At 69.9% G+C, this 57,671-nt stretch carries 13 protein-coding genes (1 of these 13 running past the window's edge); 12 read left to right on the top strand and 1 reads right to left on the bottom strand.

The genetic code is table 11. The features are described 5' to 3' along the window. The 11 genes from QHF83_RS13025 to ccrA form a co-directional block, all read left to right on the top strand. On the top strand, positions 1-15,330 hold the 3' portion of the coding sequence (locus tag QHF83_RS13025; RefSeq protein ID WP_282418126.1) for a type I polyketide synthase. 4,230 nt of this gene lie to the left of the window's left edge; the window shows 15,330 of its 19,560 coding nt (coding positions 4,231-19,560); the start codon falls outside the window, past its left edge; its stop codon occupies positions 15,328-15,330. Between the two features lie 9 nt (positions 15,331-15,339). Continuing rightward, positions 15,340-26,286, top strand: a complete 10,947-nt coding sequence (locus QHF83_RS13020; RefSeq protein WP_282418125.1) for a type I polyketide synthase — start codon at positions 15,340-15,342, stop codon at positions 26,284-26,286. Continuing rightward, complete coding sequence (locus QHF83_RS13015) at positions 26,283-41,084, top strand: type I polyketide synthase (protein ID WP_282418124.1); 14,802 nt, start codon at positions 26,283-26,285, stop codon at positions 41,082-41,084. Before QHF83_RS13020 ends, QHF83_RS13015 begins: the two co-directional genes overlap by 4 nt. Further along, the gene (locus QHF83_RS13010) at positions 41,081-47,350 is read left to right on the top strand and encodes a type I polyketide synthase (RefSeq protein WP_282418123.1); all 6,270 of its coding nucleotides are present in this window, start codon (positions 41,081-41,083) and stop codon (positions 47,348-47,350) included. The genes QHF83_RS13015 and QHF83_RS13010 overlap by 4 nt, the downstream gene beginning before the upstream one ends. Continuing rightward, positions 47,311-48,723, top strand: a complete 1,413-nt coding sequence (locus QHF83_RS13005; RefSeq protein ID WP_282418122.1) for a hypothetical protein — start codon at positions 47,311-47,313, stop codon at positions 48,721-48,723. Before QHF83_RS13010 ends, QHF83_RS13005 begins: the two co-directional genes overlap by 40 nt. 73 nt (positions 48,724-48,796) lie before the next feature. Continuing rightward, entirely contained in the window at positions 48,797-49,498 is a 702-nt protein-coding gene (locus QHF83_RS13000) for a methyltransferase domain-containing protein (RefSeq protein ID WP_282418121.1), read from the top strand. Further along, entirely contained in the window at positions 49,495-50,364 is an 870-nt protein-coding gene (locus tag QHF83_RS12995; protein WP_282418120.1) for a 3-hydroxyacyl-CoA dehydrogenase family protein, read from the top strand. The genes QHF83_RS13000 and QHF83_RS12995 overlap by 4 nt, the downstream gene beginning before the upstream one ends. Further along, entirely contained in the window at positions 50,364-51,419 is a 1,056-nt protein-coding gene (locus tag QHF83_RS12990) for an HAD-IIIC family phosphatase (RefSeq protein ID WP_282418119.1), read from the top strand. The genes QHF83_RS12995 and QHF83_RS12990 overlap by 1 nt, the downstream gene beginning before the upstream one ends. Positions 51,420-51,454: 35 nt before the next feature. Continuing rightward, a complete protein-coding gene (locus QHF83_RS12985; RefSeq protein WP_282418118.1) occupies positions 51,455-51,721 on the top strand; it encodes a phosphopantetheine-binding protein in 267 nt (88 codons plus the stop codon). Beyond that, on the top strand, positions 51,718-52,872 hold the full coding sequence (locus tag QHF83_RS12980) for an acyl-CoA dehydrogenase family protein (protein WP_282418117.1): 1,155 nt from the start codon (positions 51,718-51,720) through the stop codon (positions 52,870-52,872). Before QHF83_RS12985 ends, QHF83_RS12980 begins: the two co-directional genes overlap by 4 nt. Continuing rightward, complete coding sequence (gene ccrA, locus QHF83_RS12975; RefSeq protein ID WP_282418116.1) at positions 52,862-54,136, top strand: crotonyl-CoA carboxylase/reductase; 1,275 nt, start codon at positions 52,862-52,864, stop codon at positions 54,134-54,136. The genes QHF83_RS12980 and ccrA overlap by 11 nt, the downstream gene beginning before the upstream one ends. Here the strand turns inward: ccrA and QHF83_RS12970 are convergent. Continuing rightward, positions 54,133-55,041, bottom strand: a complete 909-nt coding sequence (locus QHF83_RS12970) for an alpha/beta hydrolase (protein WP_282418115.1) — start codon at positions 55,039-55,041, stop codon at positions 54,133-54,135. The two genes, ccrA and QHF83_RS12970, sit on opposite strands and share 4 nt — an antisense overlap. A 449-nt stretch (positions 55,042-55,490) precedes the next feature. Between QHF83_RS12970 and QHF83_RS12965 the strand changes: the two genes are divergently transcribed. Then, positions 55,491-56,696: a cytochrome P450 gene (locus QHF83_RS12965; RefSeq protein WP_282418114.1), complete on the top strand. Its 1,206-nt coding sequence runs from the start codon at positions 55,491-55,493 to the stop codon at positions 56,694-56,696. The last annotated feature ends 975 nt before the right edge of the window (positions 56,697-57,671 follow it).

The following is a 57,671-nucleotide window of genomic DNA, read 5'->3' as shown; positions in this document are numbered from 1 at the left end:
GTCGCCGACATCGATTGGGCGCGGTTCGCTCCGTGGTTCGCGGCTGCGCGTGCGCGCTCGCTTCTCGCGGACATGCCCGAGGCGTCGACGGCGATGGCTCGCTCTTCGACGTCCCCCGCGAACGCGAGCGGCGCGAGTGATCTCTTGCTCGAGCTCCGCTCCGTCGGAGAGCGAGAACGCAAGGAGCGGCTCGTCGCGCTGGTGCTGAAGGAGACGGCGATCGTCCTCGGGCACAAGAGCGTGGAGCGGCTCGACCCGATGTCGGGCTTCATGGACCTCGGGCTCGACTCGCTCATGGCGGTCGGCCTTCGGCAGCGGCTGCGTCGCGCGACCGGAGTGAGTCTGCCCGCGACGCTGGCGTTCGACCATCCGACGCCGGATCACGTCGCGCGGTTCTTGCTGGACCAACTATCGCACGCGCTCGGAGAGTCGCGCCCCGCGCTCGTTGGTGTCCCAGAGCTCCGCGCAACGCCCAGGGCGGACGACGAGCCGATCGCCATCGTGGGTGTCGGCCTCGACCTGCCAGGCGGCTGCGCCGATCTGTCGAGCCTTTTCGAAGTGCTGTCGCGCGCCGAGGACACCATCGGGTCGGTCCCGACGGACCGGTGGTCCCTCGAAGGATTTTACGATCCCGATCCGGACGCGATCGGCAAGAGCTACGTGAAGGAGGCCGCGTTCGTCGATCGGGTCGATCGGTTCGACGCGGCGTTCTTCGGCGTGAGCCCGCGCGAGGCGAAGAGCCTCGATCCTCAGCACCGGCTCCTGCTCGAGGCCACGTGGCGAGCGCTGGAGGATGCCGGCGTGAAGCCGTTCGACCTCAAAAATTCGCGGACGGGCGTCTTCGTCGGGATGGGGCCGAGCGAATACGAACGACTCCAGGACGGCGTGCGGAGCGCCGACGCACACGCCCTGCTCGGGACGCACGCGTCGTTTGCCGCGGGACGCATCGCGTTCATCCTGGGGCTTCAGGGCCCTGCGTTGTCGGTGGACACGGCGTGCTCGTCGTCGCTCGTGGCCCTCCACCTCGCGTGCCGTGCGCTGCGGCACGGCGAGTGCGACGTGGCGCTCGCCGCGGGCGTGCAGGTGATCGCGGCGCCCGAGCCGTTCGTTCTTCTCTCCCGTACGCGCGCGCTCGCGCCCGACGGCCGCAGCAAGCCGTTCTCCGCGAACGCCAATGGCTACGGGCGCGGCGAGGGCGTCGTGGTCCTGGCCCTGGAGCGGCTCTCGGACGCACGCAAGCATGGCAGAACCATCCTCGCGGTCGTCCGCGGGAGCGCAGTGAATCACGACGGCGCGAGCAGCGCGTTGACCGCGCCGAACGGCACCTCCCAGCAGAAGGTGCTCCGCGCCGCGCTCGAAGATGCCGGGCTCTCGCCCGCGGACATCGATGTCGTGGAGTGCCACGGAACGGGGACCTCTCTCGGCGATCCGATCGAGGTCCAGGCGATCTCCGCGGTGTATGGCCAGGGACGTCCCAAGGAACGGCCGCTCCTCCTCGGGGCGGTCAAATCGAACATCGGTCACCTCGAATCCGCCGCAGGTCTCGCGGGCGTCGCGAAGGTCCTCGCGGCCTTGCGCCATGAGGCCCTCCCGCCGACGTTGCACACGACGCCGCGCAACCCTCACATCGAATGGGATGCGCTCCCCGTCCGCGTGACCGATGCCCTCACACCGTGGCCGCGGCGCAGCGAGGGTGGTCCTCGCAGGGCCTCCGTCTCGGCGTTCGGCCTTAGCGGCACGAACGCCCACGTCATCCTGGAAGAACCTCCCGCCGAAGACGCGCCCGCGCGCGCGTCCGTCACGGCGCCGGCGTCGCTTCCTTTCTTGATCTCCGGCGCGAGCGTCGAGGCCCTGCGTGCGCAGGCGGCGAGGCTCGGTGAGCACCTCGCGACACGACAGGACGAGGAGCTCCTCGACGTCGCCCATTCGCTGGCGAACAGCCGCACGCATTTCGTGTACCGGGCCGCGGTGGTGGCCGAGGACCGGGGCGCGCTCGTCGGCACGCTCGGAGCCCTCGCTCGCGGGGAGCGGCCGGCAGGCATCACGTTCGGAGACAACCGGAAGACGGGGAAGCTCGCCGTCCTCTTCACGGGGCAGGGGAGCCAGCACCCGGGCATGGGCAAGCTGCTCCATGAGGCGTACCCGGTGTTCCGTGACGCGTTCGACGCGTGCGCGGCTTTCTTCGACAGGGGCCTCGACCGTCCGCTGCGCGAGGTGCTCTTCGCGCCGGAGGGCTCCGCGGACGCCGCGTTGCTCGATCGGACCGCATATGCCCAGCCTGCGCTGTTCGCCGTCGAGGTCGCGCTCTACAGGCTCGTTTCTTCGTGCGGCGTTCGTCCGGACGTACTTTCGGGCCATTCGATCGGCGAGCTCGCCGCCGCCCACGTCGCGGGCGTTTTTTCGCTCGAGGACGCATGCACGATCGTTGCGGCGCGGGGTCGGCTCATGCAGGAGCTTCCCGCCGGCGGCGCCATGGTCGCGCTGCAGGCGTCCGAGGCCGAGGTGGTGCCCTGGCTCGAGGGGGACGGTGGTCGTGTCGACATCGCCGCGCTCAATGGTCCGACCTCCACGGTGATCGCAGGCGACGAGGGCGCCGTGATGGCCGTCGCCGGAAGAGCGGCCGCCCTCGGGCGAAAAACGACGCGCCTCGTCGTCTCCCACGCGTTTCATTCGCCGCGCATCGTCCCGATGCTGGACGCGTTTCGCCGCGTTCTCCAGGGCGTGCGCGCGAATCGGCCTTCCATCCCGATCGTCTCCAACGTGACGGGCAAGCTCGCGACCGACGAGGAGCTCTGCAACCCCGAGTACTGGGTTCGTCACGTCCGCCAGGTCGTCCGTTGGCTCGACGGGATGCGGCTGCTCGAAGCGGCCGGCGTCACGAGTTTCCTCGAGCTCGGGCCGAGAGGGACCCTCTCCGGCCTCGGTCCGGATTGCCTGCTCGACGGCGAGCACGCCGCGTTTTTCCCGGCGCTTCGCCGGGACACGCCGGAGACGCGTACGCTCGCTGCAGCGCTCGGAGGGATCTTCGCGCGCGGAAACCCCGTCGACTGGCAGGCCTTCTTCGCGCCGCATGCGCCGCGCCGCGTCGCGCTCCCGACGTACGCCTTTCAGCATGAACGATACTGGCTCCCCGCACCGTCGCGCGCGCTCGCATCGGGCGTCGGGGAACGCCCCGCTGTCGAGGCGCGCTTCTGGAATGCCGTCGAGAGCGAGGACGCCGAGGATGTGCAGGCCTTGCTGGGGGTCGACGAGGCCACGCAGCGGGCGTCGATCGCGGCCGCGTTGCCGTCGCTGCGGCGATGGCGCCGTACGCAGGCGGAGACGGAGGCGGCGCTCGCGCTTCGGTACCACGTGACGTGGCGACCGCTGCCCGACAGCGGCCCGAGCGAGACACGAGGGACGTGGCTCGTGGTCGTGGGGGACGAAGACGCGCGCTCCTCCCTCGCCGAGGCGGTGGAGCACGCGCTCCGCGAGCATGGGGGTGAGGTGGTCCGCGTGGTCCTCGGGGACGGCGACGTGGATCGCCGAACGCTCGGCGCGCGCATCACGGAGGCGGTCTCCAGGGGCGTCGCGCTCGCCGGCGTCGTGTCGCTCGCGAGCCTCGACGAGGCGCCCCTCGATGGGCAGGCGACGATCCCGCGTGGGTTTGTCAGGACGCTCGCGCTCGCGCAGGCGCTCCTCGACGTGAGCGTGCAGGCGCCCCTATGGATCGTCACCTCGGGCGCGGTCCGCGTGGGGCGCTCGGATCGATGCGAGCGCCCGCTCGGAGCTCTCTCGTGGGGGCTCGGGCGCGTCTTCGGTCTCGAGCATCCCGAGCGCTGGGGTGGGCTCGTGGACGTGGTGGGTCCGCTCGACGCGAGGGGGCGCGCGCGGCTCGCGGGGGCGTTTGTCTCGCAGAACGGCGAGACGGAGATCGCCTTGCGATCGAGCGGCCGGTATGTGCGTCGGATCACGCGCGCGTCGCGCGAGGACGACGCGAACCGCCCGTCGTATGAGCCTCGAGGGACGATCCTCATCACCGGCGGCACGGGCGCGCTCGGCGCCGAGGTGGCGCGCTGGCTCGCGAAGCGTGGAGCGACGCACATCGTGCTCACGAGCCGCCGCGGGGGAGAGGCTCCGGGAGCGGCGGAGCTTTCGGCGGAGCTCGGTGCGCTCGGCGCGCGCGTGACCGTGGCTGCGTGCGACGTCGCCAATCGTGCGTCGGTGGCGAAGCTCGTCGAAGGGCTCGACGCCGCGGGGTCGCCGATCCGCGCCGTCTTCCACGCGGCCGGGGTCGTGCAGCTCTCGCCGTTCTCGTCCGTCGAGCCAGCGGATCTCGCGAGCGTCATCTCCGGCAAGGCCGCGGGCGCATGGCACCTGCACGAGCTCCTCTCACACAGGCCGCTCGATGCCTTCGTCGTGTTCTCCTCGATCGCCGGTGTATGGGGGAGCGCGCATCAGGCCGTGTACGCCGCGGCGAACGCATTCCTCGACGCCTTGATGGAGCACCGTCGCCAGCGAGGTTTGGCCGGAACGTCCATCGCCTGGGGGATGTGGGACGGGGGCGGGATGGCGTCCGACGAGGCCGCGCGGAGCTTCATGGAACGCCGCGGAGTGCGGCCGCTCGCGCCGCCGCTCGCGCTCCTCTGCCTCGATCGGGCGCTCCGCTCGGAGGACGCAACCGTCACGGTGGCCGACATCGACTGGCCGGTGTTCGCGCCGCTCCTCGCCGCCGCGCGTACGCGCGCATGGCTCGACGATCTGCCCGACGCGCGCGCAGCACTCGCGACGGAGCCTGCGCGCGGGGACGCGAGCGACGAGTCGTCAGCTCTCTGCGCGGCGCTCCGTCCGCTGCCCACGGATGAGCGCGTCGAGCATCTGGTCCGCCTGGTGCTCGCCGAGACGGCGGCCGTCCTCGGTCACGCCGACGCGGAGGGCCTCGATGCGCGCGCCGGCTTCATGGACCTCGGCGTCGACTCGCTCATGGCCGTCGAGCTGCGACGCAGGCTCAGGCTGGTCACGGGCCTTCCGCTTCCCGTCACGTTGACGTTCGATCATCCGTCTCCCCGTCACGTCGCCGTCTTTCTGCTGGATGGTCTCGCCGCGTTGCTCGGACGAACGACCCCGGTCACCGTGGATGCGACCGCAGAGACGGCCTCGACCGCCAGCGACGAGCCCATTGCGGTCGTCGGGATCGGGCTCCGCCTGCCGGGCGGCGGCGTGGACCTCTCGACGTTTTTCCGCTTCCTCGCCGCGGGGAACGACGCCGTCGTGGAGATCCCCGCCGATCGCTGGGACGTCACGGCGTTTTACGATCCAAACCCGGAGCAGAGCGGGAAGAGCTACGTCCGGGAGGCCGCGCTGCTCGACCGGGTCGACCAGTTCGATGCCTCGTTCTTCGGGATCAGCCCGCGCGAGGCGAAGAACATCGACCCGCAGCACCGGCTCCTGCTCGAAGCCTCGTGGCAGGCGCTCGAGGACGCGGGGCGGAGGCCAGGCGATCTGAAGGACTCGAAGACCGGCGTCTTCGTCGGCATCGGAGCCGGCGATTACGGTCTGCTCCAGGCAGGCGCTTCCGACGCGGAGGCCTACACCGTCCTCGGGACGCATGCGAGCTTCGCCGCCGGCCGCGTCGCGTTCACCCTCGGCTTGCAGGGGCCCGCGTTGTCGGTGGACACCGCGTGCTCGTCCTCCCTCGTCGCGCTCCACCTCGCCTGCCGAGCGCTGCGGAATGGTGAATGCGACACCGCGCTCGCGGCCGGCGTGCAGGTGATCGCCGCGCCCGAGCCGTTCGTTCTTCTCTCCCGTACACGCGCGCTCGCGCCCGACGGCCGCTCGAAGACGTTCTCTGCGGCCGCGGATGGTTATGGCCGCGGCGAGGGCGTCGTCGTCCTCGCGCTCGAGCGCCTCGCGGACGCGCGACGGCACGGGAGGAACATCCTCGCCGTTCTTCGCGGCAGCGCGGTCAATCATGACGGCGCGAGCAGCGGCATCACGGCGCCGAACGGGACCTCGCAGCAGAAAGTGCTGCGGGCCGCGCTGGACGACGCTCGCCTCGCACCCACGGACGTCGACGTCGTGGAATGCCACGGCACCGGTACGTCGCTCGGCGATCCCATCGAGGTCCAGGCGCTCTCCGCCGTCTATGGAGCTGGTCGCCCCAAGGTGGCGCCGCTCCTCCTTGGCGCCGTCAAGACGAACGTCGGCCACCTCGAGTCCGCCGCGGGCATCACGGGCGTCGTGAAAATGATCGCCGCGCTTCGATACGGTGCGCTGCCGCCCACGCTCCACACGACGCCGCGAAACCCCCATATCGACTGGGAATCTCTCCCGGTCCGCGTCGTGGATACCATCACGCCCTGGCCGCGGCGCGCCGATGGGCGTCCCCGCAGGGCCGCCGTCTCTGCGTTCGGCCTCAGCGGCACCAACGCGCACGTCATCCTGGAGGAGTATCCGGCCGAGGAGCTCCCGGTCGCGCCCGCGTCCCCGAAGGCACCGCAGCCGCTTCCCTTCCTGCTCTCGGGCAAGACCCCAGGGGCGCTCCTGGAGCAGGCCGCGCGGCTCCGCGAGCACGTCGAGGCCCATCCGGAGCTCGCGCTCGCCGACGTCGCCCATTCTCTCGCGAACAGCCGCACCCATTTCGAGCACCGCGCTGTGATCGTGGCGGACCAGCCGAGCGCCCTCGTCGAGTCGCTCGGAGCCCTCGCGCGCGCCGAGCGCCCGGCGGGCGTGATGTTCGGGGAGCATCGAAAGCCACGCAAGCTCGTGTTCCTCTTCACGGGCCAGGGCAGCCAGCACCCCCGCATGGGCAAGCAGCTCGCCGAGGTGCATCCCGTTTTCCGAGACGCGCTCGAAGCCTGCTGCGCGCATTTCGATACCTCGCTCGACCGTCCGCTCCTCGACGTGATGTTCGCCCCCGAAGGCTCCGCCGACGCGGCGCTGCTCGATCAAACCCTCTATACGCAGCCGGCCCTCTTCGCCATCGAGGTCGCCCTCCACGCGCTCGTCACCTCCTGGGGCCTCCGACCCGACGTCCTTTTTGGTCACTCCATCGGCGAGATCGTCGCGGCGCACGTCGCGTCCGTCATGACGCTCGGAGACGCCTGCACCCTCGTCGCCGCCCGCGCCAGGCTCATGCAAGAGCTCCCTCCCGGCGGCGCGATGGTCTCCTTGCAGGCCTCCGAGGCCGAGGTCCTCCCGTGGATCGCGGAGCATCCGGGGCGCGTCGACATCGCTTCGCTCAATGGTCCCCTCGCCACCGTCGTCGCGGGCGACGAAGACGCGGTGCTCGCCGTCGCTGCAAAGGTGACCGCCCTGGGACGCAAGGCCACGCGCCTCGCCGTCTCCCACGCGTTCCACTCCCCGAGGATTGCCCCCATGCTCGACGCGTTCCGGCGCGTCGTGGAGGGGATCCGCCTCGCGCCGCCGAACCTCCCCATCATCTCCGACGTCACGGGCAAACGAGCCACCGAGGAGGAGCTCACGAGCCCCGAATACTGGGTTCGTCACGTGCGCCATGCCGTCCGATGGCTCGACGGCATGCGAACCCTCGAGGCCGAGGGCGTCTCGAGTTTCCTCGAGCTCGGCCCGCGCGGCGTCCTGTGTGGGCTCGGTCCGGATTGCCTGTCCGACGGCGCTGGCGTGCGGGCCACGTTCGTCCCGGCGCTCCGCAAGGACAACGCCGAGACACGTTCGCTCGTCGCTGCGCTCGCCGGCCTCTTCGCCCACGGCCACGCCGTCGACTGGGAGGCGTTTTTCGCGCCAATCTCACGGCGACGCGTCACCCTCCCGACGTATGCGTTTCAGCGCGAGCGCCACTGGATCGACAGGCCCCGGGGCGGGCTCACGAGCCTCGGATCGGCCGCGGGCCGATATCCTCTCTCGGGCACTCGCGTCGACCTCCCCGACGGCTCCGTCCTCCATACCGTCGACGTCGGGCCGGGCGTGCAGCCGTACCTGGCCGATCACGTCGTGTATGGCCGCATCGTCATCGCCGGCGCGTTTTACCTGACCATCCTGCTGGCCATCGCGGAGGCCCACTATCCCGACCAGGCCATCGAGCTGCGACAGGTCCATTTCGCGAGGGTCCTCGCCTTCGCACACGCGAGCGAGCACGCGACGCTGCACGTCCAGCTCACGCGTCTCGGCGGAGGCGCTCCGGGCTTCTCGGTCGTCGTGTGCACCCGAAAGGACGACGAATGGACGACGCACGTCACCGCCGTCCTCGCCCCCGTCGCCCCGAGCGCCGTGTCGCCGCGCGCGAACCTGTCGCCGCCGCCCGCCGACGCCACACCCGACGAGGTCTCCCGGCTCGACACGATGCTCCGCGCGGCCGGCGTCGAGTTCGGCGCGCGATGGTGGTGGCTCCAAAAGCTCCACACCACGCGCGACCGGGTCGGCCTCGGCCGGTTCGAGGCCCCCGACGGCATCCCGAGCGACGACGCGCCCCTGCCCGGAGGCCTCGTCGACAATGGGTTCGCGTTCGCGCAATGGATCGGGACACGTAGCGCGGGAGAAGTCGCCCAGGGGCGGAGCGTCACGCGGTTGCCTTTCGCCGTCGATCGGTTCGTCTGGTACGGACGCCGCGTCGTGCCGGCGTGGGTCGAGCACGCGATCCTCACCGAAAACCCCGTCGAGGCGGAGGTTTGTCGCGCGGATCTCACGTTCTGGGACGCCGAAGGCAAGCCCGTCGCCCACATCGACGGCTTCACGAATCGCCGCGCGCCAGAAGAGCGTCTCCTCGCCGGAGCGACGAACCGAGACCTCTTCGTCGTCTCCTGGGTCGAGCCCCCGACTCCGGCGCAGCCGCCGCGCCAGGCTCCGGCCTCGATCGCGCTGCTCGGCGAGGCCTGCATTGCAGAACAGGCGCGGCTATCGCGCGCGTTCGATCACGTCTCGCGTTACGCCGACCTCGATTCGCTCGGCGCTGCCCTCGACCAGGGAGGCGACGTACCGAGGGTCCTCCTGCTCTGCGCCGAGACCCGGCCAGACGCGGGCGGCGACGTCGCCGGCGAGGCCCACGCCGCGACCCACCGCGCCGTCGCGTGGCTCCAAACGATCCTCGCCGACGCGCGCCTCTCGACGCACGCGCTCGTGATCCTGACGAAACGCGCCGTCGCCACGCGGCCCGACGAGGACGTGCTCGACCTCGCGCATGCCCCGCTCTGGGGGCTCGTCAGGACCGCGCGGATCGAGCACCCCGATCGCGAGCTCGTGGTCGTCGACATCGATGAGAGCGAGCCGTCCCTGCTCGCCTTGCCAGCCGCGCTCTCCACCGGCGAGGTCGAGTTCGTCCTGCGCGATGGCACGGTACGGGTCCCGCGCCTCGCCCGCGCGAGCGTCCCGCGCGACCTCGAGTCCATCACCTTCCCGCCCGGCGGCACGGTGCTGGTGACCGGCGGCACGGGCGCGCTCGGGGCCGAGGTCGCCCGTCATCTCGTGGAAAAACGCGGCGTCGACCGCCTCCTGCTCGTATCGCAACGAGGCCCGGAGGCCGCGGGCGCCGATGCGCTGCTCGAGGCCCTTCGCGCCGCCGGCGCCGTCGTCACGATCGTCGCTTGCGACGTCTCCGATCGTGACGCATTGAAGGCGCTCCTCGACGGAATGCCGGACGAGCATCCTCTCACCGCGGTCATCCATACCGCCGGGGTGCTCGACGACGGCGTGCTTCTCTCCCTGACGCCGGAGCGCACGAGCCGCGTCCTGCGCCCGAAGGTCGACGCCGCTCTCGCCCTGCACGAGCTGACGCTCGGGCTCGATCTCTCCGCGTTCGTCGTCTTCTCGTCGCTCACCGGGCTCCTCGGGAATGCCGGGCAAGCGAGTTATGCAGCGGCGAACGCCTTCCTCGACGCGCTCGCCGCGCGACGGCGGGCCTCCGGGCGAAAGGCCGTCTCCCTCGCATATGGACCGTGGGCGGAGGGCGGCATGGCGGCTCGGCTCTCCGTGGCCGATCGCGAGCGCATGCGAAAGCGGGGCTTCTCGCTTCTCTCCAGGGAAGAGGGGCTCGCCCTGTTCGACGCGGCCCTCGACTGGGACGCGCCTCTCGTCGTCGGCGCGCACATCGAGGTCTCCACGAGCGGCGCGCAAGCCGACGCGGTTCCGGAGATGTTGAAGGGCCTCGTGCGCACGGCTCCGCGTCGTCATGCCGCGTCCGAGACCTCGGCAGCCCCCACGGCGATCAAGCAGCGCCTCGTTTCGTTGCCGGAGCCGGAGCGCGAGCGCGTCCTCGTCGAGCTCGTGCGGAAGGAGGCGGCGGCTGTCCTCGGCGCGAAGAGCCAGGCTGTCGATCCGGAGCGCCCGCTTCAAGACCTCGGGCTCGACTCGCTGATGGCCATCGAGCTCCGCAATCGCCTCGGCGCGGAGACGGGGCTTCGCCTGCCGGCCACGCTGCTCTTCGATCACCCGACGCCCACGGCCCTCGCGAAGCTGCTCCGCTCGGAGATCCTGGGCGAAGAAGAGGCCGTCGCCCCCGTCGTCGCGCCGTCCACCGCGGGGACGACGATTGAAAACGAGCCCATTGCGATCATCGGGATCGGCTGTCGTTATCCGGGCGGCGTCGAGAGCCCGGAGGACCTCTGGCGGCTCGTGCGCGAGGGCGTGGACGCCATCGGCCCGTTCCCGTCCGACCGAGGCTGGGACGTCGACGCGGTCTACGACCCGGATCCCGAAGCGAGGGGCAAGATCTACGTGCGGGAGGGCGGCTTCCTCACGCGACCGGATCTCTTCGATCCCGGGTTCTTCGGGTTGAGCCCGCGCGAGGCCATTTACCTGGACCCGCAACAGCGGCTTTTTCTCGAGACGAGCCAGGAGGCGATCGAGCGTGCCGGGATCGACCCCACCGCGCTGAACGAGAGCCCGACGGGCGTCTTCGTGGGCGTTTGCTACAACGATTACGAGCTCATCGTGCCAGGCCCGCGCGAGGCCGAGGACGCGTATCCGGCGATGGGCACGTCGACGGCGATCGCCTCGGGGCGGATCGCGTACACGTTCGGCCTGCAAGGGCCCACGGTGACGGTCGATACGGCGTGCAGCTCGTCCCTCGTGGCGATCCATCTCGCCTGTCAGGCGCTGCGAAATGGCGAATGCTCCCTCGCCCTCGCGGGCGGCGCGACGGTGTTCGCCACGCCCGAGCCGCTGCTCGTGTTCGCTCGCATGAAGGCGTTGTCTCCGGACGGGCGGTGCCGCGCGTTCTCGGCCGACGCGAATGGCGCGGGGTGGGGGGAGGGCGCGGGCATGTTGCTCCTCGAGCGGCTCTCGGACGCGCTCCGGAACAACCATCCCATCCTCGCGCTCGTCCGCGGTTCCGCATTGAATCAAGACGGACGCAGCCAGGGCCTCACGGCTCCCAATGGCCCTTCCCAGCGCCGCGTCATCCGTCAGGCGCTCGCGGCCGCGAAGCTCTCGCCCGGGGACATCGACGCCATCGAGGCCCACGGGACGGGTACGCCCCTCGGCGATCCCATCGAGGCCGAGGCGCTGCTTGGCGTCTATGGGCGGAGCCATTCGAGCGAAGCGCCCCTCTGGCTCGGCACGCTGAAGTCGAACATCGGCCATACCCAGGCCGCCGCGGGCGTGGGTGGGGTCATCAAGATGATCCTCGCCTTGCAGCACGAACTCCTGCCGAGGACGTTGCACACTGATCCTCCCTCGCAGCACATCGATTGGTCCTCGGGAGCTTTGCGCGTCCTCGCCGATGCAGTTTCCTGGACACGGAATGGTCGGCCTCGCCGCGCGGGTGTGTCCTCCTTCGGCGTGAGCGGCACGAATGCGCACGTGATCATCGAAGAGGCGCCGTTCGGCTACGAGACCGCGCCTCTTCCGGCCACGGCGCCGTCACGCTCGTTCCTCCTGCCCCTCTCGGGCAAGACGGAGCGGGCGCTGCGTACGCAGGCGGAGAGGCTCGCCGGCCACCTCGCGTCGCATCCCGAGCTGGACCTCGCGGACGTGGCATTTTCGCTCGCGACGACCCGCGCCCACCTCGAACACCGCGCGGTGATCGTGGCGACAGAGCGCGAGAGCGCGCGAGAAGCGCTCGCCGCGCTCGCCACCGGACGGCCCGACCGCCGGATCGTGCAAGGGCGCGTGAGGGGCTCGGGCAGGGTCGTATTCGTGTTCCCGGGGCAAGGATCGCAATGGGCCGGGATGGCGGTGCCGCTCCTCGATGCGTCCGACGTCTTCCGCGCGTCCATCGAGGCGTGCGAGCGTGCCCTCGCCCCGCATGTCGATTGGTCGCTCGAGCAGGTCCTGCGCGGCGAGGCTGGGGCGCCATCGATGGATCGGATGGATGTCCTCCAGCCCGTCCTGTTCGCCGTGATGGTATCCCTCGCCGCCTTGTGGCGCTCGCTCGGCATCGAGCCGGACGCCGTCATCGGGCATAGCCAGGGCGAGATCGCGGCGGCGTACGTCGCTGGAGGGCTCTCGCTCGAGGACGCCGCGCGGGTTGCGGCGCTCCGCAGCCGCGCGCTCCTGAAGGTGGCGGGGCGCGGGGCCATGGCATCCGTGGAGCTCTCCGCGAGCGCGCTCGGCGGGCGGCTCGCTCGTCATGGCGAGCTCGTCGAGGTGGCCGCCATCAATGGGCCGTCCTCGACGGTGGTCTCCGGTGAGACGGCGGCCATCGACGCACTGCTCGCCGAGCTCACGAATGACGGCGTCTTTGCTCGCAAGGTGCGCGTTGATTTCGCGTCTCACTGCGCTCAGATGGATTCGCTCCGCGAGGAGCTGCTCGATGCACTCGCGCCCGTGTCGTCTCGGCGACCGATCATCCCCTTCCAATCGACGGTGGACCTGGGCGCGCCTCCAGAGGGCCTCTTCGACGCGGCCTACTGGTTCCGAAATCTGCGCTCCACGGTGCGGTTCGCCGAGGCCACGCGGTGCCTGCTCGAGACGGGACATCGGGTCTTCATCGAGGTGAGCCCCCATCCCGTCCTCAACCTGGCCTTGCAGGCGAGCCTCGATGCCGCCGAGGAGGTCGGGGTCGTGATCGGCACGTTGCAACGCGAGGAGGGAGGCTTCGACCGCGTGCTCTCGGCCTTCGCGGAGCTCCACGCGCAGGGCGTCCTCGTGAACTGGGCCCGCGTTCTGCCGCCGGCACGCAAAGTCCCGCTGCCCACGTACGCATTCCAGCGCGAACGATACTGGTCGAGCGCGCGCGCGGCTCGCGGCGAGGCGGGCGGGCCGGCGGCGGCGGCGAAGCCCATCGATCGAGAGTTCTGGGCTGCCGTCGAGAGGGCGGACGTCGAAACGCTCGCGGGATCGCTCGGCCTCGTCGGTGATTCGCAGCGCGCCTCGCTCGCCGCTGTCTTGCCCGCGCTCTCGTCGTTCCACGAGAAGAGCCGCGAACGGGAGGCCCTCGACACCTGCCGGTACAGGATCGCGTGGAGGCCGTGGACTCCCGCGTCGAACGCTCGCCTTCAGGGGCGATGGCTGCTCGTCGTCCCGCCCGGCGTCGAAATGGCTCCCCTGGAGGTCGCCGTCGAGCGGGCTCTCGTCGACGGCGGCGCCGAGGTCATCGTCGTACGGCTCACCGACGACGCGATGGATGTCGCATCCCTCGCCACGACGCTTTCGAACGCCATGGGGCAGGGCGCTTCACCGGGCGGCGTCGTGGCGCTCGTGCCGTACGAGGGCGCGCCGCGTGAGGCAGCGCCGGCGCTTCCGCGCTGCGCGGCGTCGGCGTTCACGCTCCTCCGGGCGTTCGTCGAAGCGAACCTCGGGGCTCGGCTCTGGCTCGTGACGAGCGGCGCGGTGAGCACCGGGCCGAACGATCCGCTGAAGGCGCCCGAGCAAGCGCTCGTCTGGGGGCTCGGGCGGGCCGTCTCGATGGAGCACCCCTCGCGCTGGGGTGGCCAGATCGATGTGGCGGGGGGGCTCGACGGGAGCGCCCTCGCGCGGCTCGTGTCCATGCTCGGCCATGGCGGCGACGAGGATCAGTTCGCCCTTCGTTCGGACGGAATCCGGGTTCGTCGCTTGGTCCGCGCGCCGCTCGGGAATGTGGCTGCGACGCGTGCATTCGAGCCGTCCGGCGCTGTGCTCGTGACGGGAGGCACGGGCGCGCTGGGAAGCGAGCTCTCGCGGTGGCTCGTCGAGCGCGGCGCCCGTCATCTCGTGCTCACGAGCCGACGCGGCGGCGACGCTCCAGGGGCTGCGTCGCTCGCTGCGGAGCTCGAAGGGCTCGGCGCGCGTGTGACCATGGCCGCCTGCGACGTGCAGGATCGGAGCGCGCTCTCCGCGCTCGTCGAGCGCCTCGAATCCGAGGGCACGCCGATCCGCTCCGTTTTCCACGCGGCCGGCGTCTCGCATCAGCGGCCGCTCGTCGAGACGAACCTCGACACCTTCGCGGACGTGGTGTCCGGCAAGGCGATCGGGGCGCTCCGGGTGCACGAGGTCTTCGCGGGGAGGCCGCTCGACGTCTTCGTCATGTTCGCCTCCATCGCCGGCGTCTGGGGCAGCGCCAATCAGGGCGGTTACGCGGCGGCGAACGCGTTCCTCGACGCCTTGGCCGAGCATCGGCGAGGGCTCGGGCTCGCGGGGACATCCATTGCGTGGGGCCTCTGGGAGGGCGGCGGCATGGGCTCGGACGAGGCCGCGCAGGATCGGCTGCGCCGCCTGGGGATCGGCGCCCTGCCGATCGGTCGGGCGCTCGAGGCGATGCTCAAGGCCATCGAGCACGACGAGGTCAACGTCACGGTGGCGGACGTGAGCTGGGCGCGGTTTGTCCCGTCGTTCACCGCGGCGCGCCCGCGGCCTCTGCTCGCCGAGCTCCCCGAAGCGCAGACGGCCCTCGAAGCGCCCGTGGAAGACCGGCGGGAGGCGGGCGCCGAGGCCGAGCTCCTTGCCGAGCTCCGGCCGCTCACCGAACGAGAGCGGATCGAGCGTCTCGTCGCGCTGGTGCTCGAGGTGACGGGATCCGTTCTCGGGCACGCGGACGGCGGCGCGATCGACGCGCGCGCGGGCTTCACGAACCTCGGCCTCGATTCGCTCATGGCCCTCGAGCTGCGCCGCCGGCTCGAACGCGCGACGGGGGTCAAGCTCCCGGCGACGCTCGCGTTCGATCACCCGACTCCCCATCGGGCGGCGACGTTCCTCGCGCAGGCGCTCCAGCCAGCGTTGCACGAGGAAGGGAAGGAGGGGTCGAGTGTCATCGCGAGCGACGTGAGCGACCAGGAGATTCGACGGCTCCTCGGCCGCGTGTCGATTCCGATGTTGCGAAAGAAAGGCATCCTCGACGCGCTCTTGTCGCTGGCCGAGCCGGGCCCTGCCGACGAGGCGCCGAAGGTCGCGGTCACGGACCTCGATGCATTCGACGACGACGCGCTGATCGCCGCGGCGAGCTCCATCCTGGAAGAGAAGTAGTAGGGTCACATGGAGAGCCAGGAAGACCAGAAAAACAAGCTCCGGGAGACGCTGCTCCGATCGCTCCGAGAGGTGGAGCGCCTGCGCGGCGCCATCACGAAGCTCGAAGCTGCGTCGCGCGAGCCGCTCGCCGTCGTGGGGCTCGGGCTGCGTTTGCCTTCTGGGATCGTTGATCTCGACGGGCTCTGGCGATTCCTGAGCGAGGGCGGCGACGCGGTCTCGCCCGTCCCGCGGGATCGCTGGGACGCCGATGCCTTCTACGACCCGGATCCCGAAGCCGACGGCAAGAGTTACGTGCGCCACGCGGCGTTCATGGAGGGCGTCGACCTCTTCGACGCGGCCCTCTTCGGGATCAGCCCGCGCGAGGCCAGGACCATCGATCCGCGGCATCGGCTGCTGCTCGAGGCGACGTGGAGCGCGCTGGAGGACGCGGGGCTCGTCCCCTCCGAGCTCCGGGAGACGCGGACGGGCGTCTTCGTCGGGATCGGCCCGGGTGAATACGACCGGCTGCCGAACGAGGGCCCGGAGGCCGGTGCGCACGTGCTCACGGGGACCCAGCCCGCGTTCGCGGCCGGGCGCATTGCCTTCACGCTCGGCCTGCAAGGCCCGGCGCTCTCCGTCGACACGGCGTGCTCGTCGTCGCTCGTCGCATTGCACCTCGCCTGCCAGGCGCTGAGGCGGCGGGAATGCAACGTCGCGATCGCGGCCGGCGCGCAGGTGATGGTGGGGGCCGACGCATTCGTCCTCCTGTCGCGCACACGCGCGCTCGCGCCCGATGGGCGTTCGAAGACGTTTTCGGCCGCAGCCGATGGGTACGGGCGCGGCGAGGGGGTTGTCGTCCTCGTGCTCGAACGTCTGGAGGAGGCGCTTTCGCAGGGCAGGACGGTGCTCGCCGTCATCCGCGGCAGCGCCGTGAACCACGACGGCGAGAGCAGCGGCATCACGGCCCCCAATGGCACCTCGCAGCAAAAGGTGCTGCGCGCCGCGCTCGAGGACGCCGCGCTCGCACCGACGGACGTGGACGTCGTCGAATGCCACGGCACGGGCACGTCGCTCGGGGATCCGATCGAGGTGCACGCGCTCTCCGCCGTATATGCCCCGGAAAGGAGCGCGGAGAGGCCGCTCCTGCTCGGCGCGATCAAGACCCAGATCGGTCACCTGGAAGCGGCCTCGGGTCTCGCCGGCGTCGCGAAGGTGATCGCGTCGCTGCGGCACGGCGCGCTCCCGCCGACGCTCCACACGACCCCGCGGAATCCTCATATCGACTGGGCCAGCCTCCCGGTCCGCGTCGTCGATTCCCTCACCTCGTGGCCCCGGCACGAAGAGGGCCGCAAACGCCGGGCGGGGGTCTCGGCGTTCGGCCTGAGCGGGACGAATGCGCATGTCCTTCTCGAGGAGGCGCCTCCTCCCGCGGCGCCGGCCGACGCCCGGCCTTCGCCCGCGCGCGCATCGTGGCTGCCGATTCTCATCTCCGGCGACACGCCGGCGGCCCTGCGCGCGCAGGCGGCGCGACTGCGCGAGCACCTCGAACAGGGCCCGGATCTCGACCTCGTGGACGTGGCCCATTCCCTGGCGACCGGCCGAACCCATTTCGATCATCGTGCGGCGCTCCTCGTCGATGCGCGGGGCAGCCTGCTCGAATCGCTGTCGGCGGTGGCGGACGGGCGTAGCGCGCCGGCGGCGGCGATCGATCACCGGCGTCGAGGAGGAAAACTCGCGCTGCTCTTCACCGGGCAGGGAAGCCAGTACGTCGGGATGGGGAGGAAGCTTCACGAGACGTACCCCGTGTTTCGTGAAGCATTCGATACCACGTGCGCGGAGCTCGATCGGTTTCTCGATCGGCCTCTCGCCTCGCTCGTCTTCGCCGAGCGGACCCCGGAGACGTCCGCGCTCCTCGATCGAACGCAATACACCCAGCCCGCGCTCTTCGCGCTCTCGGTCTCTCTCTTCCGGCTGCTCTCGTCCTGGGGCATCGAGCCCGACGTCCTCCTCGGTCACTCGATCGGCGAGCTCGCCGCGGCCCACGTCGCCGGGGTCCTGAGCCTCGAGGATGCCTGCAGGCTCGTCGCCGCCCGCGGAAAGCTGATGGGCGAGGGGCCGGAGGGCGGCGCCATGGTCGCGGTGCAGGCGTCCGAGGACGAGATCCGCCCCCTGCTCGCCGCGTTCGAGGGCAAGGTGGACATCGCCGCGCTGAATGGCCCGACCTCCACGGTCATCGCGGGCGACGAGGAAGCGGTCCTCGCCGTGGCGGCGGAGCTCGCGACGCGCGGGCGCAAGACGACGCGTCTCTCCGTCTCCCATGCCTTCCATTCGCCGCGCATGGACGGGATCCTCGCGGCCTATCGCCGCGTGGTGGCAGGCGTCGCGCTCGGGGCTCCGCGCATACCGATCGTGTCCACCGTGACCGGCAAGCGCGCGAGCGCCGAGGAGCTCCGCGCGCCGGAGTACTGGGTGCGCCAGGTCCGGGGCGCGGTGCGTTTCCTCGACGGGATCCGCTGCCTCGAGGCCGAAGGCGTCACGCATTGCCTCGAGATCGGTCCCGAGGGCGTGCTCTCGGCCGCCGGCCCGGCTTGTTTGTCGGAGGAGAACGAAGGCAAGGTCGCGTTTTTTCCGGCGCTCCGCAGGGAGGCCTCCGACGCGCGAACGCTCCTGACGGCGCTCGCCGGCCTCCACGCGCGCGGCGTGAACGTCGATTGGAGGCGGTTCTTCGCGACGTCCGGCGGCAGGCGCGTCCCGCTCCCCACCTATGCGTTCCAGCGCGAGCGCTACTGGCTCGAGCCCGCCCGTCGCCAGCCCTCGAGCCGCGCGACACCTGCCGGTCGATACCCGCTCGCCGGGGAGCGGCTCGAGCTCCCGGACGGCTCGTTTCTCCACCGGGTCGAGCTCGGCCCGGGCATCCAGCCCTATCTCGCCGATCACGTCGTGTATGGCCGTATCGTCGTCGCGGGCGCCGTCCACGTATCGGTCCTGCTCGCTGTCGCCGCGTCGTACTGGCCCGGGCAGCCCGTCGAGCTCGGGCAGATTCAATTCTTGGCGCCGATATCGTTCGTCGACGCGGAGGATCACGTGATCCTGCACGTTCACCTCGTCCCTCGATCCGGCGACGGCGCGGGGTACTTCGCCTCCCTGGCGACGCGGAGCGGCGATTCGTGGACGACCCACGCCACGGCGACGCTCGGCCCCGCGGCGCCCTGCGCGCTCCTGCCGGTCGGGCCTGTCGAACTGCCCACCTTCGAGGCCACGGGGATGGGGCAGGCGCACGTCGACGTGCTCCGTTCCATCCAGATCGAATGGGGCCCTCGGTGGTGCTGGCTCCACGGCGTCCTGCGGCGCCGTGCGCGGACCACGCTCGGGCGATTCGCGCCCCCCGAGGGTGCCGCCGGATTCGATGCTCCCGTGCCGGGCGCGCTCATCGACAATGCTTTCGGACTCGAGCTGTGGAGCGGCGATACCGGCGCCGGAGGCGACGACGTCCCTCGTTTGCCCGAGGGCAGCGACGTCCCCCGATTGCCGTTCGCCGTCGAGCGGCTCGTGTGGTCCGGAAAGCCCATCCAGGCCGCCTTCGCGGAGCATTCCTTGCGCGAGGGCGAGGATCCCCGGGGCGATACGAGCCGGTCGGATCTCGCATTCTGGGACGCCGAGGGCCAACCCATCGCGCAGATCGAGGGTTTCACCACCCGCCGCGCGCCCGCGGAGCGGTTCCTCGGCTCCCCGGCGAGCGCCGCCCTCTTCGCGGTGAAGTGGGTCGAGCCTGCTCCGAGCGCTTCACGGAGCCCGCTCGCCGTGGGGCTCCTCGGGAACGACGGCGGCGGCATCGCGGCGACGCTCGAGCGGGCCGGCGTGCGCGTGGATTATCATCCAGACGTCGACGCGTTGCGCGCGGCGCTCGATCAGGGCCATGACGTCCCCGAGCTCTTCGTGCTCGCCGCCATGTCGAGCGGAGATCCGGTGAACGTGGCCAGCGCGGCGCACGCCGCGACCGAGCGGGCGCTCGCCTGGCTCGAGGCGTATCTTGGCGACGGCCGGCTCTCGAGTCGTCGCCTCGTCGTGCTCACGCGACGCGCCATTGCGACGCAGACGGGCGAGGACGTCGAGGACCTCGCCCATGCGCCGATCTGGGGGCTCGTCCGCGCGGCGCAGGCGGAGCTCCCCGAGCGAGCGATGTTCCTGGTCGATGTCGACGACGACGCCGCGTCCCTTGCGGCGCTTCCCGCCGCATTGACGAGCAACGAACCCCAGCTCGTGTTGCGGAACGGGGCGGGGCGCGTGCCCCGGCTGGCGAAGCTTTCGGCGACGGACAAACCCCAGGTCACTCCCTTCGATAGTAATGGGACCGTGCTCGTCACCGGCGGCACGGGCGCGCTCGGCGTGCATCTCGCGCGTCACCTCGTGGCGCAGCACGGTGTGCGTCATCTCTTGCTCGTCTCGCGGCAGGGCGGCGACGCGCCCTCCGCGTCGGCGCTCCTCTCCGAGCTCCGGGAGGCGGGCGCGGACGTCCGGCTCGCCGCGTGCGACGTCGCCGATCGCGTCGCGCTCGGCGCGTTGCTCCGGACGATCTCGCCCGAACACCCCCTCACCGCAGTGATCCATGCGGCGGGCACGGTCGAGGACGGGGTCCTCTCGACCCTCGACTCGGAGCGCGTGCGCCGTGTGCTCCGACCCAAGGTCGATGGCGCGTGGGCCCTCCACGAACTGACCCAGCATTGCAAGCTCTCCGCATTCGTCATGTTCTCGTCGCTGAGCGGCGTCCTGGGCAATGCGGGGCAAGCCAATTATTCGGCGGCCAATACATTCCTCGACGCGCTCATCAGCCGACGACGGGCGCGGGGGCAAACGGGCGCGTCGCTCGCGTGGGGGCCGTGGGCGGACGGCGGCATGGCGGCGCATCTGCCGGAAGCGCTTCGATCGCGGCTCTCCCACCACGGGCTCTTCCCCCTGTCGGCAGGGCAGGGAACTGCGCTCTTCGACGCGGCGCTTGGGGTCGACGAGGCCGTCGTGGTGCCCATGCGGGTCGACGCCGCGGCCTTCGACCGCAGCGGAGAGGGCATGCCCGTGATGCTCCAAGGGCTCGGCCGCGCTCGGTCCTCACGCGCCGCGGCCGAAAGCGCGTCCGCCGCGCTTCCCCTGCTGCAGCGTTTGTCGTCGCTGCCAGAAGCCGAGCGGGCCCACGCGCTCCTGGATCTGGTCCGCGAGGAGGCGGCGGCCGTCCTCGGGGGCAAGCCCGAGGCGCTCGAAGCGGACCGGCCGCTCTCGGAGCTCGGGCTCGATTCGCTGCTGGCCATCGAGCTGCGCAATCGCCTGGGGAAGAGGACGGCCTTGCGCCTACCGGCGACGCTCCTCTTCGATCACCCGACGCCGATCGCGCTCACCCGATACCTCGAAGCCCAGATCCCTTCGCGCGTGGGCGTGGCGCGGGCGACGTCGCCCGTGCAGCCGGCCCCCACCGCGACCGACGAATCGGACGCCATCGCGATCGTGGCCATGAGCTGCCGATTCCCGGGCGGTGTGGAGTCGCCCGAGGAGCTCTGGGCGTTGCTCGAAACCGGTACGGACGCGATCGGCGGCTTCCCCACGGATCGCGGCTGGGATCTCGATTCGCTTTACGATCCGGACCCCGACGCGCGCGGCAAGACCTACGTGCGCGAGGGGGGATTCTTGCGCGGAGCCGCGGACTTCGACGCGGAGTTCTTCGGCATCACGCCGCGCGAGGCGCTGGCCATCGACCCGCAGCAACGGCTGCTCCTCGAGACGACCTGGGAGGCGTTCGAGCAGGCCGAGATCGAGCCCGCGTCCCTCCAGGGGAGCGCGACGGGCGTCTTCGTCGGCGTGATGTACAGCGATTATGGCGCGCGCCTCCCCGAGGCGCCTGCCGCGCTCGAAGGATACGTGGCGATCGGGAGCGCGCCGAGCATCGCTTCCGGCCGTATCGCCTACACGTTCGGCCTGGAGGGCCCGGCCGTCACGGTCGACACGGCGTGCAGCTCGTCGCTCGTCGCAGTTCACCTCGCGTGCCAGGCCTTGCGCAACCGCGAATGCGATTTGGCGCTCGCGGGGGGCGTCACGGTGATGGCCACACCCGCGAGCTTCATCGAGTTCGCCCGGCAGCGTGGGCTCGCGAGGGACGGGCGCTGCAAATCGTTTTCGGCGAGGGCGGACGGCGCGGCCTGGTCGGAGGGCGCGGGCCTTCTTTTGCTCGAACGCCTCGCGGATGCGCGTCGCAAAGGTCGACGGATCCTCGCGGTGGTACGCGGCTCGGCGCTCAACCAGGATGGCAAGAGCCAGGGGCTCACCGCGCCGAACGGACCGGCGCAGGAGCGGGTGATCAAGCAGGCGCTCGCGAGCGCAGGGCTCTCGTTTGCGGATGTCGATGCCGTCGAGGCGCACGGGACCGGTACGACGCTCGGCGACCCCATCGAGGCGCAGGCGCTCCTTGCCACGTACGGCTCCGGGCATACCGGAGACGCGCCCCTCTGGCTCGGCAGCATCAAATCGAATCTGGGACACACGCAGGCGGCGGCGGGTGTGGCGGGCATCATGAAGATGGTCCTCGGGATGCAGCGCGGCCTCTTGCCGAAGACGCTCCACGTGGACGAACCATCGCCGCACGTGGACTGGTCGACGGGCGCGATTCGATTGTTGCGCGACGCCGCGGCATGGGAACGCAGAAGGGGCCCCAGGCGCGCGGGAATCTCGTCGTTCGGCATCAGCGGGACGAACGCCCACGTGATCCTCGAAGAGGCGCCCGATCCCTCGCCCGGCGCCGCGTCGACCGCGTCGTCGATGCTCTCCTGGCTTCCGTTCGTCGTGTCCGGCAAGACGCCCGACGCCTTGCGGAGGCAGGCGGAGCGGCTCCAGGGGTACGTCCTGTCAAACCCATCGCTCCAGGGGCTCGACGTGTCGTCGTCGCTCCTGACCAACCGAACGCAATTCGAATATCGGGCATCGGTGATCGCGAAGGACACGGGCGCGCTCGTGGAGGGGCTCTCGTCCGTCGCGCGCGGCGAGCACGGCCCAGGCGTCGTGGTCGATCGGCAGCGACGAACCGGCAAGCTCGCGTTCCTGTTCACGGGGCAGGGCAGCCAGCACGCGCGGATGGGCAAGGAGCTTCACGAAACCTACCCCGTCTTCCGGGAGGCGTTCGAGCAGGCGTGCGCGGGCTTCGAGCGGCACCTCGAATCGCGGCTCGTCGATGTCGTGTTCGCGCCCGAGGGGAGCGTGGGTGAGGCCTCGCTAGGGAATACGCGATATGCGCAGCCGGCGTTGTTTGCCCTGGAATACGCGCTCGCAAAGCTCGTCGAGTCGTTCGGCGTCCGGTCGGACTTGCTCTGCGGTCACTCCATCGGCGAGCTCGTGGCCGCGCACATCAGCGGCGTCATGAGCCTCGAGGATGCCTGCACCGTCGTCGCGGCGCGGGGCCGGCTCATGGGAGAGCTGCCGGAGGGCGGCGCCATGGTGGCGGTCGAGGCGAGCGAGGCGGACGTGGCCGCGCTACTCCGAGAGCACGGACCGAGGATCGACATTGCGGCGATCAATGGGCCGGAGTCGACCGTCATCTCCGGCGACGAGGAGGCCGTGCTCGCCGTCGCCGAGCGCATTCGGGCAAGAGGCCGCAAGGCCACGAGGCTCGTCGTATCCCACGCGTTCCACTCCCCTCGCATGGACGGCATGCTGGAGGCGTTCCGTCACGTGCTCGCGGGCGTGAAGCTCGCCCCTCCACGGATTCCCATCATCTCGACCGTGACTGGCAAACGGGTGACGAGCGAGGAGCTCTGCACGGCGGAGTACTGGGTTCGTCAGGTGCGACGCGCCGTCCGGTGGCGCGACGGCATGCAGAGCCTCGCGGCGGAGGGCGTGGAGACGTTCCTCGAGCTCGGGCCCCAGGGCGTGTTGACGAGCCTTGGGCCCGCTTGTCTCGCCGGGGACGACCGAAACGAGCACGCGTTCCTGCCGGCCCTCCGCAAGAACGCCTCCGAGGTGGAGACGATCGTGACCGCGCTCGCGCGGCTCCACGCGCGCGGTGTGCCCGTCGACTGGCCCCCGTTTTTCGCGCCGCTCGGCGGGCGCCGCGTCCCGCTGCCGACCTATGGGTTCTCGCGCCAGCGATACTGGCTCGACGCCCCGCAGCGCTCGCGCGTCGACATGGCGTCCGCCGGCCTCGTCGAGGCAACGCACCCGCTCCTGCGAGCGTCCGTCTCCGTCGCCGCGACGGACGATCACGTGTTCACCGGCAGGCTTTCGCTGTCCGCGCACCCCTGGCTCGCCCGGCACGTCGTCTTCGGCACGAACCTCCTACCGGGCGCCGCGCTCGTCGAGCTCGCGTTGTTCGCCGCGCAGCATGTGGGGCTCGCGAAGGTCGAGACGCTGACGATCGAGGCTCCGATGGGAATTCCTGACGCCGGGGCGGTTCATATCCAGCTCGTGGTGGGCGCGCAGGGAGAGTCGGGGACGCGCGCCCTCACGGTCCATTCGAGGCCCGAGGGCGCGCCGGCAAATGCCCCGTGGACCCTCCATGCCACGGGCGTCCTCGCGCCGGGCGAAGCGAAGGCGCCGCCGGGCCTGCATGAATGGCCTCCCCCGGGAGCGGGGCCGATCGACATCGGAGGCCTGTACGAACGGCTCGCCGACGCGGGGCTCGGCTACCGTGGTGAGTTCCGAGGGCTCCGCGCGGCGTTCCGGCGCGGCTCGGAGCTCTTCGCCGAGGTGGAGTTGCCGGAAGGGAGCGGCGAGGAAGGCGGGTCGTTCGGGGTGCATCCGGCGCTCCTCGACGCGGCCCTGCACGTCGCGACGCTGGAGACAGCTTTCGATGCAGACAGGATCCCGCTCCCCTTCTCCTGGGTGGGCGTTTCCCTGCACGCGACCGGGGCCACGCGATTGCGTGTGCGTCTCGCGCCCCGCGAGGGGAGCGATGCGGCGTCGATCGACCTCGCCGACGAGCGTGGTGAGCCCGTCGCCACCATCGAGAGCCTGCATACGCGGCCGGCTTCCGCGGCGCAGATCCGCGACGCTGTCGCGCTGGATCGGTCCTCGCTTTACCGCGTGCAGTGGAGGTCGCTCGACGCACCGGAGGCGCGAGCTTCGTCGGGGCTGCTGATCATTCTCGGGACGGCCGAGCCCGGCCTCGAGCCCGTGCTGCGCGAGGCGGGATGGCGTGTGGAGACGCACGCCGACATGGGCGCACTCCAGGCAGCCATCGACGGAGGAGCCCCGGTCCCCGACGTTCTCGTCGTGGCGCCGCGACCCGAACGCGGGACGAGCGGCGATCTGGCCGCGCGTATCCAGGGCGCCGTGCACCGGATCGTCACGCTCGCGCAGGCATGGCTCGGCGATGCGCGGTGCTCGGCCACGAGGCTCGTGATGATCACCCAGCGGGCCGTTTCGACGCGATCGGACGAGGGCGCCGTCGATCTCCTGCATGCCCCGATCGTCGGCCTCTTGCGCTCGCTCCAGGCCGAGGTCCCGGAGCGCCGCGTGAGCGTCGTCGACCTCGACGGAGAGGCCGCATCCTTGAAGGCGCTGCCGCTCGCGCTCGTGAGCGACGAAGGGCAGATCGCGATCCGTGGCGGCAGCGCCATCGTCCCCCGCCTCGCGCGTGTCCCCGCTGCGAACGCGCCGACGACGTTCGCCCTGGATCCCGACAAGACCGTGCTCATCACGGGGGGCACGGGCGCGCTCGGCGCCCACGTCGCCCGGCACCTCGTCGCCCGATACGGCGCGCGCCATCTGCTGCTCGTCTCACGAAGGGGCGGCGCGGCGCCGGGCGCGGAGGTGCTCGCGAACGAGCTACGCGCCGCGGGGGCGACGGTCTCCTTCGCCGCGTGCGACGTGGGGGATCGCGAGGCGCTCGAAGGCGTCCTCGCCACCATCCCCGCGGCGTCCCCTCTGACCGCTGTTTTTCACGCGGCGGGCGTCGTCGACGACGCGTCTTTCCCGGCGATCGACGCTGCGCGGATCGACCGTGTCTTCAGGCCCAAGGTGGACGCAGCGCTCGCGTTGCACGCGTTGACGCTCGGGAGGGAACTCTCCACGTTCGTCCTGTTCTCGTCGCTCGCTGGGGTGCTGGGCAACGCTGGGCAGGCGAGTTATGCGGCGGCGAACGCGCTGCTCGACGCGCTCGCGAGCCACAGGCAGGCCGAGGGGCAGAGAGCCCTCTCGCTCGCGTGGGGCCCCTGGGCGGAGGACGGCATGGCGGCTCGTCTTTCGGATGTGGATCGGGCCCGGCTCGCGCGTCACGGCCTGCTCTCGTTCTCGGCCCGCGAGGGGCTCGCCGTGCTCGACGCAGCGCTCTCCGGTGCGGACGCGTGTGTCGCCCCCGTTCGGCTCGACCTCGGCGCCCTCGCGAGCTGGCCCGAGGCTGTGCCGGCCATGCTCCGAGGCCTCGTCCGCGTCGCACCCCGGCGCGCACCCGAGGCCACGCGCGCTTCGGCCGACCTCTTGAAAGAGCGGCTCTCGTCCCTCTCCGAGGCCGAGCAAACCCGCGCGCTCCTCGAGCTCGTCCGCAAGGAGGTCTCCACGGTCATGGGACGAAAGGCCTCCGCGATCGAGCCCGATCGCCCGCTGCAAGAGCTGGGGCTCGATTCGCTGATGGCCCTCGACCTGCGCAATCGCCTCGGCGCCGCCACCGCGTTGCGCCTGCCGGCGACCTTGCTCTTCGATCAACCGACGCCAGCCGCCATTGCGCGATGGCTCCGCGGCGAGATCGTCCCGGCGAAACGAGCCCCTGCGTCGCTCGGCGCGGCGCTCGACGCGCTGGAGGCTTTGATCGCCGGTATCCCGGCCGGGGACGACGCCACTTGGGGGAGCGTCGATCGTAGGCTCAGGGCACTTCTCTCCAAGGGGCGCGCCCTCGACGGGGGTGCGTCCGCGGTCGAGGTGCCGAGGGACCTCGAAGCGGTCTCGAACGACGAGCTCTTCGGCATTCTCGACCGCGAGTTCGAAGACATGGGGTTTGGTCGATGAGCGAGGAGCAGAAGCTTCGGGTCTATCTCGAGCGGCTGACCACGGCCTTCCGGCAGACGCGCGAGCGCCTTGCGGAGGTCGAGGATCGGTGGCACGAGCCGATCGCGATCGTCGGGATGAGCTGCCGTTACCCGGGCGGCGTGTCCTCGCCCGAGGAGCTTTGGGATCTCGTCGACGCGGGCAAGGACGCGATCGGCGGCTTCCCGGAGAACCGCGGGTGGGACCTCGAGTCGCTCTTCGATCAGGACCCGGACGCGCGCGGCAAGAGTTACGTGCGCGAGGGCGGCTTCTTGTACGACGCGGATCGGTTCGACGCCGAGGTCTTCGGCGTGAGCCCCCGCGAGGCCGCGGCGATAGATCCGCAGCAACGCTTGCTGCTCGAAGCTTCGTGGGAGGCGATCGAGCGCGCGCGTATCGATCCGGCCTCGCTCCAGGGCAGCCCCACGGGCGTCTTCGTGGGCATCATGTACAGCGATTATGGCGCGGCCCTGATGCGCTCGGGCGACGAGCTCGAAGGGCACGTCGGCCTCGGCAGCGCGCCCAGCGTCGCCTCCGGCCGCGTGGCGTACGCGCTCGGCCTCGAGGGCCCGGCGATCACGATCGACACCGCGTGCAGCTCGTCGCTGGCCGCGCTCCACCTGGCTTGCCAGGCGCTCCGGGCGGGGGAGTGCACGCTGGCCCTCGCCGGGGGCGTCACCGTGATGGCGACGCCGATGAGCTTCATCGAGTTCAGCCGGCAGCGCGGCCTCGCCAAAGACGGCCGTTGCAAGGCCTTCTCGGCGAACGCGGACGGGGTCGGGTGGGCGGAGGGTGCGGGGCTCCTCTTGCTCGAACGGCTGTCGGACGCGCGTCGCCATGGGCGCAACATCCTCGGGCTCGTGCGCGGGTCGGCGCTGAACCAGGACGGCAAGAGCCAGGGGCTCACCGCGCCGAACGGGCCCGCGCAGGAGCGGGTGATCAAGCAGGCGCTCGCGACCGCGAGGCTCTCGGCCGACGACGTCGACGCGGTCGAGGCGCACGGCACGGGGACGGCGCTCGGCGATCCGATCGAGGCTCGAGCGCTTCTTTCGACGTACGGCGCCGGCCGCTCGGCGGAGCACCCACTCTGGCTTGGGGGCATCAAGTCGAACATCGGGCACACGCAGGCCGCGGCGGGGGTCGCCGGCGTCATCAAGATGGTCCTCGCGATGCAGCACGGGCGCTTGCCGAGGACGCTGCACGTGGAGGCGCCGTCGCCGTACGTGGACTGGTCCGAGGGCCGGATCCGGCTGCTCCAGGAGGCCGTCCCGTGGCCGTCGCGGAGCCGTCCCCGGCGCGCGGGTGTGTCGTCGTTCGGGATCAGCGGCACGAACGCACACGTGATCCTGGAGGCAGCGCCGGGCGAGGAGCCACACGCGGCACAGACGTCGACCGCCGCGGCGCCGCGATGGCTCCCCTTCGTTTTGTCCGGAAAAACGCCGGCGGCGCTCCACGCGCAAGCCACGCGGCTCCACCAGCACCTCGCCGCGCGCCCGGACGCGGAGCTCGTGGACGTGGCGTGCGCGCTCGCGACGACACGAAAACATTTCGAGCACCGGACCGTCCTCGTCGCCGCGCACCACGGCGAGCTGCTCGACGCGCTCGCGGCGCTCGGGAAGGGCGAACGCGCGGCGCTTTCGGCGGCCGACCAGCGTCATCGGGCGGGCAAGCTCGCGGCGCTTTTCACGGGGCAGGGCAGCCAGCTCCCGCAGCGGGGACGGGAGCTCTACGAGACGTACACCGTTTTTCGCGACGCCCTCGACGCTTCGCTCTCTTGCTTCGACGCGCTGCTCGATCGATCCCTTCGGGGCGTGCTCTTCGCGAGCGAGGACGCCCCCGAGGCGAGCCTCGTCCACGAGACGCGATACACCCAGCCGGCGCTGTTTGCCCTGGAGGTGGCGCTCTACCGGCTGTTCGAGTCGTTCGGGGTCACGCCCGACGTCCTCGCGGGTCATTCGATCGGCGAGATCGTCGCGGCGCACATCGCCGGCGTCCTGTCGCTCGAAGACGCTTGCAAGGTCGTGGCCGCGCGGGGACGGCTGATGCAAGAGCTGCCTCCCGGTGGAGCGATGGTCTCCTTGCAGGCGACCGAGGAGGAGGCGAGCGCCTGGCTCGCCCGTCACGCGGGGCGCGCGGAGATCGCGGCCATCAACGGCCGCGAGGCCACCGTCATCGCGGGCGACGAGGACGCCGTGCTCGCCGTCGCCGACGAGGCGCGGCGGCTCGGGCGCAAGACGGCGCGGCTTTCGGTCTCGCACGCGTTCCACTCGCCGCGCATGGACGGGATGCTGGACGCCTTCCGGCGCGTCGTATCGTCCGTCTCCCTGCATTCGCCCCGGATCCCCATCGTATCGAACACGACGGGCAAGCTCGCGACGGCGGAAGAGCTCTGCTCGGCGGAATACTGGGTTCGTCACGTGCGGCGCGCGGTGCGGTGGCAAGATTGCGTGCGGATCCTCGCGGCGGACGGCGTCGGCACGTATCTGGAGCTTGGTCCGCAAGGGGTGCTGAGCGGCCTCGGTCCGCTCTGCCTGACCGAGGAAGAGGGGCGCGACGCGGCCTTCATCCCGGCGCTGCGCAAGAGCCTCCCCGAGGAGCAAGCCGTCGCGCTCGCGCTCGGCGCGCTCCATGCGCGCGGCGTTGCCGTCGACTGGAAGGCCTTTTTTACGGCGCTCGGCGCGCGAAGCGCCGCCGTGCCCACGTACGCGTTCCAGCGCGAGCGCTTCTGGATCGACGCCCCTCGACCCGCAGCAGAGCACCGCGCGGAAGGCGCGCTCCGTTATCGGGTCGCCTGGAAGCCCATCGATATCCACGAGACCCGCTCCATCGACGGCACGTGGCTGCTCGTCCACGGCAGCGGGCAAACGGACCTCGGAGCCGCGACGGAGGCGGCGCTCACGGAGGGGGGCGCGCACGTCGCCTCCGTCCTCCTGGTCGAGCACGAGGACGCACGAGAACGTATCGCATCGACGCTCCGCGAAGCCCTCGCGGACGTCGCCTCGCCGCGGGGAATCGTCTTGCTCCTCGACGAAGACGCGCCGTCGCCGAGTGGCGGGGGCGCGTACATCCGTGGGGCGGCGCGGACGCTCGCCTTGCTTCAGGCGCTCGGCGACGTCGGCCTCGGCGCGCCGCTCTGGGTCGTGACGAGCGGCGCCGTGAGCATCGGCCCGTCCGATCCTTTGCTGCGCCTGCATCTCTCGCTTTGCTGGGGCCTCGGGCGCGTGGCGGCGCTCGAGCATTCCGAGCGCTGGGGTGGGCTCATCGACGTTTCGGGGCCTCTCGACGAACGAGCGCGAGCGCATTTGCGCGCGGCTTTGGGCGGGCTCGGCGCGGAGGACCAGCTCGCGGTGCGGCAAAGCGGCCTGTACGTGCGCCGCCTCGCGCGCGCCCCCGAGCCGACGACCGCGGCGCGTGGGCCCTTCCAGCCGAAGGGGACGATCCTGATCACCGGGGGCACGGGCGCGCTCGGCGGCGCCGTCGCTCGGTGGCTGGCCAGCAAGGGAGCCGAGCACCTCGTGCTCGTCAGCCGTCGTGGGCGCGAGGCGCCCGGGGCGGAGGCGCTCGAATCCGCGCTCGTCGCGCTCGGCGCCCGTGTGACCCTCGCCGCCTGCGACACGGCCGACCGCGATGCGGTGCGCGCGCTGATCGAGGGGCTCGACGCAGCGGGGCAGCCCATTCGCGCCGTGTTTCATGCCGCGGGCGTCGTTCATCAGACGGCGCTCGACGCCATGAGCGCCGCGGAGCTTGCCGAGGTGCTCACGAGCAAGGCGGCCGGGGCCTTGCACCTCTCCGAGCTCCTGTCCGCGGCGCCCCTCGATGCGTTCATCGCCTTCTCCTCCATCGCCGGCGTGTGGGGGAGTGGGAACCAGGGGGCATATGCGGGGGCAAACGCGTTCCTCGACGCGCTGATCGAGCAGCGGCGCGCCCGTGGTTTGTCTGGAACGTCCATTGCCTGGGGACCCTGGGCGGGGAGCGGCATGGCGGGGGCTACCGTCGAGCAGGAGCGCCTTCGCAGCCGTGGGCTGCGTGGGCTCGCGCCGCCCGTCGCGATTGCGGCCCTCGAGCAGGTGCTCTCCGGGGAGGAGGCGACCGTCACCGTCGCCGACGTCGACTGGTCTCGCCTTCTTCCCGCTTTCTCCGCGGTACGCGCGCAGCCGTTCTTCGACGACCTGGTCGAGGCGCGGGCGGCCCTCGACGCCCCGACGCCCGGGAGCCACGAGCTCGGCCTTCTTCCGGAGCTCCGCCCGCTCCCCGAGCCCGAGCGGCTCCGGCGCCTCGTCCGGCTCTCGGTCGTCGAGACCGCGCGGGTCCTCGGTCACACGGACACATCACGGATCGACGAACATGCGGGCTTCATGGAGATCGGCCTGGACTCGCTCCTCGCGGTCGAGCTCCGCCAGGCGCTTCAGCGCGCGACCGGCCTCGCCCTGCCGGCGACGCTGGCGTTCGACCATCCAACCCCCGCGCGCGTCGCGCGGTTCTTGCTCGATCGCCTTGCCCCAGCGCTCGGACGATCGAGCGACGCGACCGCGGATCGACCGCGCACGCACGCGGCCAGGGCGGAGCTCGACGAGCCCTTGGCCATCGTCGGCATCGGAATGCAGCTCCCGGGCGGGGGCGACGACCTCGCGAGTTTCTTTCGGTTTCTGTCCTCCGGCGGGGATGCCATCGGGCCGATCCCCGTAGACCGCTGGGACGCAGAGGCACATTACGACCCGGATCCGGCCGCCGCGGGCAAGAGTTACGTCCGGGAGGGAGCGTTCCTCGATCGTGTGGACCTGTTCGACCCCGCGTTCTTCGGGATCAGCCCGCGCGAGGCGAAGAACATCGACCCGCAGCACCGGCTCTTGCTCCACGCGGCGTGGCAGGCGCTGGAGGACGCCGGCATCGATCCGCACGGGCTCGAGGATTCGAAGACCGGCGTCTTCATCGGCATCGGGCCGAGCGATTACGACCTCGTGCGTAGCTCGGAGCAATCGGCCGACGCGCACGTCGTCACCGGGACACACATGTCCTTCGCCGCCGGCCGGATCGCGTTCACGCTCGGGCTGCAGGGCCCGGCTTTGTCGCTGGATACGGCCTGTTCGTCGTCCCTGGTGGCGCTCCACCTCGCTTGTCAATCCTTGCGCCGAAGAGAGTGCGATCTCGCGCTCGTGGGCGGCGTGCAGGTGATGGCCGCGCCCGACGCGTTCGTGCTCCTGTCTCGCACGCGGGCGATCGCCGCGGATGGACGCTCGAAGACGTTCTCGGCGCGAGCGGACGGTTATGGCCGCGGCGAGGGCGTGGTCGTGCTGGCGCTCGAGCGCCTCGGCGATGCTCGGGCGGCGGGACGCACGATCCTCGCGGTGGTGCGCGGCAGCGCCGTGAACCACGATGGGGCGAGCAGCGGGATCACGGCGCCGAACGGGACCTCGCAGCAGAAGGTGTTGCGGGCGGCTCTCGACGATGCCCGCGTCGACCCCACCGACGTCGACGTCGTCGAATGCCATGGCACGGGCACGTCGCTCGGGGATCCGATCGAGGTGCAGGCCCTCTCCGCGGTGTATGGCCAGGGCAGGGGGCCGGAGCGCCCGATCCTCGTCGGCGCGGTCAAGACGAACATCGGCCACCTCGAATCGGCCGCGGGTCTGGCGAGCGTGGCGAAGATCCTCGCCTCCTTGCGGCACGAAGCGCTGCCGCCCACCCTGCACACGAACCCGCGCAACCCGCACATCGAATGGGACGCTCTCCCGGTCCGCGTGGTCGACACGCTCGTACCCTGGCCGCGGTCCGAGGCGGGGCACGTGCGCCGCGCCGCCGTATCGGCGTTCGGGTTGAGCGGGACGAACGCGCACGTCATTCTCGAGGAGGCGCCTGCCGAGGAGCCCCGCGTCTCCGCGGCGCCCCGTGCCGCGGAGACGCGGTGGCTGCCCTTCGTCGTGTCCGGAAAAACGACGGACGCGCTTCGTGCGCAGGCGAAGCAGCTCTCCACGCGCCTCGAAGAAGAACCCGAAGTCGGGCTCGTGGACGTCGCTTTCTCGCTGGCCACGAGCAGGGCCCACCTCGACAGGCGGGCGGCCGTCGTCGCGGAGGATCGAGCCGGCCTGCGGGGCGCGCTGGCCGCGATGGCGCGGGGGGAAAACCCGCCGGGTGTCACGCTCGGAGAGGGGCGCGCGCGGGCCGAGCTCGCGATGCTCTTCACGGGGCAGGGCAGCCAGCACCCGCGAATGGGGCGCGAGCTCTACGAAACGTACCCCGTCTTTCGTGAGGCCCTCGACGCTGCGTGCGCGCACTTCGACAAACTCCTCGATCGCCCGCTGCGCGATGTCCTGTTCGCTCAGGAGGGCACGCCCGAGGCCAGCCTGCTCGATCGGACGACCTACACACAGCCGGCCCTGTTCGCGCTGGAAGTCGCGCTGTATCGGCTCGTCGCGTCCTTCGGCGTCACGCCGGACGTGCTCATGGGTCATTCGATCGGCGAGCTCGTCGCGGCCCATGTCGCGGGCGTCTTCACGCTCGAGGATGCCTGCACCGTCGTCGCGGCCAGGGCCAGGCTCATGGGCGAGCTGCCCGAAGGCGGCGCGATGGTCGCCTTGCAGGCGAGCGAGGAAGAGGCGCGCGGCTGGCTCGCGTCGCAGGCGGGTCGTGTGGACATCGCGGCGCTGAACGGTCCGGAGGCCACCGTCGTCGCCGGGGACGAGGATGCGGTCCTCGCCGTGGCCGAACATGCACGCACGCACGGGCGCAGGGCGACGCGGCTTGCGGTCTCGCATGCGTTCCACTCGCCGCGCATGGAGGGGATGCTGGACGCCTTCCGGCGCGTCGTGGAGGGCGTGCGGCGCGATCAGCCTCGCATCCCGATCGTCTCGAACCTCACGGGCAAACGCGCGACCGCCGAGGAGATCCAGTCCACGGAGTACTGGGTCCGGCACGTGCGGAGCGCCGTCCGCTGGCACGACGGCATGCGTTGCCTCGCCGAGGGCGGGGTCCGGGCGTACCTCGAGCTCGGCCCCCGGGGAACGCTGAGCGCGCTCGGACCGGCGTGCCTGTCCGGGGACGGCGGCGCGGCGTTTTTCCCCGTGCTGCGCAAGGAGACCCCCGAGGTAGCGGCGGTCGTGGCGGCGCTCGGAGGTCTCCATGCGAATGGCGTCGCGGTCGATTGGCGCGCGTTTTTCGCGCCGTTCGGCCCGCGACGCGTGGCGCTGCCGACGTACGCCTTCCAGATGGAGCGCTGCTGGCTGGATGGCGCCAAGCCCCGCGGCGATGGCGCCACGGCCACGAGCGCCACGTCGGCGGCCGAGGCAGGCCTCTGGGCGGCGGTCGAGCGCGAGGATCTGCCCACCCTCACGGCCATGCTCGACGTCGCAGACGAGCCCCATCGCGCGGCACTCGGCGCGGCGATGCCGGTGCTCGCGAGGTGGCGGAAGGCGCAGCAGGAGCAATCGAGCCTCGCGGCGCTTCGTTATCGCGTCGTCTGGCGGCCGCTCGAGCACCATGACGCGCGCCCCGCGGACGGGCCGTGGCTGGTCGTGGTCGATGCCGCCGGCGTCGGGAGCGCGCTGCATACCGCGATACGCGCCGCACTCGTGGAGACGGGCGCGCGCGTCGTCTCCCTCGGTTTGTCGAGGACCGACGAGGGTCGAGGTCGAATCGGCGCGCAGCTCCGCGAGGCCCTGACGGACGCGCGATCTCCGCGAGGGGTCGTCTTGCTTCTCGCCGAGGAGGAGGGTTCGCCGGAGGGCGAGCCTGTCCTCCTGCGAGGCGCGACGCGGATGCTCGGCTTGTTGCAGGCCCTCGGGGACGCCGGCGTCGAGGCGCCGCTCTGGGTGGTGACGAGCGGCTCGGTGAGCATCGGTCGGTCGGATCCGCTGCGGCGTCCGATGCCATCACTCGTGTGGGGTCTCGGGCGCGTCGCGGCGCTGGAGCATCCGGAGCGCTGGGGTGGGCTCATCGACGTGCCGTTCGCGCTCGACGACCGGGGACGGCAGCGCCTTGGGCTGGCGCTCTCCGGCATCGGCGCGGAGACCGAGCTCGCGGTGCGCGCGACGGGCATTTACGTGCGTCGGCTCGCGCGCGTGGAGGAGGAGGATGGGGCCGCCGCCCGCCGCGCCTTCGTGCCCGAGGGGACGATCCTGATCACCGGAGGCACGGGCGCGCTCGGCGCCGAGGTCGCACGCTGGCTGGCGGGGAAGGGCGCCACGCACCTGGTGTTGACGAGCCGTCGAGGAAGCCAAACGCCGGGGGCGCTGGAGCTCGAGGCGGAGCTCACGGCGTTCGGCGCGCGGGTGACGATCCTTTCGTGCGACACGTCCGATCGAGCCGCCGTCGCGGCGCTCTGCGAGCGTCTTCGAACCACGGCACCTCCCCTCAGAGCGGTCTTCCACGCCGCGGGCGTCCTCGAGCAGAAGCCGCTCATGCAGACGAGCGCAGAGGATCTTGCGGAGGTGGTCTCGGGCAAGGCGGCGGGCGCGTGGCATCTCCACGAGGCGCTCTCGGGAACGCCGCTCGATGCTTTCGTGCTGTTCTCCTCGATCGCCGGGGTGTGGGGGAGCGGGAACCAGGGCGCTTACGGGGCCGCGAACGCTTTCCTCGACGCGCTCGTCGAACACCGCCGCGGCCAGGGCCTCCCCGGCCTGTCCGTGGCGTGGGGCCCGTGGGCCGGGAGTGGCATGGCCTCCGAGCCGGGCGCCGCGGAGTTCCTGCGCCGCCGTGGGCTCCGCGCGATGGCGCCTGCGAGGGCCCTCTCGGCCCTGGAGCGCGTGCTGGTGGGGGAGGACATCGCCGCCATCGTGGCGGACGTCGACTGGGCCCTGTTTGCCCCGTCGTTCGCCGCGGCGAGGGCGCGCCCGCTCCTCGGCGATCTTCCAGAAGCGCGCGCGGCTCTCGAAGGCGCCCGGACGGACCGGCGGCCGGACGGCTCGCCGTCCGCGTTTGCCCTCGAGCTCCGTGCGCTCGCGGAGAAGGACCGCGCGCCGCGCTTGGTGGGCCTCGTGCTCGGCGAAACGGCGGCCGTCCTGGGTCATCCCGATGCATCCCGGCTCGACGCGCGCACGGGGTTCATGGACCTCGGGCTGGATTCGCTCACGAGCGTGGAGCTACGCGGTCGACTCCAGCAAGCCACCGGCGCGCGTTTGCCGGCGACGTTGACGTTCGACCACCCATCCCCCGAAGGCGTCGCGACCTACCTGCTCGGCCTTCTCGCGCCGCCGGTCGGTTCGACCGAGCCTACGGGCAGCGGGCAGGCGGGAACGTCTGCCGAGGGCGCGCCCATTGCGATCGTCGGCATCGGGCTGCGTTTGCCCGGGGGCGTCGTGGATCTCCCGAGCTACTTCCGCTTCCTCTCGCGAGGTGCGGACGCCGTGGGGCCCGTCCCGAAGGCCCGGTGGGACATGGATGCGCTCTACGATCCCGATCCCGACGCGAAGGGCAAGAGTTACGTCCGCGAGGCGGCGTTCCTCGACCAGGTGGACCTCTTCGACGCGGCCTTCTTCGGTATCAGCCCGCGCGAAGCAAAGAACATCGATCCGCAGCATCGGCTGCTCTTGGAGGCCGCGTGGGAGGCGCTGGAGAGCGCCGGCACGGTCCCCTCCGCGTTGAAGGACTCCCAGACCGGGGTCTTCGTCGGGATCGGCCCGAGCGATTACAACGTCCTCCACGCCGCGGCCCAGGAGGGCGAGGCGTACGCGGTCCTCGGCACGCACGCCTCGTTTGCCGCGGGGCGGGTCGCGTTCACCCTCGGGCTGCAAGGGCCCGCATTGTCGCTCGACACGGCTTGCTCGTCGTCGCTCGTCGCTCTTCACCTCGCGTGCCAGTCGTTGCGGCGAGGGGAGTGTGACCTCGCGCTCGCGGGCGGCGTGCAGGTGATGGCGGCTCCCGAGGCGTTCGTCCTGCTATCGCGCACGCGCGCGCTCGCGAAGGACGGCCGGTCGAAGACGTTCTCCGCGGAGGCGGATGGATATGGCCGGGGCGAAGGCGTCGTCGTTCTCGCGCTCGAACGCCTCGACGACGCGCTCGCGCGTGGTCGCGAGATCCTCGCCATCGTCCGCGGCAGCGCCGTCAATCACGACGGCGCGAGCAGCGGCATCACCGCGCCGAACGGGACCTCGCAGCAGAAGGTGCTGCGCGCCGCGCTGGAGGACGCGCGCCTCTCGCCCGGCGAGGTCGACGTGATCGAATGCCACGGCACGGGTACCTCGCTCGGCGATCCCATCGAAGTGCAGGCGCTCGCCGCGGTGTATGGTCCGGGACGGGGGCTTGCGCGCCCGTTGCTTCTCGGGGCCGTCAAGACCAGCATGGGTCACCTGGAGGCTGCCGCTGGCCTCGCGGGCGTAGCGAAGATCATCGCCTCGTTCGGACACGATGCGCTGCCGGCCACGCTGCACACGACGCCGCGCAACCCGCACATCGACTGGGACGCCCTGCCGGTTCGTGTGGTCGACGAATCGGTTCCCTGGGCTCGATCCGACGGCGGGCACGTGCGCCGTGCGGGCGTCTCCGCCTTCGGCTTGAGCGGGACGAACGCGCACGTCATCCTGGAAGAGCCGCCCAGAGCCGACGCGCGGGCCGCGGACGCGCCTCGACCGAGTGCCCCGCAGTGGCTGCCGTTCCTCGTTTCTGGCAGGACGCCGGCCGCATTGCGCGCTCAGGCGGCGCAGCTCTTGGCGCACCTCGTAGCGAAGCCCGAGGTCGAGCTCGCCGACGTGGCCTTCTCGATGGCGACGACGCGGACGCTCCACGAATACCGCGCAGCGATCGTCGCGGAGGATCGTGCTGTCCTCCTCGACGCACTCGGCGCCGTGGGACGGGGAGAGACGCCTTCCTGCGCGACGATCGGGGGAGAGGACCGTGGGGGCAAACTCGCCTTCTTGTTCACGGGCCAAGGCAGTCAGCAGCCGGGGATGGGGCGGACGCTATACGCGACGTATTCCGTGTATCGCGACGCCCTCGACGCTGCGTGCGCCCATTTCGACGGGACGCTCGACGTTCCCCTGCGAGAGGTGCTGTTCGCCGAAGAAAACTCCGCGACCTCGCGCCTGCTCGACGCGACGATGTATGCCCAGCCCGCGCTCTTCGCCCTGGAGGTCGCGTTGTACCGGCTGTTCGAGTCCTTCGGGGTCGAGCCGGACGTGCTCTTGGGGCATTCGATCGGGGAGCTCGTGGCTGCGCACGTCGCCGGTGTCCTGTCGCTCGAAGACGCCTGTACCGTCGTCGCCGCGCGCGGCAGGCTGATGCAAGCTTTGCCTCTGGGCGGCGCGATGGTCTCCTTGCGCGCGACCGAGGAGGAGGCGAAGGCGTGGCTCGCCGGCCTCGAAGGTCGGGCCGAGATCGCCGCCCTGAATGGTCCGGAGGCCACCGTCGTCGCGGGCGACGAGGACGCCGTGCTCGCCGTCGCCGACGTGGCCCGCGCGCTCGGGCGGAAGGCGACGAAACTTCAGGTCTCGCACGCATTCCACTCACCGCGCATGGACGGGATGCTCGACGCGTTCCGCCGCGTCGTTTCGGGGGTGACGTTCCACGCGCCCTGCATTCCGATCGTCTCGAACCTCTCGGGCAAACACGCGACCGTGGAGGAGCTCTGCTCGGTGCGATACTGGGTCGAGCATGCGCGACGCGCGGTGCGCTTTCGTGATGGCATGCAGACCCTCGCGGCGGACCACGTCACCACGTACGTCGAGCTCGGCCCGAGGGGTGTGCTCAGCGGCCTCGGCCCCGCGTGCTTGCTCGACGAGCGTGACGCCGCGTTTTTCCCCGTCCTGCGCAAGGACGTCCCCGAGCCCGAGAGCCTGACGTCGGCACTCGCGGGGCTCTGCGCCCGGGGGCACCGCGTCGATTGGTCCGCGTTCTTCGCGGATGCCCGTCCGCGCCGCGTCGCGCTGCCCACGTATGCCTTCCAGCGAGAGCGGCACTGGATCGACGTCCCCCAGCGACCGGCGATGCCCGGAGGTGTGCCCGCTGGACGGTATCGCCTCGCCGGTGCCCGGATGGATCTCCCCGACGGATCCATTCTCCACACCGTCGAAATCGGGCCGGGCGTCCAGCCGTACCTCGACGGACACCTCGTCTACGATCGCATCGTCATCGCAGGCGCGTTTTATCCGTCCGTCCTCCTCGCGATCGGCGCGTCGCATTTCCCGGACCGACCCATCGAGCTCTGCGACGTCCATTTCCTCAAGGTCTTGACGTTCGCCGACGTCACCGACCACGTCACGTTGCACGTTCACCTCACGCCGCTCGAGGGCGAGGTCGGTTTCTCCGTCACGCTCTCCACCCGGAGCGACGGTGGCTGGACGACGCACGTGACCGCCCTCCTCCGCGGGCTCCACCACCACGAGGCGCCGCGTCGGGCCCCGTTCACGCCTCCGCCCGTGGGGCCGACGCCGGGGCCGCTGTCCGAGCTCGGCGTCGCGCTGCGAGCCACGCAGCTCCAATGGCGCGCGCGGTGGTGGTGGCTCGAAAAAATCGTCGCCGTGCGGAAGGCGGCGGCGCTCGGCAAGCTCGTCTCCCCCGAGGACACGGCGCTCGGCGACAGCCCCCTGCCGGGCGGCGCGCTCGACAATGCGTTCGGCCTCGGTCTCTGGAGCGGCGGCCTCGGCGGCGCGGCCTCGGACGGACCGGCAAAAGAAGACGTCCCACGATTGCCATTCTCCGTGGAACGGCTCGTCTGGTATGGTGATCAGCGGCCCGCCGCCTGGGTCGAGCACGCTCTGGGGACGGCGCCGTCCGCGTCGACGGAGATCACGCGGTCCGATCTCACGTTCTGGGACGAAGAGGGCCGCCCCGTCGCCCATGTCGATGGATTCGCCACCCGACGCGCGCCGGCGGAGCGGTTCCTCGCCGATTCCGATCGCCGAGACCTCTACGATGTGACGTGGAGCGAGCTCGGCGATGCCGCCTCGCTCCCAGGGGCTCGCACGGGCGCCGTGGCCGTGATCGGCGACGCCGCGGACGCCGTCTCTGCCCGGCTGGCGCTCGCCTTCGACAGGCTGCAATGGCACGCCGACGTCGCTTCGCTGGAGGCCTCGCTCGAACGGGGCGACGGCGCGCCCGACGTCCTCGTGCTCCCCATGACGCTCCCGGCGACGTCCGGCGACGCGGCGTCCCTCGTGCATGCAGAGACGAACCGGACGCTCGTGCTCCTCCAGAAGGCGCTCGCCGATCGGCGCCTGCAAGATTGTCGCATCGTCGTCCTCACCCGGAGCGCCATTGCAACGCGTACCGGCGAGGACGTCGCCGATCTCGTGCACGCACCCCTCTGGGGGCTCGTCCGCGTCGCACAGACGGAGCACGCCGAACGAGCTTTGCTGCTCGTCGACGTCGACGACGAGCAGCCCTCTTGGCGCGCCCTGCCCGCCGCGCTCGCCAGCGGCGAGCCGCAGGTCGCCCTTCGCGGCGGGACCCTCCGTGTGCCGCGTATCGCCCGAACGCGACCCACTTCGGACCCGCCAGCCGTGATCTTCCCGCCGGACGGCACCGTGCTCGTCAGCGGAGGTACGGGCGCGCTCGGCGGCCTCGTCGCCCGGCATCTCGTCTCTCGGTATGGGGTTCGTCACCTCGTCCTCGCCTCGCGTCGCGGCCCCGAGGCGCCTGGCGTCGACGAGCTTTGCGCCGCCTTACGTGCCGCGGGCGCGAGCGTCACGGTTGCAGCGTGTGATGTCGCCGATCGGAATGCCCTCGCCGTGCTCCTCGACAGCATCCCCGAGGAGCACCCCCTCACCGCGGTCATTCACACGGCTGGCGTGCTCGACGACGGCGTCTTTTCGTCGCTCGACCCTCGCCGCGTGAGCGAGGTGCTCTGGCCGAAGGTCGACGCCGCGCTCGCGCTCGACGAGGGCACGCGGGGCCATGATCTCGCGGCGTTTGTCCTCTTCTCGTCCCTGAGCGGCCTCCTCGGCAACGCAGGGCAGGCCAGCTACGCCGCGGCCAATACGTTCCTCGACGCGCTCGCGGCGCAGCGGCGGGCGCGGGGGCGACATGCCCTCTCGCTCGCCTGGGGGCCGTGGGCGGACGGCGGCATGGCCGCGGGCATGACCGACGCCGATCGCGCGCGTCTTTCGCGGCATGGCCTTTCGCTCCTCTCGGCCGATGAGGGATGCGCCCTCTTCGACGCGGCCCTCGGCCGTGGCGAACCGCTGCTCGTCCCGGTGCGCCTCGACATCGGGGTGGCAGGCGGCGCCCGCGCCGAGGCGATCCCTGCCGTCCTGCGGGGCCTCGTGCGTACGGAGGCGCGCCCGCCGGCGCCGGCCGCTTCGTCGGTCTCCGCGTCGCTCCGGCAGCGCCTCGCTCCGCTCCCGGAGGCTGAACGCGAGCGTGTCCTCCTCGACCTCGTCCGCAAAGAGGCAGGACACGTGCTCGGCAGCCCGAGCCACGCCGTCGAGCCGAATCGACCCCTCCAGGAGCTCGGAATGGATTCTCTGATGGCGGTCGAGCTGCGAAATCGCCTCGGCGCCGCGACCGGGCTGCGGCTACCGGCCACGCTCCTCTTCGATCATCCGAGCCCTGCCGCTCTCGTCCGGCTTTTGCGCGGCGAGCTCCTCGGCGACGACGCCCCCGCCGTCGCGACGCCGTCGCTCGCGGACGAAGAGGTGCGCCGCCGGGTCGCTTCGATTCCGCTCGAACGACTTCGCGAGGCAGGGCTCCTCGATGCGCTGCTGAACCTCGCCGCCGGGCCCCCGACCGAGGCCGCCGGAGCGTCCGGTCGCTCCGAGACCGAAGCGATCGACGGGATGTCGGCCGAAGAGCTGATCGAGCTGGCGCTCGGGATCGCGGCGCCTGCCATGGATGAAGGGACGAACGACGAATGAGCTCCTCCCCTGACAAACTCGTCGACGCGCTTCGTACGGCGTTGAAGGAAGTCGAGCGCCTGCGCCAGCAGAATCGAGAGCTCGCGTCGGCGGCGAACGAGCCCATCGCGATCGTCGGCATGGGCTGCCGTTTTCCCGGCGGCGTCCGGAGTCCCGAGGACCTCTGGCGGCTGCTCGCCTCGGGGACGGACGCGATCTCCGCGTTCCCGATGAACCGCGGCTGGAACGTCGAGGAACTCTACGATCCGGACCCCGACGCCCGCGGAAAGAGCTACGTGCGCGAGGGGGGGTTCGTCCACGACGCGGATCGGTTCGACGCCGCGTTTTTTGGCATTGGTCCACGCGAAGCTGCCGCAACGGATCCGCAGCAGCGGCTCCTGCTCGAGGTCTGCTGGGAGACCCTCGAACATGCCGGAATCGTCCCGGCCTCCTTGCAAGGCAGCACGACCGGCGTCTTCGTCGGCATCATGTTCCAGGATTACGGGGCGAACCTCTTGCAATCGCCCGACGCCTTCGATGGCCAGGTCGCCACGGGGACGGGCGGCAGCATTGCCTCGGGGCGGGTTTCGTACACCCTGGGCCTCCAGGGACCGGCCGTCACCGTCGATACGGCGTGCAGCTCGTCCCTCACGGCGGTTCATGTGGCCTGCCAGGCGCTTCGTAATGGCGATTGCGCGCTCGCCCTCGCAGGCGGCGTGACCATCATGGCGACGCCGACGAGCTTCACCGAGTTCAGCCGCCAGCGCGTGCTTGCGCGGGATGGCCGGTGCAAGCCGTTCTCGTCGGCGGCCGATGGCGCCGGGTGGGGTGAGGGCATCGGAATGCTCCTGCTCGAACGGCTCTCCGATGCGCGGCGCAATGGGCACCCCGTGCTCGCCATCGTGCGCGGCTCGGCGCTGAACCAGGACGGGAGGAGTCAGGGGCTCACCGCACCGAATGGTCCCGCGCAGCAGATCGTGATCCGAAAGGCGCTCGGCCATGCGGGGCTTCTTCCCGGGGACATCGACGTCGTGGAGGCGCACGGGACGGGGACCAAGCTCGGGGATCCCATCGAGGCCCAGGCGCTCCTCGCCACCTACGGTCGAGCTCATTCCCACGAGAACCCCTTGTGGCTCGGGAGCATCAAATCGAACTTCGGCCATACCCAGGCCGCTGCGGGCGTCGCGGGCCTCGTCAAGATGGTGCTTGCCATGCAACATGGTGTGCTGCCGGCGACCCTCCATGCCGCGTCGCCCTCGCCCCACGTGGATTGGTCCTCCGGCGCGATCCGCCTCCTCACGTCGCCGGTGCCGTGGCACGAAAAGGGCCGTCCCCGCCGCGCAGCCATCTCGTCGTTTGGCCTGAGCGGCACGAATGCGCACGTCATCCTCGAGGCAGCGCCCGCAGCGCGCGACGAGGCCGTGGGAGCGCCCGCTCCGCGGCCGGAGTGGCTACCGTTCCTCGTCTCGGCGAAGACCGAATCGGCACTGCGCGCCCAGGCGGACCGGCTGCGCGTGCACCTCCTCGTGCACCCGGAGATCGACCTTCCGGACCTCTCGTACGCGCTGGCCACCACGCGGACGCAATTCGAACGCCGCGCGGTGGTCGTCGCGACCGAGCGCGAAGCGCTCCTTTCGGCCCTGGAATCGCTCGCGCAAGGGAGGCATTCCCCGGAGGTCGTCACGGGCGACGCCGACGTCTCCGGGAAGGTCGCGTTCGTTTTTCCCGGTCAGGGCTCGCAGTGGGCCGAGATGGCCCGGGAGCTCCTCGCCACCTCGACCGTCTTTCGCGAGCAGATCGATGCGTGCGAGGCAGCCCTGTCACGGCACGTGGATTGGTCCTTGCGCGAGGTCCTCCGCGGGGATGCAGGCGCGCCATCCATGCAGCGGATCGACGTGGTGCAACCGGTGTTGTTCTCCATGATGGTCGCCCTCGCGGCGGTATGGCGCTCCATGGGCGTCGAGCCCGACGCGGTCATTGGCCACAGCCAGGGGGAGATTGCGGCGGCGTGTGTCGCCGGCGCGCTCTCCCTGGAGGACGCGTCCCGGGTGATCGCGCTGCGCAGCCGCGCGCTCCTGCCGCTCGCGGGGCAGGGCGCCATGGCCGCCGTGGAGCTCTCCGCCGCAGAGCTCGAGGAACGCGTGCGCCGCTTCGGGGACGAAATCGCCATCGCGGCCATCAACAGCGCGCGATCGACCGTCGTCTCCGGCAAGTCCGAGGCCCTCGACCGTTTCTTGCGCGAGCTGCGCGACGCGAATATCTTCGCGCGGCGCGTGGGCGAATCCATCGCCACGCACGGCACGCAGGTCGAGGCTCTCCGCGGCGCGCTCGTCGATCGGCTCGCGGGCATCACGCCGCGCTCGTCGACCGTGCGGTTCTATTCGACGGTCGCCGGTCGGCCCGTCGACGGCGCCGAGCTCGGCCCCGACTACTGGTACAGGAACGTACGGCAAACCGTACGCTTCGCCGACGGTGCGAGAGCGCTGCTCGAAGACGGGCATCAGTTCTTCGTGGAGATGAGCCCCGTCCCCACGCTGACGTTGACCTTGCACGCCGCCGTGGAGGAATCGGGGCGACCGGGCGCGGTCGTCGGGTCTCTCCGCAAGGGCGAGGGTGGCACGAGGCGAATGCTCCTCTCCTGGGGCGAACTCCACGCGCGGGGGCTGCCGCTGAAATACGATCGTGTATTGCCGAAGGGCCGTCGCGTCCCGCTGCCCACGTATTCGTTTCAGCAGGAACGATACTGGATTGAGCCGACGAAGAAGCGCGCGGCGGCGGGCTGGATCCGCAGCGAGCACCCCTTGCTCGGGGCGGGCCGGCTAGCCGCGGACAGCGGCGCGTGGCTCTTCGACACGACGCTCTCGCGCCACGATCCGGCCTGGTGCCGGGACCACGTCGTGCTCGACCGCACGCTGCTGCCCGCGGTCGCGCTGTTCGAGCTCATGGAGGCGGCGATCGAGGCGATAGGCGGCGCCGGGCATCCGAGCCTCACCGAAGGGCTCGTGCATACGCCGCTCGTCTTGCCGGATCGCGGCGAAGTCCGCCTGCAAGTCAGCGTCGTCCCATCGGGCATCGGCGGCGCGCGCCGGGTGCTCGTCCACAGCACGCCCGTCGGGCGCGAGGCGGAGCAGCTCTCCTGGGTCTTGCATGCAGAGGCGGCGTTCGAGCCGCCGGGGAAAGAGAAGGCGGCGCCGCCCGCATTGTGGAAGCTCCCCCCGGAGGGCGCGGTGCAAGAGCCGCTCGCCGGGTACTACGAGGCATTGCGGCGGCACGGACTCGAATATGGTCCTGGATTCCAGACGCTGCGCGCCTCGTTCACCGAGGACCGAGGTGACGACGGCGTCGTGCGATGGGTGAACGTCTCGCTCGACACTTCGTGGCACGCTGAGGCGAAGAGCCATATCATCCATCCTGCGCTGCTCGATGGTGTGCTCCACGCCCTCGGGCTCTGGCAAGGCGAGGTCCAGGACGGGCTCTACTTGCCATTCTGGATCGAGGGGATGGAGATCTGGCAAAAAGGGCACACGGCGCTCTGGGCCCGCGTCACGCGCGTCAAGGAGAATGACGAGGTGCACCGCGCGGATGTCACGCTCTACGACGAACGAGGCATTTTCGCGGGCGAGCTCCGCGGGCTTCGCCTCAAGCGGGCCGACGAAGCCTCGCTGCGTCGCGCGAGTGGGGCGGAGCGACACGACTACACCGTCACATGGCAGGAATTGCCGCGGCGCGCGGGCGGCTCGCTCGGGCGCTTCGCATGGATTTCGGACGGCGGTGCCCTCGCGACCGACGTGAAGCGTGCGCTCGAACGTCGAGGCGTGAGGGTCGAGGAGGCCAGCCTCGACGCGCTCGCCGGCTTCGATGGGATTCTCCGCGTCTGGCCTTCGTCGCCGAGCGAAGGGGATGGGCTCTTCGAGCGGACCATGGCGCTCTCCACGGAGGCGCTCACGGAGTTGCAGGCGCTCGTGTCGAACGAGCGTCGGCCCGCGCGCCTCGTCTGGGTCACGAGAGGCGCGATTGCGACGGAGAGCAGGGAAGACGTGCCTGCGCTAGGGCAATCGCCCTTGTGGGGGCTCGCCCGCAGCGCGCGCAACGAGCACCCCGAGCTCGGACTGCGTATCGTGGATATCGACCCCTCGGGCGTCGACGGCGACGCCCTCGTCGAGGTGCTCTTTCGGGAGGACGAGCCGGATGTGGCCCTCCGTCGTGGGCGCGTGCTCGTCCCCAGGCTCGTTCGAGCGGAATCGAATTCGTCGGCGCCCGGTAGCGAGCTTTCCTTCGAGGGCTCCTTCCTCGTCACCGGTGGCCTCGGGGGCCTCGGGCGATTGACGGCTCGCTGGCTCGCCGAGAAGGGGGCTTCGCACCTCGTCCTGGTCTCGCGCCGCGGCGTGGAAACCGAGGCTGCTCGGGAGGTCAAAGCGGAGCTCGAAGCGCTCGGCGCGACCGTGACCGTCGCCGCTTGCGACGTAGCAGACGAAGACGCGGCCCGCAGGCTGCTCGATGCAATGCCCGCGGCGCTGCCCCTTCGTGGCATCTTTCATTGCGCCGGCGTGCTCGACGATGGCGTCTTGCGCACGGTGACCCCCGAGCGCCTCGCCCGGGTGATGGCCCCCAAGATCGCCGGGGCATGGAATCTCTATCGGCTCGCGCAGGGCCTCGATCTCCGCTGCTTCGTGATGTTTTCGTCCGTCGCGGGGACACTCGGGGGGCCGGGGCAGAGCAACTATGCCGCAGCCAACGTCTTTCTCGACGCGCTCGCGCACCACGGTCGCGCGCGTGGTTTCCCTGCGACGTCGCTCGCGTTCGGTTACTGGGGAGCGAAGACCGGGATGACCTCCCACCTCGACAGGGCAGACGTCGAGCGGATGGCAAACCTGGGTATGGGCGCGCTGTCGATGGATCAGGGCATTCGCCTGCTCGAGACCGCGCTCGCCCGTGGTGATGTCTTCTCGGTGCCGATGGCGCTCGATCCCGTGCGGCTCCGCATGACGCTCGAACGCTCGCAGGAACCCGTCCCCGCGATCCTGCGGAGCCTCGTCCGGCCGCGCGCGAGCCATTCGGTCCAGACGTCTTCGCTCCTCCGGGAAAAACTCGAAAAGCTCCCGATGGCCGAGCGCAGGGCGGCGATCGTCGAAATGGTGCGCGAGGAGGTCGCCGACCGGCTCGGCCTTGGATCGCCCGGTGACATCCCATTGCAAAGGCCCTTCCTCGAGCTCGGGCTCAACTCCTTGATGGCCGTCGAGATCCGGCAGCGGCTCGGCGCGCGTATCGGCATCCCGCTCCCCGCCACGCTGCTCTTCGATGCGCCCACGGTCGACAAGCTGGCAACGGTGCTCGTGGATCGGATCGACGCGGCGCGGGGCGCCGCGCAATCGAGCGACGACGGACGCGCGGGGCGCGACGTGTCGACTGGCGTCGACCTGGAGACCTCCCTGTTCTCGCTCTTCGCGCAGGCGTATGCAATGGGCGAGGCCGATCGGGCGTGGGAGATCTTGGATGTCGCGTCCCGGCTCGGTATCAGCCGCAGGATCGAGCCGTCGTCGAGTGGCCGGATCGATGCCCCGAGCCCTGTGCGCCTCGGGCACGGGGGCAAACCGCCCGTCTTCGTCTGCCTCCCGTCCCTCGCGGCCCCGACGGGCCCGATCCAGTATGCTCGCTTCGCGACGCACCTCCGCGACGACCGCGATATTTGGGTCTTACCGCACCCAGGCTTCGCGCTCGGCGAACCTCTGCCGCGCACCGCTGCCTCCGTCATCGACGCGCACGTCGAGAACGTCCTTCGCTGCGTCGATGGCCACCCGTTCGTCCTGATCGCGTGTTCCTCCGGCGGATGGGTCGCGCACGCGGTCGCCAGCGAGCTCGAGCGTCGAGGCATCTCTCCTGCCGGGGTCGTTTTGCTGGATACGTACCTGATCCACGAGGTGACACCGCGATTCAAACGAGCGCTCGGTCGCGTATGGGCGGCCGGCATGGAGATCGACCCGCGCACCGCGAACGAGCTCGCGACGATGATATGGTATTTCGATCTCTTCGCGGCGTGGGCGCCTTCGCCGATCTCCGCGCCGACCCTGGTCGTGCGCGTCGCCGAGCCCTTGCCGGGGATTCTCGACGCGAAGGCGCCGCAGAGCGCCGCGGTCGAGGAGGAGTGGCGCGCCACCTGGCGGCTCCCGCATGACGTCGTGGTCGTACCTGGTGATCATGCTACGATGCTCTCGGACAATGTGAGCGATACCGCGAGGGTCATCGACCAGTGGATCGCGACGACCATGTCATTCACGAGGTCAGCATGATGAATGCAGCAGCATCGGGCCGCCAGCGGGCGGTCGTCATCGGCGCGAGCATGGGCGGGCTCTGTGCGGCGAGGGCGCTCGCGAAGCATTTCGACGAGGTCGTCGTGCTCGATCGCGACGAGATCCCCGAGACCCCCGACGATCGACGCGGCGTCCCCCAGGCGCGTCATTATCATACCATGCTCGGCCTCGGGCAGCGCACGCTCGAAGGATGGTTCCCCGGGCTCGGCGCCGCGTTGCTCGAAGACGGCGCCGTGCTCGTGAACCATGGCCGCGACGGGTATGCGTTCGTCGGCGGGGCCCCGCGCATTCGCTGCGAATCATCGTTCGACATACCCACCTGCTCGCGGGCATTGCTCGAACATCACGTCCGCCGGCGCGTCGCTTCCCTGCCGGGCGTGAGCATCCGGCCGCGGACGACGGCTGTCGGCTTGAGCAAGCGCGGCGGACGCATCGTGGGCGTGAAGGTCGAGGACGGCTCCCTCGTCGAGGCCGATCTGATCGTCGATGCCACGGGCCGCGCGTCTCGCGCCGTCCGCTGGCTGCCGGAGCTCGGCTTCGAGACGCCGGACGCCGAGGAGGTCACGGTCGACGTGGGGTATGCGAGCCGTGTGGTCCGCAGGGTGGAAGACGCTCGCCGCGATTTTCGGCTCGCGATGGTGGGTACCGATCCGCCGCAGCGCCTCGGCGTCGCATCGCCGATGGAGGGACCGCGGTGGATCGTGACGCTCGTCGGATACCACGGGGACCATCCGCCCGCCGATGAGCAGGGGTTCCTCGATTTCGCGCGCAGCCTCCCTTCGCCCGTCATTGCCGACGTGATCTCGGAGTCCGAGTCGCTCGGCGACATCGTCTTCCACCGGGTGCCGTCGAGCCAATGGCGCCGCGTGGATCGGATGAAGAACACCCCTGACGGCTTCCTGCTCTTCGGGGACTCCATTTGCAGCCTGAATCCCGTCTACGGACAGGGAATGACGTCTGCGGTCCTCCAGTCGGAGGCCCTCGCAGCGACGCTCGGGCGTGTCCCGGCGACCGACGCCGCGTTCGTTCAGGCATTTTACCGTCGCGCGGCGAAGCCCATTGCGATGTTATGGCAGATGGCCACCGGGGGCGATCTCACGCTCCCGCAGACGAAGGGGCTGAAGGGCACCTCGGGCTCGAATTTCGCCACGAAGCTCCTGGGCGCTTACATGCGACGCGTGATGGGGGCTGGGCAGGTGTCGGAGATGGTTGCCAGGACGACCCTCGAGATCACCCATCTCCTGCGTTCACCGGCCGGGCTCGTATCGCCCGGGATGGTCTGGGAAGTTCTCGCGGCCTCGCGCCGCGCCGGGTCGGCGGCCCCTCGCGATTTCACGGGGCAGACGGCATGAAAAGGACATCGCGGAGGGCGCTCGCCGAGCGTCATCCCCATCGAGGAGTGCCCCAATGTACCTGACGCGCAACATGTTGGCCGATTCTGGCGGAGAGTTCGATTGGTCGGGTTACTTTTCCCGCATGCGCGCCGAGGATTACTTGGGGCGACTGGATCCGCTCGCCGTTCTGTTGCATCTACGCGCAGAGCTTGGCGAGAGCCGCCCGCAGTTCACCTTCGTCGTCACGCGCATGCTGCGTAGCCTGCTTCGAGGAATCGATTTCCGAGGGCAGAGGGTGCTCGAGCTCGGCGCCGGCACGGGGTTCCTCACCCGGTGGCTCGTCAGCGAGTACGGCATGGAGGGCAGGCTCGTCGACAACAATACCGAGGCGCGGCGCGCGTTCGACGCCATGGACGACCACACCAAGGATAGGATAGACTACGTGATGTCGGATCTGTTCACGTACGCGTCTGCCGAGCGGCATGACGTCGTGTGCAGCTTCGGCGTCATCGAGCACTTCGCGGACAAGACGGATATCCTCCGGGCACACACGAAGCACCTGCGCGAGGGCGGAATGCTCCTCTTGCTCGTGCCTATGGATACTCCGCTTTCGCGCGTCTACTACGAGGTATATCCAGAGCTGAACCTCGGGTATCGTGAGCTCTGGACGGTGGCCGAGTTCAAGGAGATCCTCGTCGGTCAAGGCCTCGAAGTGGTCCGGGTGGAGACGAGCCGCGGCTACAGCTACGACATGATGGGCGCCGTATGCAGGCGAGCAAAGGAAGAGAAATGAGCACAGGGAAGCAAGTCCTCGTCGTCGGCGCTGGCACCATGGGCGCCGATCTCGCATTCGATCTCAGCGCGCACGGGCATTCCGTCATCCTGAAGGACATTCACGAGGACGCGCTCGTACGCTCGAAGAAGCGCATGGGGGAGCTCCTCCGGCTCGTCTTGCTCATGGACCGCGCGCGTTTCGGCGGCGCGAAGCTCGATGCCATCATGTCTCGCATTCGCTTCACGACGAGCTACGAAGGCCTCGACGACGTTCATTTCGTGGTCGAGAACGTCGTGGAAGACCTCGCGGTGAAGCGCGAGGTCTTCGCGGAGCTCGGGCGGTACTGCGGCGAAGATACTGTCTTCGGGGTCAACACGTCCTGCGTATCGATCACGACGATCGGCTCCTTCCTGCCGCGGCCGGATCGCGCGATCGGGATGCACTTCCTGAATCCTGTCCCGCTGAAGCGGCTCGTCGAGGTTATTGTGGGGCATCATACCTCTGTGGAGACCATCGATCGCGCGAAGGCGCTCCTCGATTCGCTCGGCAAGGAGGCTGTCGTGGTGCAGGACAGCCCAGGGTTCGTCACCAACCGCATCCTGATGTTGACGATCAACGAGGCGGCGTTCGTCGTGCACGATCGCATTGCAGAGCCTGCGCAGGTGGACCGGATCTTCACCGAGGGTTTCAGCCACAAGATGGGCCCCTTGGCGACGGGCGATCTCATCGGGCTCGACACCATCTTGAAGTCGCTCATCGTGCTCTACGATAGCTTCAAGGATCCGAAGTTCCGGCCCTGCCCGCTGCTCGTCCGCATGGTGGACGCGGGGCTGCTCGGCCGGAAGAGCGGCAAGGGCTTCTTCGACTACGGAAAGGTGCCGTGATGAGCAAGCACGACGAAGAGGGCATCAAATGCGTCGTCTGGGATCTGGACAACACGCTCTGGGACGGCGTCTTGGTCGAGTCGGGGCCGCTGACGCCCAAGCCGGAGATCGCGCGGATCATCCGCGCGCTGGACGAACGCGGCATTCTTCAATCCATTGCCAGCAAGAACAACTTCGACGACGCCGCCGCGAAGCTCCGGGAGCTCGGGCTGTGGGATTATTTCCTCTACCCGGAGATCCACTGGGGCGCCAAATCCGAGTCGATTGCACGCATCCAGAAGGCTCTGAACATCGGGATGAACACGATCCTGTTCGTGGACGACGATCCTTTCGAGCGTGACGAGGTCGCGAAGGCGAACCCGGACGTCAACGTCGCGCCTGCCGATTCGTACGCCACGCTGCTGGACGATCGCCGCTTGATCCCTCGGTTCATCACGGCCGATTCGGCGCGCAGGCGCCAGATGTACCGCGAGGACGAGCAACGCAAGCGCGCGGAGGAGACGTTCGACGGCCCGAAGGAGGCTTTCCTGAGCGGGCTCGGAATGCGCTTCAAGATCGCGGAGGCGGGAGGCGACGATCTCGCGCGGGCGGCGGAGCTCACCGTACGTACGCATCAGCTCAATGCGACGGGTCGGACCTACAGCTACGACGAGCTCGACGCCTTGCGTCGGTCGAATTCGCACAGGCTCTACATCTGCGAGTTGACCGACGTCTATGGCTCGTATGGCAAGATCGGCCTCTCCCTCGTGGAACGCACTGAATCTGCTTGGTTCGTCCGGCTGCTTCTCATGTCTTGCCGAGTGATGTCGCGCGGGGTGGGTACGGTCCTGCTCGGCTATCTGATGCAAGAGGCGAAGCGCGCAGGCGTCCGTCTCTTCGCGGATTTCGTCCCCACCGACCGCAATCGGGCGATGTACGTCGCGTTCAAGTTCAATGGTTTCCGGGACGTGGGCGACGGTGACGCGGGGGCACGCGTGCTCGAAGCGAACCTCGAGCAGGTCCAGGGTTTTCCGGCGTACATCGACGTGGTCACCCCGCAACCCGCGTCTGGTTGAATCGATCTTCGAGCCCCTTCGAACGAAAAGGATACATGACCATGGTAACCGTCGAGTCCATTCGTACCTTCATCCGGGAGAACATGGTGTCGAACCATCGTAACGCCGTGCTCGGCGACGACGACGACATCTTCAAGCTCGGCTTCGTGAGCTCGATGACGGCCCTCAAGCTCGTCAACTTCGTCGAGACCGAATGCGGGGTGACCGTCGACAACGACGATCTCGACGTGTCGACGTTCAGCACGGTGAACAGGATCGTGGCGTTCATCGAGCGCAAGCTCGGCACGACGCTCGCCCGATGAAGCTCCGATTGACGGCGGAGCAGGAGGCCGTGGTCGGGCGCGCGCGGGCATTCGCGAGCTCCCGGCTGCGCCCGCGCGTGGCCGAATTCGACGAGGCGGGCGTGCCACGCGAGATCGTGCTGGCGCTCGGGCGCGAAGGCCTGCTTGGCGCGCTCGTCCCAGCGGATCTCGGCGGGAGCCCGCTCGACGCGGTGACCTGGGGCCTCGTGACCGAAGAGATCGGCAAAGTCTGCTGCAATACGCGATATTTGTTGACGGTACACGCCTCGATCGTCGCGGGCACGCTCGCTCGATGGGGGAGCCGCGCGCAGAAGGCGGCATGGTTGCCCGCGCTGGCGTCGGGCGAGGTCGTCGGCGCGTTTGCCTTGAGCGAACCCGAGACCGGGAGCGACGCGGCGAACGTTCGCACGCGCTACGACGCATCGGAGGGAGGCTTCCGCATCGAGGGTCGCAAGCGATGGACGACCTTCGGCGCCATGGCGGACGTCTTCCTCGTGCTCGCGCGCCGCGGTGACGAGGCGACGGCGTTCCTCGTCGAGCGGGATCGGCCTAATGTCCACGTGAAGCCGATTCGAGACATCCTCGCGGGCCGGGGCTCGCACCTGGCGGAGATCCATTTCGACGGCGTCGACATTCCCAAGGAGAACATCGTCGGGAGCCTCGGCGCGGGTTTCCGGTACGTCTGCTCGACCGCCCTCGACATCGGCCGCTACAGCGTCGCGTGGGCGGCCGTCGGCGTGGCTCAGGGGGCGCTCGAGGCGATGTCGACGTATGCCGGACGGCGCGAGCAATTCGGTCAGCGCCTCCACGAGTTCCAGCTCGTGAAAGCAATGATCGCGGACGCGGTCACGGACGTCCACGCTGCGCGCGCGCTTTGCATGCACGCGGGCTTGCTCCGCGACAAACGGGACCCCGATGCGATGATCGAGTCGTCCATCGCGAAGCAGTTCGCGGCGCGGGTCGCGACGCGTGTGACGGCCGACGCGCTCCAGGTCCATGGCGCGTATGGGCTGTTGCACGGAGGCGTGGCGGAGATGCTCTTTCGCGAGGCGCGGGCGCTTTCGATCATCGAGGGGAGTACCCAGATCCAGCAGCTCGTGATCGGCGTTCACGGCGCGAAGGCCTACGGTGAGGGGACCCATGAAACGTGAGATCTATGAGCTAGGTGAAATCCCGGACCTCGGCGAGGTACCTCGAACCATGTACGCCCAGGTCATCCGGGAAAACAGGTTCGGCGAGCCCGCGAGCGCATACCGAATGGAGATCGTACCCGTCCCCGAGATCGGTCCGCGCGACGTGCTCGTCTACGTCATGGCTGCGGGGGTGAACTACAATGGCGTCTGGAGCGCGCTCGGCGCTCCGGTGAACGTGATCGATGCGCGTCGTCGGCGCGGCGAGCGGGAGGATTTCCACGTCGCAGGCTCCGACGCGAGCGGCATCGTCTGGGCTGTCGGGAAAGAGGTCACGACCGTATCGGTCGGTGACGAGGTCGTGCTCCACTGTGCCACCTGGGACGAGGACGATCCCCACGTCGTGGCCGGCAAAGACCCGATGATGGCCCCCTCGCAGCTCATCTGGGGGTTCGAGACGAACTGGGGAAGCTTCGCGCAGTTCACGCGCGTGCAGGCGCACCAATGCATCCCGAAGCCGCCGCACGTCTCGTGGGAGGACTCGGCGGCCTACATGCTCTCCGCCGCGACCGCCTACAGGATGCTCCATGGATGGCCGCCCAACGACGTGAAACCCGGGGATCCGGTCCTCGTCTGGGGCGCGGCCGGCGGGCTCGGCTGCATGGCGATTCAGATTGCGAAGGTGGCGGGCGCGTTGCCCGTCGCCGTGGTGAGCGGCGCTGACAAGGCCGCGTATTGCCGTTCGCTCGGCGCCGTAGGCGTCATCGATCGCAATCGATTCACGCATTTCGGCGCTCTGGGTTCGGTCGAGGACAAGGCGGCCTATGCGTCGTTCCTCAAGGGAGCCCGGGAGTTCGGAGCGGCGTTCTGGGAGGCGATCGGAAAACGGCGAAACCCTGCGATCGTGATCGAGCATCCGGGCGAGGACACGCTGCCGACGTCGATGTTCGTCTGCGATACGGGTGGCATGGTCGTCATATGCGCCGGGACGACCGGGTACCTCGGTTCGCTCGATCTGCGATACCTCTGGATGCGCCAGAAGCGGCTCCAAGGCTCCCATTTCGCAAACGACGAGCAGGCCCTCGCCGTCACGAACCTCGTGGCGGAGGGGCTGCTCTCGCCCTGCTTGTCGAGCGTGTTCGACCTCCACGAGACGGGCCACTGCCACCAGCTCATGCGCGACAACCGGCATCCCAATGGCAAGATGGCCATCCTCGTGAATGCGCGCCGCCGCGGCTGCACATCCTGGAGGAGTGCCGCGGAACGCGCGGTGCGCCCTTCTTAATGGCGGATGTCGTGCGCGTCGAGGAACCGTAGCCACCTCGCGTCGAGCGCGTCCGCCTGACCGAGAATGATGTCATGCCCTGCCGCGGGGATCATTTCGGTTTCGGCCAACGGCATCACCTCGCGCCAGCGCCGAAGGACTTTCCTCGGATCACACGTCTTCTCGTGCTCACCCATCACGAGCAGCGTGGGGACGCGGATCTTCCGGAGCTCCTCGTCGTCGACGAGCGTGGGAGGGACGTAATGCCGCGGCGTGAAGGTGTGCGATGCGAGCCATACGTCCTCGCTCCAGTCGTTCACCTCGTCATGCGCCTCCCTGCTGCTCTTCGCGAAGTCCTCGAGCAACCAGAAGTAGAGGTGGGTATGCAGGGCCTTGAGCGGAATTCTGACGAGCGCCGCGTGGCTGATCCATTGGATTGAGAAGGGCGCCAGAGTGTGCACGGGCGCGATGAGCGTCAGCGTTTGCAAGCGATCCGGGCACCGCGCCGCGTAGCGGCTCGAGAGCCACCCGCCATACGAGTGCCCCGCGAGGTGAACGCCCTTCGCGAGGTGCAGCCCTTCGAGCACGCCGTCGAGCCAGGCGCAGAGCTCGTCGATGGTGTCCGGAAATTGCGTGCACACGCTGCGACCGAAGTCGAAGATGTTGTCCGGAGCGAATACACGATACCGCTCGGAGAGCCGGGCGACGCAATGCGACCAGATGAGCGAGTTGGCGGACGCCCCGTGGACGACGACCATCGGAGAGCCACTGGAAGGCCCGCTGACCCGCACGAACGTCTGCCCGAACGGGGTATCGATCATCTCCGTCGTATAGGGCACGGGCCATCGCCGCGCGCGCTCCTCGTACCGCTCGAGATACCTCCGACAGCACTGCTCCGATCTGAACGCGGCTCTGTTCGGTGTCATGTGGCGCCTCGTAATTTCCACGATATGCTGGTGACGAAACCACTCCTCTAGCGGCGTTTGCCGCCCGAGTGGTCGGTCCAAGCAAGGCATGTGCCGCTGCGATCTTGCTGGGGGGACGCCTGCATGGCGACCGTGGAAGGTCTCCGTCGAAGTGTCGCCCGGCGATTCGTGTGCGAAATCGTTTCAGAATGCGCCTTCATTCGAGCCGCCACGGTCTTAAGGATCTCCTGACCGTTCGATGTCGTGCTGACATGAGCCGCGTGGCCACGTGGACCCGTCGTCATGCGGTTACCCGCGGCTTTGACTCGATCGATACATCCCGTCCACGACGGGCGTTGCTTGTGTATCCTGGAAGATGGTGATATCATGCGGTTTGTTCACACAGTGTGTGTGACCATCACCTCCGAGGATCCGAGGACTAGATGACGGACACGGTGCAAGAGAAGGCGGTGGACGAGTTCGCGCTCGACATGGATGGGCCGAGCTTCCTCGCTGATCCCCATCCCACGTACCGGTGGTTGCGCGAGTGTGCGCCCGCGTATGTGTGGCAACCTCGCCACGCGGTGGTCTTCAGCCGATATCGGGATGTCAAGGCAATCCTCAACGATCGGCGTTTCAGCAACAATTACCGTGCGTGGGAGTTCGCCCAGCCGGAGCAATGGCCTCCCGAGCTCGCCGATTTTCAGAAGTTACTCGACAATGGTTTGAGCCTCCTGCCCGATCACCGCCACGGTCCGGTGCGCAGGCTCGTCAGTAGCTCCTTGACGGTGCGGAGCGTCGAGCGGATGCAAAGCCGAATTCAGCGAGCCGTCGACGAGCTCCTCGACGTGACTGTCGACGGTGGTCGTCTGGACATCAGCAAATTCGCCGCCCCCCTGCCGGCTCGGGTCATCTGTGACCTGCTCGCGATACCGGCGGAAATGCGCGAGGATCTCTGCGCGTTCGGCCTGGCCGCGGCGAAAAGCGCCAACATTGCGTTGCCTCCCGATGAGCTCATCGCCTCGATCTCGCCGACGCCGCGCTGGGTGGCCATGTTGCGTCGGGTCATCGCGGAGCGTCGCGAGAACCCCCGCGAGGATGACCTCCTGAGCACGCTCATCACTGCGCGCGACGACGGCGCCAAGCTATCCGAGGAGGAACTACTTTCGCTCGTCTTCACCTTCTTCGTGGCGGGTGGAGACAGCACGAAGAACGCGATTGCGTGGGGGGTGCACACCCTTCTCCGGCACCCGGCGGCTCTCGCCGAGATCCATCGTGACGCGTCCCTCATGCGCAACGCCGCCGAGGAGACCATGCGTTTCGAGATGTTCGCGAAGTCGGGCTTCCCGAAGTACTGCACGGAGGCAATGGAGTTTGCGGGCGTGTCGCTGCGAAAGGGTCAAATGGTGCTTCCCCTCATCGCCGCTGCGCTCCGCGACGAAGACGTGTTCCCAGAGCCTGATCGGTTCGATATTCGTCGCGACCTTCGACAGACCATATCCTTCGGCTCGGGGCAGCAGACCTGCCTGGGCGCCGCGTTGGCGCGAATGCAGCTCGTGACAGCGCTCGGGACCCTGTTCAGGCGATTCCCCGAGATGAAGCCGCTCGGCGAGCCTGAATTCGAGCCGCATCCCCTGATTCGCTCGATGAAGAAGTTCGAGGTCGCGTTGCACTGAGGGACCGCGACCCGCTCGAGGCGAACACCCGCCAAGGTGTGTTGTGTTCTGCCCCCTTCGGAACGGGACAAACCTGACCGCCGTGCCACGCACGGTCGAGGACAAACCGTTCATACCCAAGCGAACCCGCAGGAACCACACGAGCCAGCTGAAGGCTGCGTTGGGCAGCCCACCTGTCCATATCGTGCCTTCCGACTCGGTCAAACCCGACCGTGTACCCATCACGAAGATGCCGCACTCCCCCATCAGGGAGCTGCCCAGGGGCCCCCCAATCGGACCACTCAACTCCGGACGGGGACCGCACTCGAGACCCTCGCAGACCGTCTCTGCGTGCGCTGGCATAAGCCGCGCTCGCGCCGGCCCCATCGCCGTGCGGCTGCATCGACCTGTAGCTCGACAGTATTGGTTGACCTACAGGTTGACAGTATCTCCTCGCCTAGCCTCGTCTTTCTCGACGACCGCGGACGTGGCAGGGCCGGCCGGCGCGTTCCCGGCGGGACCGCCCGGTTCGTCGCAAGCGATCAATACTCCGAGCAGGCCCGTACCCTCGTCGAGCCGCCTTCGGCCCGGACAATGCGGCATGCCGTTCGCTTCGCGCTATCCCCGAGCCGCGACCTCATGCGGCAGCGCGATCCTCTCTCCGCGCAACGCCGCCATGACCGCCCTACGTAGGTACGCCTTCGGGTCGATCCCGCAGAGCTCCGCGCTCTCCACGTACGAATAAAAAAGCGCAGCCACCTCGGTCCCACGCTTCGACCGTGACCCGTAGTGATTCTTGCGCCCGACCACGACGCCGCGTTCGGCTCTTTCGGTGTGGTTGTTGTGTGCGCCTTGCCAAGGCGCACATCTCCTCCGGGTGCGAAACCCGGCCGGCAAACTGTCGCTCCAGCCGGAAGCACTCGGAGCGGCTCACGAGGTAACGACATGAGCTGAAGCACTCCGAGAAAAAGCCCCTTTTGGGGGCTAGCGATCTGC

This window comes from Polyangium sp. 15x6, from assembly GCF_029960785.1.
Classification (GTDB): Bacteria; Myxococcota_A; Polyangia; order Polyangiales; family Polyangiaceae; genus Polyangium.
This window is presented reverse-complemented; position numbering and strand designations above follow the sequence as displayed.

Bases quoted from the DNA above. Each gene is read 5' to 3' on its own strand.
- QHF83_RS13020 (WP_282418125.1), top strand. From the start codon at position 15,340: ATGGAGAGCCAGGAAGACCAGAAAAACAAGCTCCGGGAGACGCTGCTC.
- QHF83_RS13015 (WP_282418124.1), top strand. From the start codon at position 26,283: ATGAGCGAGGAGCAGAAGCTTCGGGTCTATCTCGAGCGGCTGACCACG.
- QHF83_RS13010 (WP_282418123.1), top strand. From the start codon at position 41,081: ATGAGCTCCTCCCCTGACAAACTCGTCGACGCGCTTCGTACGGCGTTG.
- QHF83_RS13000 (WP_282418121.1), top strand. From the start codon at position 48,797: ATGTTGGCCGATTCTGGCGGAGAGTTCGATTGGTCGGGTTACTTTTCC.
- QHF83_RS12995 (WP_282418120.1), top strand. From the start codon at position 49,495: ATGAGCACAGGGAAGCAAGTCCTCGTCGTCGGCGCTGGCACCATGGGC.
- QHF83_RS12990 (WP_282418119.1), top strand. From the start codon at position 50,364: ATGAGCAAGCACGACGAAGAGGGCATCAAATGCGTCGTCTGGGATCTG.
- QHF83_RS12985 (WP_282418118.1), top strand. From the start codon at position 51,455: ATGACCATGGTAACCGTCGAGTCCATTCGTACCTTCATCCGGGAGAAC.
- QHF83_RS12980 (WP_282418117.1), top strand. From the start codon at position 51,718: ATGAAGCTCCGATTGACGGCGGAGCAGGAGGCCGTGGTCGGGCGCGCG.
- ccrA (WP_282418116.1), top strand. From the start codon at position 52,862: ATGAAACGTGAGATCTATGAGCTAGGTGAAATCCCGGACCTCGGCGAG.
- QHF83_RS12970 (WP_282418115.1), bottom strand. From the start codon at position 55,041: ATGACACCGAACAGAGCCGCGTTCAGATCGGAGCAGTGCTGTCGGAGG.